The sequence below is a fragment of the Micromonospora sp. NPDC005291 genome, assembly GCF_040607415.1.
GTDB lineage: Bacteria > Actinomycetota > Actinomycetes > Mycobacteriales > Micromonosporaceae > Micromonospora.
On the sequence record NZ_JBEXGR010000015.1, the window covers coordinates 112,851 to 167,593 of the forward strand.

The window sequence follows — 54,743 nt, forward strand, 5'->3', positions numbered from 1 at the left end:
GCTGCGGCCAGCCGGTGGCCCTGGCCGGGTCGCTCTCTGGGCCCGGCTGCCGTGGCAGGTCCTGGTGGTCCGTACGGTGGCCGCCGGGCCGGCCGAGGACGTCACGGTGGCCGCCGCGGAGCTGCTGGCCGAGCTGGAGCGTGGCGGTGCGGCCCTGCCGACGCGCCGGGACGCGCAGTGGCGGTGGCCGCTGCCGCCGGTGCGCAGCCGGCAGGTGGAGGCGCTGCCCGCTGCCGAGCTGCGACGGATCGCGGACGCGGCAGCGGGCACCCTGCGTACGGCGAGCGAGCACGGCGTGGCCGGCCGCGCGGTGGGTCAGCGAGCGCTGCGCGACGCGCTGCTCGACCACGTGGCGGTGCTGGTCACCCCGGACGGGCCGCCCGCCCCGCCGGTGGAGGTGCCGCAGCGGCTGGTGCAGGGGTTGGTCCGGATGGGCTTCCTCGGTGCCGCTGACGGCCCGGCCGCCGGCCACGGTGAGCCCGCCGTTCAGGTGCGGGTGGCCGGTCGTTGGGTCGGCCTGGTGGGACCATACGGAGCGGCATGGTCGCAGAAGGCCACGGATCTTGCCGTGACACCCTTGGGTCCTCGTCCGAACGGATGACCCCTGCTCATTCTTCTGGGCCGGGGCGGTCGTTGGGGGGATGCTTCAACACGGCTGTCCGGGTACCGTCCATCCTCGGATCCAACGCACCGTAGGCGACTGGATCCGCTGGGGAGTGAGGTGCGCGAGCGATGCCGTGGTGGTCATGGCGCCCCGGTCCCGCCGACGGCGGCGGCGATCCGGAAACCCGAAGCGGGATCACAGTGGAAAGCGCGGTCCGGGTCGGACCGCCCAACCCTCGCCAGCCGGGGGACGACTGCCCGTCCAACGAGCGGCCCGTGCTGACCGAGATGCCGGCCACCATCGAGCCGGTGAGCCTGCGCCGGGTCTGCGACGCACTCGATCTGCTCGACGTGCGCTACCTGGCCGATGGCGACGGCAACCTGTTGGCCATGTGGGAGCGGCACGCCGTCCTGGTCACCCTTGAGGGGCCGGAGGACGAGATCCTGGTGATGCGGGCCCGTCCGCACGCCACGGTGCCGCCGGACTGGGCCGACCGGGCCTACCGGGTGGTCAACGAGTGGAACCACACCCGCCGGTTCTGCAAGGCGTACATCGGCGACCCGACCGAGCGCGGTCAGCTACCGATCTACGCCGAGCTTCAGGTGCCGCTCGGTGCTGGCACACACGACGCGCTGCTGGTCGAGATGCTCGACTGCGGCGCGGCGGTCGCCACCAGCTTCGTGGACTGGCTGCACGACGAGGGCGCGCTGCTCTGACACCGGCCGTGGGCCGGGCGGGTCAGGCCGGGTCGTCCTCGACGTTGACCATGAAGTGCGCGGCCCGCTCCAGGTAGTCCCAGAGTGTGCCGGCGACCTCCGGCTCCAGGTCGAGTCGGTCCACGGCGCGGCGCATGTTCCGCAGCCAGGCGTCCCGCTCGGCCGCGCCGATCCGGAAGGGCGCGTGCCGCATCCGCAGCCGCGGGTGGCCCCGCTGGGCGGAGTACGTGTTGGGGCCGCCCCAGTACTGCATCAGGAACAGGGTCATCCGGTCCGCGGCCGGGCCCAGGTCCTCTTCCGGGTACATCGGCCGCAGCAGGGGATCGCTGGCGACGCCGACGTAGAACTCATCCACCAGTTTGCGGAAGGTGGGCTCGCCGCCGACCGCTTCGAAGAGGGTCATCGACGCACCGGGACGGTCGGATTCACCTGCGGGGTTCACCGTTCCATCCTGCCAGGTGCGCTCCGTGCCGGCCCGACCCGCACACCGTGCGTCGGATCACGCCGGGTCGACGCGCCCGGCCCGCTCCTGTCGGCCTCGGCGCAACGGGTCAGGTGACCACGTGCCGGCGGTGGCCGTCGCCGGTACGCGGATCGGGAGGGCTCGCCGCCGTGCCGGCGCTGGCGGGACCGTCCGGGTTGGGAGGCCGCTCGGCGTTGGCCGCCGAGGCCGCCGCGATCGCGGCATCCACCGTCTGCCGATCGGGCCAGCGCAGCGTGGCCACCGTCATCAGCACCACCCCGGCAGCGCTCCACAGCCCGACCACCACCGGGATGGGAAACCGCTCGGCGAGCAACCCGGTGACCAGGACCGCGAAACCCTGGATGACCTGGACCCCGGTCGCCATCACGCCGAAGGCGCGGGCCCGGAAGCCGTCGGGCAGCGCCTGGACGAACAGCCCGTTGGCCATCGGCAGCATGCCGGCGACCGCGAACCCGCAGAGTGCGGCCAGCAGTGCCACCACCAGCGGTGGCGGGTCGAGCAGCGCCGGCACCAGCACCAGTGGGGCGAGCACCGCGAGCGGCCGCATCAGCTTCAGCCGGCGGGCTGGCCCGAACAGCCGGCTCACCAGTAACCCGCCGAGGATGAAGCCGACCGGGTTGGCCACCATGATCACCGCTTGGGCCGCGCCCGCGCTCATGTCACCCTTGGCATCCTCGTTGGCCCAGGCGGCCGCCAGCCCCTCGGGGACGATCGAGAAGAGCATGGCGCTGAACACCAGCACCGCGATCGCCCGCAACACGGGTGTGCGGTACACGATCGCGAACCCCTGGTGCGTCTCCCGCAGCAGGTGGCTGCGGTGCGCCGGGGTCATCGACGCTGGGCGGTCCCGCACGCCGAGGCGGACCAGCAGCGCCGAGAAGCCGAACGTGGCCGCGTTGAACAGCAACGCGGCCACCGGGTCGATCGAGGCGACGGCGGCGCCGAACACGTACCCGACGACCTGGGCGGCCTGCCCGACGCTGCTGTTCAACGACAGCCCGAGCACCAGCCGGTCCCCGGTGAGCAACTGCGGCATCAGCGCCGACTTCGCGGCCTGGCTCGGCGGGTTGGCCAGCGTGGCGGCGAAGATGAGCACCAACACCGCCTGGTACGGCAGGTTCGGGATGGCGATGAGCAGCATCAACGCCATCCGGATGAGGTCACACGCCACCATCACCCGTCGGTACGGGTATCGCTCCGCGAGTGCGGCGAGCACGGGACCACCGAGCAGCCACGGCAGGAAACTGACCGCGAAGGCCGCCGCGGAGAGCGCGACGGACCTGGTCTGCTGGTAGACGAGCAGGGTGACGGCGGCCTTCGCGACATAGTCGCCGACCCAGGAGAGAGCGCCGGCCACGAACACGGCCCGGAACTCGTGCTGGGCGAACACCTCGCGAAATGTGGCGGGGCCTTCCGCGGAAGGTCGCTCGTCGGGCACCGTCGCCTCCATGGGCCCCCGGATCGGCCGCTCGTGGCAGCCCGGCCGGAAGCACTCGTCAGATCTACGGATCAGCGAGGATGTGATCACGCTCCGGCGGGAACGCGTGCTCCGAATTCTGCCCGATCGTCTGACAACTAGCTAGGGCGAACGGATCGTTCGTCGCTTCCCCGACTGAACGAACGGACGATACCTGAGGGGCCGGGCGGCTCGCGACCCCTGAATTGGAGGACAGTGTCGCTTGGGTCAGGTGGCCCCTCCCTGACCAGTCTCACCGTCGGGCAACGGCCGGGTCGGCAGCCCGGGATAGATGCGGGCGGCCGCGATCTGCGCGGTGATTCCCGAGTTCTCCAGCGCCTCCGCGAGCCGCCGGCGCAGCTCCCGACCCACCGCGAACTGCCCGTCGGCGGTCGTCTTCACCACCGTGCGGATCACCGCCCCGTCCACCGTCATCTGCTCGACGCCCAGCACCTCCGGCGCCTCCACGATCTCCGGCGACAGCTCAGGGTCCATCGCGATCGAGGCGGCAGCGGTCCGCAGGACGGCGGTGGCCTCCTCGGTACTGCTGAAACCGATCGGCAGGTCCACCACCACCAGAGCCCAGCCCTGGCTCTTGTTGCCCACCCGGATGATCTCGCCGTTGCGGATGTACCAGAGCACTCCGCGACCGTCGCGCACCGTGGTGACCCGTAGCCCGACCGACTCGACCACGCCCATCGCCTCGCCCAGGTCGACGTTGTCGCCCACGCCGTACTGGTCTTCTATCAGCATGAAGAGGCCGGCGATCAGGTCCTTGACCAGGCTCTGCGCGCCGAAGCCCAGCGCGACGCCGGCGATTCCCGCGCTCGCCAGCAACGGAGCCAGGTCGAAGCTGAACTCGCGCAGGATCATCAGCAGTGCGATGCCGAAGACGAACGCGGTGGTCAGGCTGCGCAGCACGGAGCCGATCGCCTCGGCCCGCTGCCGGCGTCGCTCGGGCACGAACTCGGCGGGGTCGACCGCGGCGGTGGGGATCCGTTCGCGCAGCGGCCGCAGCATCGTCGGCACCGCGCTGTCGGTGGTCGTCCGGACCAGCCGGTCGATCGTCCGGTGCAGCGCCCAGCGGGCCAGCATCGCCAGCGCCACGATCAGCAGCACCCGCAGCGGCTTGAGCAGGATCCAGTAACTGCCCTCCGCGAACCAGGCTGAGTTGGTTAGGCGGTACACGAAATCGCAGGAGGAACTGCCCTGACAGTTCACCGATACGGCGTCGGACAGGGCTAGGGGCGTCACGCTGGCGGCACTCACCCTGTCTTCGTACCGCAAGGAGCCCGAGCGCCCGCCGCCGACCCACCGGCCGGGTGACCTGCCGCCGAGCGCATGGCCGGAACAGGGCGAACCGGCCATCGTGACAGGTGCGGGAAAGAGCTTCATGACCGACCCCGGATTAGTACGTGCAATCCCTGATTTGGTGGCCCGGACCGCTGTTGACCTGCAAGAATGCCGATCGAAGATCATCCGGCACAACCAGGGCACAAATTAGGTCCGGTCTTGGGCGGCGGGAGCGCCGGTCTGGCTGCCCTTGGTCGGGCGGAGGATCTGCCCGATCAGGCCGCGCCGCCGGTCCTTCTTCGGCAGCCAGTGCACGTAGGTTTCCAGCGTGATCCGTAGGCTGGCATGCCGCAGTGCGTGCTGCACCTCCTGGGGCTCGACGCCGTTGCTCATCAGCGTGGTGGCGAAGAAGTGGCGCAGGGAGTGGAAGGTTCCCGCCTTGGGCCAGCCTGCGGCGGAACGCCAGCCCTCCCACAGCTCAGACCAGTAGCGGCCGGTTATCAGCTTTCCGCTTGTGGTGGTGAACAGGAGAGCTGCGGGACGAGAAACCCGTCTTTCGCTGGTGATGTCCGGCAGCTCGAATTCGACGGGGCCGACCTCTTTGATGTGGGTCGCCACTTCCTCGGCGACCACGGCGTCCAGGTCGACTGTCCCTGCCGATCCGCTCTTTGGCGCGGCGAGGTAGAAGCCGCCGAAGTGCTCCCGGGAGTGCCGCAACTGCTGGACGACATGAAGCTCTTCGTGAGCAACATCCAGACACCGTGAGCTGTCTTCCATGCCGAGGACTTCACCGATGCGCAAGCCTTCACCGGCTCCCAGCCAGATGGCCGCGCGGAATCGTCGGGGTACGACCTCGGTGAGCTTGAGCACCTGGTCCTCAGTCGGTACCCATCTCGGTGCTCGTGACATCCCCCGCAGCACTTGCGCGAGGTTCACGCCGTCGCAGGGGTTGTCGTCAAGCACCTTATCGATGACGGCAGCGTTCAGGATGGTCTTGAGAACACCGAAGTAGAGGCCAATGGACGACTTCGCGGTGCCATCGTCCAGCAGCCGACCGAGCCAGGCCATCACATCGGTAAGGGTGATCGACCGGATGGACTGCTCGCCAAAGGCCGGCACAAGACGCTTGCGAAGATTCTGCGGGACCCGTCGCCGTGTCTCGACGCTCCACCCCGACTCGCGGGATTCCTTCCATCGCTGCGCGTATTTGGCAAAGGTGAGCTGTTCGATCTCGCGGCCAACCTTGACCTCTGCGGAGACGCCCGAGCGGCAATTGAGGTCGAAGGTTTCCGCGTCGCGCTTGAGATCGAACAGCTTGTCTCGGTCGTTCGTGTCGGCGTCGGTGTAACGCACGCGCCAGCGCTTCCCCCGACCGTGCCGTTTCGACGGGATGAACTTCTTCGTGTCCGGGTCGCGTTTCTTGAGGTACCACAGGTCATCGATGGGCATGTCAGGCCGCCTGGTCTTCCAGCCAGGCCCGGACGTCGGCCGGGTCGTAGCGGAGGTGGCGGCCGACCTTGAAGGCGCGGGGGCCGGTGCGGCGGTGCCGCCATTGGTAGAGGGTGCCGACGGGGATGCGCAGGAAGGCGGCGGTGTCGCTGATGGACCAGAGGTCCGGCAGCGGGAGGGGGGTGGGTGCGGTCATCGTGGCTCCTTCCGAGTGATGGTGATGTAGGTGCGGCTTTCGCCGCTGTAGCCGGCGTGGCGGGTGCTGGTGCGGCAGGTGACGCGTTCGCGGCCGTAGTGGGCGGTGAGTTGCGCGGCGAGCGTGGCGGCGTGGGCGGTGACGGTGGCGGTCGGGCCGATGAGCCGGACCGCGACCAGGGGGCGGGGACGTGTGGGCATGGCTTTCTCCTTCCAGGTCGACCGGGGTGGTTGTTGCTTGCGCTGTGGAGTTGTCAAGGAACGGCTTCACAGGCGTTGACACGTACGTGTCAAGCGGCCAGGGGTTGGGCGGTGGCGTGGTGGGTGACCTGCTCGTCGGCCAGGGCGTCGATGCCGGCCAGGTGTTGCGCGCGGGCCATGGCGGCGGCGGTGTTGGCGAGGAGGGCGTCTCCGGTGGTGATCCAGCCGGTGGCTTGGTAGCCGAGTTCGTAGATGACGCGCTCGGTTTGTTCGTCGTCCCAGGTGTGGGGGTGGCCTTCGGTGCGCCGCCAGATGGTCCGTTGGAGGCGAAGGAAGCCGAGGGTGACGGAGAAGGCGCGGCTCTTGGTGGCGATGTGTCCGCCGTAGCCGAACTGGTGAGCCCAGCGCCGCAGTCGGGCGTAGTCGGGGTGCTCTCCGATGTCCCAGCACGCGCGGATGAGCCGACCGAGGTGCGTTGCCGGGTCGCCGTGGATCTGAACGGAGAGGTCGTCGACGCGGCGCAGGCTCAGGCCGGTTACCTCGGTGCTCTTGGTGACGTACTTGGCGATGTAGCCGGTGATCTGGGCGAGGTTGACCTCATGCCCGGGTGCGTTGACGTGCTTGAGGTCCAGGCCCTTGTCACCCCACGCGATGTGCCAACCCTGGTCGCCGTTGGCGGGGTGCGGCGCGGAGGTGTAGGCCGTCTTGACGAACGCCGTCCGGACTGCCTCTTCGAACATGTCCCGGGTGATGGCGGCCGGCGGGGGGACGATGGCTTCGGGGCAGTCGGGGTTGTAGCCGTCGAGGCGGATGAGGGCGTGGTAGTGGATGACGCCGCGTACCTGGAATTCGTAGATCTTGATGTAGCGGCGGCGCAGGTCGACGCCGTGGGTGCGGCCGAGGCGGCGTAGCTCCCGGTCGGCTTGTTGGATGGTGCGGCGCCACAACTCGGGCGCTTCGTGGTTCCAGACGACCTGACCGGTGTGGTCGTAGCAGTCCAGGCACAACGGCTGGCCGAGGTTCGGCTCTGCGGCCTTGTGCCGCTGGCCGCAGCGCAGCTCGACACCGTGGGGGCAGGTGCGGCCGAACGGGTGGCAGACGGAGGCCCGGCAGGTGCAGCCATCCTTCTTGCGGCAGTCCGCCGCGTGAACCTTGACGACCCGGTGGTGCACCGGACCGAACGATGGCGCGGTGGCGGTCAGGAAAATCGCGATGTGCTCATGCAGGGGTGGTAGTCCCCATCGGTCGCCTTGGAGGCCGGCTTTGATGAGGTGGTAGGTGTCGCGGCGGTACAGCTCGGCGCAGGACGGGCAGACCGACGCGCGGCGGTTGCCGCAGGGGGTGTAGATCGCGCCGTCGGGCATGTCTTCGGTGTCGACGGTGGCCATGCGGTTGCCGTCGGTGTCGTTGACGTGGATCTGCCCGGCGAGGCGGATCGGGTGCTTGCACGCGGATGCGGCGCGGACGTGGCCGAGCCATTCGGGGTAGTCGGGGTCTTGGGCGCGGGCGCGGCCGGACGCAACGGTGCGGGGGTCGTGCCCGCGTACCCACCCGTCAGCAGCGGGGTTGCGGGTGCCGGTGGTGGGTGCAGCCCAAGGCCAGTAATCGTTTCCTGCTACAGCGGAGGCTCCCGTGCCCGAAACCGTGGTGGTTTCGGGCGCGAGAGGCAGCGTCGAGGAGGTCACGCGGTGGCTCCGACGGCGGTGCCGTTGTGTTCTCGGTTGTTGGTGGTCGGTTGGTTGTTGAGGGCCGTGAGGATGTCGGCGGCCGTTTGGGTGGGGACGCGCAGCCTTACGGCGAGTTGGCCGGGGGTGATGGGTTCACCGTGGGCTTTCTCGTGGGCGCTGGCGACGATCCGGGCTCCGGAGAGCAGTGCGGGCGCGGGGCTGGCGGTAACTACCGCAGGCGCGGCGGGTGTCGGGGTCGGGTCCTTCTCGGTGGTGTCCGGGGTGGGCTCGACCGTCGTCGGGGTGTCGGTGTCCTCGCCAGAGGTGGGCTGGGTGACGGGTTCGTTGGCGGGTTGCGTGTTCTCGGGTGTGGGGTTGGTGGCCGGGGTCGCGGCGGCCGGGCGGACCGTCGGCGAGGCGGTGATGTCGGGTGACGACGCCTCGGCGAGGGTGGCCGGCGCTGGTGCCGGGACGAGTTCAGTGGGCCGGGTGTTGGTGTGTTTGGTGGCGAGTAGGGCGGCGGTGGCCATGAGCATCAGGCCATCGACGGCGACGGGACCGAACCAGATGACGAGGGTTCCTTCGTCGTAGTGACGTAGGAGTCCGGACAGGTGTTGGTAGGACACGAACGCGGCGACCAGGGCGACGGGCGGCATTCCGACCCAGCGCAGTACGTCCCAGCCCCAGCCGGTCGGCCATGGGGTGCGGGCAAGGATTTCGATGGCGATGAACAGGAACAGTGGCCAGACGATCGCGGAGACAACCGCGCCGGGCTCCGGGTTCCAGTTCTGCGGTGCGCCCTTGGGGGCGATGAAGGAGTGGGCGATGTTCGCGGCGACGGAGACGAGTCCGCCGAGGATCAGGCCGAGGTAGGCCCAGCGGGTGGGTCGAAGGTTGGTTGTGGTCATGACGCCGCCTTGGGGGCGGGCGCGGGCGTGGGGTCGGCGAAGAGGGAGAAGCCGAGGACGACGGCGTTGACGTAGCCGTCGTTGCGCAGGTCGTTCATGATTTTGGTGACGTCGGCCATGGAGCGGATGCGCCGCTGGCAGGGCAGTTCGAAGGTCATGAAGCCGATGCCGGTGGGGGCTTCGTAGTTGAACGAGATCATGTAGCGGAACATGTCGGGTCCTTTCGGCTAGTCGCAGTCGAGGCAGGTGCCGGTTCGGCGGGGGATGTAGTAGGGCTGGACCTGGCCGCAGTCGGGGCAGGTGCGCCGCGCGGTGAGCGCTTTGTCGATGGCCGCCTTTTGGGCGGGGGTGGCGGTGCGCTTGGGCATCGCCAGGTCGAGGCGGTAGAGGTAGGCGACGCGCTTGCCGCGCCGCCAGAGGATTTGCGCGGCGGGTTCTTGGCCGCCGGGGCGCAGGTCGCGGGCGCGGAGTTGCCGGCGGGTCAGCAGGTCGCCGGGGGCGAACTTGTAGGGGTAGGTCGGCAGGCCGTAGCGCTCGCCGGTCGGGTCGTAAAAGACCATTGGGTCCTCCGCGTCGTCGGCGTCGTCCTGGTCCTGGTCGTCGTCGCCGGTGGGGGTGCCGGTGGCGAAGGTGGGGTGTTCGTAGGTGTCGCGGTCGATGTCCTCGGGCAGGAACGCCGCTGAGCACAGGGCGCAGACGATGGGGCCTTCGTCGAAGGCGGCTTTGGAGATGCGCAGCTTGCGGGGGCATTCGCATTCGCAGGTGACGCCGTTGTTGTTGTTCGTGCGGGTTTTGCCTTGCCCGGTCGGTTCGGGGTGGCGGTAGAAGCGCAGCGCGACGGAGAGGCCGGCGATGGTGGGCCGGTAGCGGGCGCGGGTGAGGTCGGTCAGGGTGCAGGGCGAGTAGCCGAGCTTGTCGTCCTTGGTGGTGGACAGGCCGAGTTCGGCGGCGAGGGTGGCGAACTTCTTGTTGTGCCAGCGGCCCTGCCGCGAGGTGTCCTGGACGCCCCGCACGTCGGCGAGGGCGTGGGTTGCCTCGTGCAGGAGCGTGGTGAACACGGCTTCCGGTTCGCGGGACAGGCCCTCCCCGGAGATGAGGATTTCGGGCAACTGCTGCTCCCCGGCTTGCCAACGCAGAGCGGCGAAATGGCCCCACTTCATGCCCTGACTCGCCTTCGTGGGCGAGCCGGAGCCGACCACCAGGACAGCGGCCGGAACTTCGGTGTGCTGGGCGCGGATCGCGGCCCAGGCGGACTCAAGCGCGCCGACAAGTGCGGCGGTGGAGATGTCGTTTTGACACGTACGTGTCACGTCGGGGGTGTGGGCGGCGGTGCTCATGCGGCCCTCCGGATGGTGTGTCGGCGGTAGGCGATGGCGGCGGCGCACAGCGCCTCGATGACGTCGGCCGGTTTGCGGCCGGGCAGGGTTTCCCAGTCGAAGACCGGGGCGTGCAGGCCGGCGTGGCCGACTGCGATGAGGTAGGTGTTGAACCACTCGACGGCGGCGCTGTAGGTGCGCTGGTCGGCGTCGGTGATGCCGGTCAGGTACCAGCGGGGTCGGCCGAACACGGCGGCCCGGATCGCGCCGAGGATCGATGCCGGGTAGGTGCCGGTGCGGTGACAGGCGCATTTAGCCGGGCAGGCGTCGTGGGTGTCGTAGAGGCCGGTGGGGGTCCAGCCGTAGCGGCCCAGGTAGACGGCGGCGCGGTCGAGGACGGCGTGAACGTTGCCGGTCGGCAGAGCGGCGACGGTGCTCATCGAGCGGCCCGCCAGACGAGGAAGCCGACCCGGGTGGGCAGCCGCTCTTGGCTGTACTCGTGTTCGGCGTAGGTTTCGAGGTCGTCCTCGGTGGCGTGGGTCCAGTCGTAGTCGTCGGCGGCGTCGCGCAGGGTGGAGATGACCTGCTCGGCGGTCTGCCCGGGGCGGTCGTTCCAGGTCAGTGGGCAGGTGGGGTCGTCGTCCTCGGTGGCCCGTGGCTGGGGCTGGTTGAAGTCGAGGTAGTTGGCTAGGGCGTCGATGGCGTGGGTGTAGTCGCGGGCTCCGCCGCGCGTCTTGCAGTGGTGCGGGATCGACATGCGGTGGCCGTGCGCGGCCATCCCGATTGCGCCGGACACGCAGGCCGGCGGGTAGGGGTTGTCCTCGGTCGAGGCGTAGTAGGTGCCCTGGGTCCAGCCTCGAATTTCGAGGTAGCGGGCGGCGCAGCGCAGGATGTCGGCCGGGGTCAGGTCGGCCAGCGCGGCGGGAGTGTCGGGCAGGTTTTGGGTAGGGTTCATGGCGGCCACGTCCTTTCGTGGGCGGTGGTTGGGTCGGCAGACCGGGCAGCTTTTCCAGGGCCTTGGCCGGTCTGTCGGCCGCTTCTATCGGTGGTGCAGGTGGAGCCGGAGAACCACCCGCTGCCGGCCGTCGCTGACAGGAGCGGGTGCGGAGCGGAAGACCAGGGCGCCCGCGTGTCGGGCGATGGCGGTCAGTGCGGCGATGTCTTCGCCGTCACCGATGAGCACGAGGTCCAGGACGCGGGTCGGGGTAGCGGTCGTGGTGCTCATGCCGCTGTCCGCAGGTCGGCGGGGGCGGCGAGGCCGGAGCGGCGGCGGGTCCAGGTGGCGTAGTCGGCGACGCGGATGATGTCGGCGTCGGTCATGTAGGCGGCTTTCACCCGGTTGGGGATGCCGCCTTCGGCGATGAGGTAGCCCTCGCCCTGGTTGTTCGGGTCGATGCTGTTGGAGGAGAAGCCGCGGGCGTACCAGCCGTGTCCGAGCACGATGTCGGAGGACACGTCGTTGGTGCAGCGGCCAGCGAACCGCCACGCGAACAGGTCCCGCAGTGACGGCGGGATGATGTCGGATGACGGGCGTTGAGTCGCGGCGGCGACGATGATGCCGACGGCGCGGCCCCGGGCGACGATGTCGCGTAGCAGTGCGGCGAACAGGTCCTGGTCTTTCTTGTCGCCGGCGGTGGCGGAGAAGTAGGCGATCTCGTCGCAGGCCACGAGGATCTGACCGAACAGGTCGTTGGGGCCGATCTTCCGGCGGCGGTGCGACAGCAGGAACGCATACCGGTTGTCCATCACCGTCTGCACCCGGCGCAGGGTGCGGATGGCGTGCTCGATGTCCGGGCCGACGAACACGTCGGCGGCGTCCTTCCACAGCCCGAGTTCGACCTGCTTGCCGTCGAGCAGGCACAGCCTGACGTCCGGGCAGAGGGCGGCGTGTCCGACGATGGTGTTCAGCAGCGAGGATTTGCCCGCGCCGGGCTCACCACCGATGAGGATGTTGCGGTAGATCATCGGCAGGTAGGCGGGTTGGCCGAACTCGTCGATGCCGAGGAAGACCGGGTCGAAGATGGACAGGCCCGCGCCGACCGGCACCGTCTGCGGCGCGTCCGGGGGCGTGGGCAGTTCGATGGTGTCCGTGAGGTCCATGGCAGGGCTCCCGGGGTCGGTTGACACGTACGTGTCACAGCGGGTGGGGGATCGGGTAGGGCGCGGACGCTTGACCCGTCGGGGGTGCTTGGTCCGCGCCGTCCCGGTGCTTAGGCGTAGTCGGAGGGGTCGAACCCGTTCGGGCTCGTCGTGGTGGTGTTGCGCGGCTTGCGCTGGCGGGGAGTGTCGGCCGGTGCGGTGACCGGCTGGTCGGGCACGTCGGGCAGGTCCAGGCCGACAGGCGGCATGCCCGGTGAGGTGGGAGCGTTGGACGGGATGTCCGTGGGGACGTAGTCCGGCAGCGGCGACACCACCGTGTGTGCCAAGGGTTCGCGGCGGGTGATGTCGATGCGGATCAGCGCCGCGTACTTGCGGCCGGCGCGCATGACGCGGACCTCGTTGGCCCAGCACGCCACCGCGAGTTTCTGCATCTGGCCGTCCTGCTCCAGATCCCGCAACGACAGGCCAGGGCGCAGCCACACCCAGACCCGCTCACCAGCCGGGGTCGACTTGGCGGGCAGGATCAGCGGCAGCGAGCCGTGCCGGTTGGTGGCGATGAACGCCGCGAAGCACAGCCGCAGCCGGTGCCGGACGATCAGGCACCAGATCCAGGCCATGACCCGGCGGCGGACCGGACCGATCGCGGCCGGCAGGCCGACGACCAGGGCGACGATGAGCAGCGAAGCCCACAGCGGGGTCGACTGCATCAGCGCGGTCCAGCCGTAGACGACAGCCAAGCCGAGCAGGATTTCCGGCAGCCAGTGCCAGAAGACCCGCAGGACAGGCCACGCCACGATCAGCGCGAACACCACCGCGCCGAACACAGCGCCGAGGACGACACCGAGCAGCCCACCCACGATCGGGTGCATGTACTCAGAGGCCACCATGGCGGCCAGGAGGCCGACCACACCGAGAGTGACCCAAAACGCGATGACGGCCCGACGACGGTACGAGCGGGCAACCGGCGCTTCGATGACAGTGACTTGACCCCCACGGTTCGACCAGCCGAACGGGGACCTCTGGCTAGACTTGGACACGACAAGTCCTCCCTAGTAGGGACCTTGTTGGACAGGACGCGGGGTCGCAGACGACGCCAATCAACGGCGACCCCGTGTCCACCTCTTCGCTTCTGTAGAGCCGATCCAGGAACCGCCCGCTAGGCGGCGGCGGTGTCCAGTGCGGTCAGGGCCGAGGCCCGGAACGCGACACCCGAGCGGACCTTCCCGTCACGGTCGTTGACCCAGGGCAACGCCTCCAGGTTCACCGGAACCACCGGCTGACGAACCGCGACCGCCGGCATCACCGGGCTGACCACCGTCACGTTGATCACCTCAGCGCTACCGTCCGCGAGGGCGTAGAGCTGCACCGCCCACATCGGGGCCTTCGTCTCCCGGTCGAACTTCTGCTGACCCGACTGGTCCAGCTTCGGCACCGGGTTCACCGCGACCTCGTACGACACCTTCGAGGTGTCCAGCAGCAGACGTCCCATGACTGACTCCCTTCAACTAGGGCTCGCTCACCTTGAGCGATTGCCCGTGTTCGATGGGATCAGCGTAGTCCGTACAAAAGTACGTGTCTAGTACTTGAGTACGGGTCATTGATAGGAATCTTGGTGCGAAGAAGGGCGCCCCGCTGTGGGACGCCCTTCGGTGCAGCTCCGGAGGTGTGGCGGTGGCTAGGCCACTCCTACGCGGCGGGCCAAGGCTGCCAGCCGGTCAGACGGGGCGGGTTCCATCCGTACAAGGTCGGCAACCGTCGTCTCGACGACCGGGTGTCCCTTGACCTGCTCCGGGGTTAGCGCCTCGGCCTGCTCAAGCGCGTCGACCGCCTCAGATACCCTGCGGCGCTGAGTCCAGGCGCGTGCCACGTCGATGAAAAGCCGAGCCTGCCGCTCGGACGATAGGCCGGACGAGTCGATCCGCTCCGCCGCGCGGAGTGCAGAACCGGCGTCGCCGAGTTCGACTGCCACCGCGACCTCGTGCAAATGGACATTCGTGGGGCCGAACTCGGTCTCGTAATCGTTGCGGTCGACCCCCAGGAGCTGGGCAGCCTCTCGCGCTACTCCGAGATACTCGTGAGCCCTCTGGTCGTCGCCCATCCGCGCAGAGGCCACAGCCAGTTGCAGATTCAGCGCGCCGAACAGCGACACAGCCGCCGGCTTGTCCGCCGATACCTCGGACTCCAGCGCTGCCGCAGACGACGATGCAGCGCTTATGACCTGATCGAATTGCCGCCCGCCCTGAAAAACCAGCGCAAGGCGGAATGTTCCAGCGGCTACCAACAGTGGGTCTCCGACCTGCTCCGCAACGAGCAACGCCCGATCGGTTGCGACCCAGGCTGCTTCATGCTGTCCAAGTTTCGACAGTGCGGCCGAAAGGGCGTGATACACCGACGCTAGCTCGGTGAGGTACGTCTTTCGCGCTTCGCCTTTGGCGGATCGTGTTGCTCTCTCCAGGTCCGGCAATAGGCTCCGCAGCAGCTCGGCCAGGTCCTCGTACCGGGCAGCGTGTGCGTACGTCCAGCACAGGTCGGCTCGCTCGGCTGTCTGCGGCAGGGGAAGCTCTCGGTCCTTGCCCAGAATCGCGGCCATGAGGTAGCTGGTGCTTAGCACCGAACGTAGGGCGGCAGCCGCCGAGGGAACCTCAGCGCTCTCCGTATCCGCAGTGCCCGGGGCCAGTTCAGCCATTGGGATACCGAGCGCACCCGCAATCCGCTCCAAGATGGAGACCCGATCGATCGAACGTACCCCGCGCTCGACCTGCGAAAGCCAAGCCTCAGACCGCCCGATCATCTCGGCAAACTCACGCTGAGAGAGCCCACGCTTTTGCCGTCGCCTAGCTATAAGTCGACCTTGCTCATTGCTGTCAGGCATCTAGTGAACCAAGGCCCTTGCTAGGTCCGGGCGTTAGGAACTCAACCCGCGCGTCCTGCGTATACGGTTCGCGCTCCTTGTGGAAACGGATCACGTGAGGTTGCACTTCGTGCGCCTCGAATGCTTCTCGGTCTGCGTAGCACTCGTAGAAGACTCGGGCGAGCGGTGCCCCCTCTACAGAGTGAGTAGCATAAATCAGCGTCCCTGGTTCGCGGGCACGAATCTCGACCCCTGTCTCTTCGACAAGCGCGTCAAACGCTTTCGCGCTCTCGTCGTCTTTCAGATCGAAGCGCACCACCAACGCAAACATGCAGTCACCCTCCTTGTTCACCGAGAGTTACGGATTGCGTACGCAACTCTGGCCGTACTCTTGTTCGGCCACCCGTATTCTATTACGGATCTGCTCACCGGGGTAGTCGGGGAACGGGTGGGGCTGCTGAGCCAGTAGTTCTGTCGGATGAGCCCGGCAGTGCTGTCAGGCATCCAGTTGATGCGTTAAGCGTCTATTCGGGTGGATGGGTGACGGCCCGCCCGCCGGCCGGTAGTGCCTGGTCGTCACACTGCGTGGCTGACCCGCCGCCTGCTGCCGGGACGGGCGATGGATGGTGCCCACCCGCAACGCGCGGCGAGCGGCAGATGAGGTGCCTGCAAACCTCCGCCGGGTCACCGGCCAGGGGAGGTACTGCTCTGCGCCAGGGCGCTTCACTACTGTCCACAGCGCCGCCCCGTAAACGCTCCCTACGGCGAATGCTGTTGACCCTCGTGGAGACTGGAGGTGTGCCGATTCGACGACTCCCCGACCTCACGCCCGAGCAGGTGGTCAAGCTTCAGGACGCGTTGCTCGCGAACGCCAACACGTTGCTGGAGTCCGCCCTTGCAATCCTGGATCTAGGCCACGTTGCGTTGGCTCGGTCCATCGCCATCCTCGGCATGGAGGAATCAGGTAAAGCCATCGCCATTCATGATCGGCGAGTGGCGATGGGCTACTTGCCCGACGGCGAGACCTTTCGGTGCGAGTCGCTCGACGAGTTGTGGTCCAGCCACCAGAAGAAGTTGGAGGCCGTCTACGGCTTCCTGGCCGAAGAGCGGTACTGGTTCGGGGAGCCCGCGAACCCAGAGCGGAACGCCGCAGCGTTAGGCACTATCAGGGCTTGGCTGCGACGTGACCACATCAAGCAACGGGGCTTCTACGTCGAGATTGACAAGGTCGGCGAAGCGCTCGCACCCGATGGCGTGGCAAACGAGGCAGCCCTGCGTGAAACGATCGCTCAGATCCATCAGATCGGCTGGCAGTTGCGTCTCGGCGAACACATCGAGGGTAAGCAGCAGGATGAGAAGGAATCTGGTGCTTCTGGTCTGGAAGATCAAGCCCTGACCTGGCTGGACGATGTTGAGGAGACAACCGACACCGGCCCATTCATCGCTGATCTCAAACGCTCGCTAAAGAGTGGCACTCCGGGAGAGGCTCTGCCGAACGCGGCATACCGCTTCAATCCTCCGGGAGCAGACCGGCAGCCATTCCGGAATCTCGGTAAACCCGGCTACGAAGCAGAAACGCGAGAGCTGATTTCTCTGGCGGGCGAACTTGACGAAGCCACCGACCCGGAAGAATGATGGAGTCCTGCGCGCTCCTAAAGCCCGAGCATCCTCGCTGTCATCTACCGAAGCGTCCTGTAATGCGTTTGGACTCCCAGCGGCCAAGCTGGTGGAGGGCGTGCTTGTCGTAGCCAATCTCAGCCATAGCTTCTTTGATTTGCTCGAGCGCAACTCCCGAGTCGGCAAATTCCTGCATCAGTTTGGGCATCGCCACCTCGGTTTGGCTGTTCCTCGCCCAGCCGTTGTTGCCCAAATGGTCGAGGAAGGCCAGCAGTTCGACTTGCTCAGGCGTGAAGCCGTTCCACGTAAAGCCGGCAGGACGTTGAGCCATGCTCCGTACGGTAGTGGGCCAAATATCTCTTGGCAAGGCTGGGTGCCAGGATGAAGCAGGGGCCTGGGGAACAGGGAGTGGCTCACAGCGCGCGGACAGTCGTCGGCGATATCGGTGTGCACTCAACTCACCAGAAGCGGATGTTGCCGCATCCGCGTCTTAGACCATTGGGGTTCAGAGTCGGCAGCCGGCGAGCCGGGGGATCGCGTAACCCATCAAGCGTAGTCAACGTGTTACGCATCAACCGGAGTACGACATGAGCCCGGTAGTGCCCCTGTGAGAACTTTCTGTACGGGATCAAGGCGGCCCGCTTCGCAGGCCGCTCGCGCCGCCGAACCTGGGCCGGGCCGATGGCCCGCCGCCGCGCCTCTGGCCTTCGGCCGCCAGCGCGACGGTTGCAGCCCGCCGGCGGCGCGACATACGAAGAAGCCCCGGGCCGCCAGCGATGGGCAGTTCCGGGGCTGTCTGACGGGCTGACGAGTCAGGGGCCGTAGCGCCGGCTCGATGGCAGGAGTGGTGCCCACTCGTGCCAGGTCCAACCAGGCCAAGGGTTATGCCGTACAGTCGCGGCCCGATGACTCGATGGGGGCACGGTGGGCAGACTGATCGAACCGTTGGCTTGGTTAGCGGCAATCCTCGCTTTCTTCCGCCTGAACCAATGGCTGGTCAGCCGCAAGGGCCTGGACCATCGGCCGTACTTCGTGCCTAGCTTGTGGGGACCGCTTGGCACTCTGATCATCGTGCTGGCAGCGCCAAGAGGCTGGAACCGGCTTCGTTAGCTGCTGGCCCCTCGCCGCTGTCCGGCGGGTCTGAATCTAATCCTCCGTGAGCGTGGCTAGTCGGCCATAGCGCTGCCGGCGGAATGTCGCCAGCAGACCATGCCTCCGGCGGGGCGCTCGGGCGCTCTGGGATGGTTGGCGCCATCCCGACAACCTCCGTCCGGGCAGAGCCGAGCAGGTGGGGCCTGCCCGGTCAAGGTCGTTCAGACGGTGGTGTGCTCCACCTTGACCGGGCAGGCCCCACCCACTCCACGGTGTGCGGACGAAGGCCGACGGGATGGCTAAGGGCGCAGCCGGGAGGGGTGGGGTCGAAGATCATCGGGCACAGATCCGGCACAACTGAGGCCGACAAGGGCTATCAACCGCTGTCAGGCAACGGAAGAGTTCGCCCAGGCCGGAGCAGGGATCCGTCCCGATCCGGGTGATCCGCTTACCAGAAGCAAGATTAGTACGTGCAATCCGGGGTCCGATCAGGGACTATTGGCGCAACGGACGTCGGTGATCGGCCCGGCGTCGACCGTGTGGGCCGTCGTGCCCGGCCCCGGTCGGCGGCGATCCGCAGCAGCCGCTGAACCGGGAGGGTGAGCGCGATGCCTGACATACGACCCACGGTGGGCTCCGGCGCGTTGGTCCTCAACGCCACCTACGAGCCGCTGTGTGTCGTGTCGGTGCGCCGTGCCGCGATCCTCGTGCTCTCCGCCAAGGCGGTCTGCGTCGCCGATGGTGACGGCATCCTGCACAGTGCCCGGGACGCGCTCCCCGTGCCATCCGTGGTTCGGTTGACCCGCTTCGTCCGTGTGCCGTACAGAACGCACGTCGGGCTGTCCCGGCGGGCGATCTTCGCCCGGGACGGGTGGCGGTGCGCCTACTGCCGGGGTCCGGCCGAGACCATCGACCACGTCTTTCCGCGTAGCCGGGGTGGCCGGCACGCCTGGGAGAACGTGGTCGCCGCGTGCGCCCGGTGCAACCACTCCAAGGGCGACAAGACCCCGGCCGAGATGGGGTGGCGGTTGCACGCGCTGCCGGCCGCGCCGAAGGGCACCGCCTGGCGGGTGCTCGGGCACCGCGCCCCCGACCCCCGTTGGGCCGACTGGCTGGACCTTCGAGAGCCCGAAGCCGCCGCCTGACCAGCCCGCTAGCCCGGCCGTGCCTTGACCAGGGACGCGAAGACGACGACATTGTCCGAATAACCGGTCTCGCCGCCGACCCATTGGCCGCCGCAGGTGATCAGCCGAAGGCTCGGGCGGCTGAAGTCGCCGTACACCTCGTCCACCGGCAGTCTCCCCTTGTCGAACTTCTCCACCGAATTCACCTCGAAGACCGCCACGCTCCGGTCGGTGCGGGTGACCTCGACCTGGTCGCCGGAGCGCAGCTCGCGCAGTTGGTGGAAGACCGCCGGCCCGCTGGTGGTGTCGACGTGACCGACGATCACCGCCGGGCCGTACTGACCGGGGGTGGGCCCCTGGTCGTACCAGCCGGCCTCCTGGGCGCGGGCCGCGTCCGGCACGGCGATCGTGCCGTCCGGGGCGATGCCCACGTCGTGCACGGGCGCCCGCAGGTCGATCTTTTCAATGGCGAGGCTGGTCGGACGGCTGGCCGACAGCACCGGGAACTTCTTCGGTGGCGGTCGCAGGCCAGCGGTGAGCCGGTCCGGCAACAGGCTCATTCCGGTCACCTGCTCGATGCCGAGCATCGCCACGATCAGCACCATCAGCGTGGCGACGGCCAGCACCGGCAATCCCGGCCCCGTACCGATCAGGCGCCGGGCCAACGGCGATCCGGTCGGGCGGCTCGGTGGCAGCGGTCGGGCGGCCGGATCGGTGGTGGCGACGCTGGCCGACACGGCCTGCCCGGCGACCCGGCGCAGCCGGCCGGAGGCGCGGGCCACCAGCCGGCCGGAGGCGCGCAGCGCCGGCCCGGCCCGGAAGCGGGCGCGGCGGTCCGGCCGCGCACGCGCGGATCTGCGGGTCATGGGTCATCCGGCTCAGGAGCCGGCTCCGGTCCGGCGTCGGCCGCCCGCCATTCCGAGCGCGATCGCGGTGGCCACCAGCGCTACGCCGCCGAGCACCAGCAGTGAGCCGGTACCGCGACCACCGGCCATTCCGCCGCCCCCGGTCGCCGGTCCCTTGCTGGGTGAGGCCATGTTCAGCACCGTCAGCGTGGTCGAGGCCGTCTGGCCCTTCTCACAGCGCAGGTCGACCGGGTAGTCACCGGCCTGCTTGTCAGCCGGGATGGTGACCTGCCCGGTCAGGAACCCCTTGTCCGGTTTGAGCATCACGTGCCCGAACGCATCGGAGTGCACGTTGGACTGCCGGTTGTTGTTGTCGTTGTCGCAGCTCGCACGGATGGTGACCCGGCTACCGGCCTGGGCGCTGTTCGGCGTCACCTCGACGAAGGTGTTCTCACCGGCACGCGCTGGCGCGACCGACATCAGGACGAACGCCCCGACCAGCCCCACCAGTGTCAGTGCGGACGAGAGTGCGCGGTTGATCGTGCGGATACCCTGCATGATTTCCCCCCAACCGGCGACGACCGCCGGAACCCTCCCCTGGGCACGTGCGCTGCTTTCCCGCTGGCGCGGGGGCAAACCCGCAGGCGGGCAGGGTGGGGCGGGTCAGCGCTGGCGCGGGGTGACTCCGGAGGAGGGGAGTGGGGTGATCGGCTGCCAGCCCAGCGGAGAGGAGAGGACCATCGTGCTCGACGGCTGGCCGTACGGGGCAAGCCGGTCGATGACCCCCTCGAAATCGCCGATCGAGCCGGCGGCCACCTTCAGCATGCTGCACGCGTCCCCGGTGATCCGGTGGATCTCCAGGATCTCCGGCCAGCCCGCGACCGCCGGATCGTGCAGGATGCATCGCGCGCCGTAGCAGGACATTCGGATCAACGCGACCACGGTACGGCCGGCTCGGCTCAGATCGACATGGGCGTGGTAGCCGGTGATGACTCCGGTCTCCTCCAGGCGGCGAACCCGCTCGGCGACCGCAGGTGGCGACAGGTGCACCCGCCGGGACAACTCGCTGAAGGAGAGCCGCGCGTCGGCCTGCAACTCGCGCAGCAACGCCCAGTCCATGTCGTCCACGCTCAGACCTTACTTTCGTGAACCGACTTCGCCTAGTTGCCTTTGGTTCGCCAGGAGAACGCCGCGAGAGCCGTCAATCCGGCATTCCGCAGGCCGACCCGACCGCGAGATCATGACGTTGACCAGTCCGGGGAGGGAGACCAATGGTGGATCAGACGGAGCGGCGGGCGCCGAACCGCCCCGCCACGGTGCGACCGGTGACCCCACGGCAGCGGGCCGCTCGTGCCGCACGCACCGGCGGCGAGCCGACGCTGGAGTTCGCCGAGCTGGTGCCCTACGACGCGTACGTGCAGGCCAGCGCCCTGCACAGGCTGCAGCAGCCACTGAGCAGCGACCCGGGCGAGATGTCCTTCCTGATGGTCAGCCAGATCATGGAGCTGTACTTCGGGCTGACCTGCCACGAGTTGCGGGAGACTCAGCGGTTGATCCGCGCCGACCAGGTGTGGGAGGCGCTGGCCCCGCTGCGTCGCGCCGCGTTGCACCTGGAAGGGCTCAACGCCGCCTGGCAGGGCCTGCGCTGGATGACCCCGGCCGACTTCAACCGGTTCCGTAACCTGCTCGGCGAGGGCTCCGGCTTCCAGTCGGCCATGTACCGGCACCTGGAGTTCCTGCTCGGGCTGCGCGACCCGACCCTGATCCGGCCGTTCCGCCGGCAGACCGAGGTGCACGCCGCGCTGAGCGCCGCGTTGGCCACCCCGAGCCTCTGGGACGACGTGGTCGCGCTGCTCGCCCGGCGCGGCTTCGACCTCCCCGCCGACCTGCTCAACCGGGACGTTGCCGTCGAGCACGACCCGCAGCCGTCGGTCGAGGCGGCCTGGGTACGGATCTACGAGGACACCGGCCCGGACAACCACCTGCGGATGCTCGGCGAAGCGCTGAGCGGAGTCGCCGAGGAGTTCGGCGACTGGCGGTGGAACCACGTCAAGGCGGTGCAGCGCACAATGGGCGCCAAGGTCGGCAGCGGCGGTTCCGCCGGACTGGCGTGGTTGCAGCGCAGCATGGCCCGGGTGGTCTTCCCGGAGCTGTGGTCGGCCCGCACCGCGATGTGACCGGAGAGCGAGACACCCCTGTGCACACCCCAGAAACCGAAGATCAGGCGCACCGCCTCGACGACGCCGACCCGGGCCATCGGCACCTGTTCCACGTGCCGCCGGCCGACGGCGGCGATCACCCCGAGTCGGCGTACCTCGCCGGCAACTCGCTCGGCCTGCAACCTCGGGCCACCCGCGACGAACTCCTGGCCGACCTGGACGCCTGGGGGCGGCTCGGCGTCGAGGGGCACCTCGATGCGGAACGCGCCTGGCTGCCGTACCACGAGTTGTTGACCGCGCCGGCCGCGCGACTCGTCGGCGGCCGGCCCGCGGAGACCGTGGTGATGAACTCGCTCACGGTCAACCTGCACCTGCTGATGGTGAGTTTCTACCGCCCGGCCGGCGCCCGCACCCGCATCGTCATTGAGGACGCCGCGTTCCCGTCGGACAGTTACGCGGTGCGCAGCCAGGCCCGGTTCCACGGCCTGGACCCGGACGACACCGTGGTCCGGCTGCGCCCGCGCGCCGGTGAGGACGCCCTGCGCACCGAGGACGTGACCGACTACCTGGCTGCCGAGGGTGACCGGGTGGCGCTGGTGCTGCTCGGCGGCGTCAACTACCTCACCGGCGAGCTGCTGGACATCCCGGCGATCACGGCTGCCGGCCGGGCGGCCGGCGCGGTGGTCGGTTGGGACCTGGCGCACGCGGTCGGCAACGTGCCGCTGGCCCTGCACGACTGGGACGTCGACTTCGCCGCCTGGTGCTCCTACAAGTACCTGAACTCCGGGCCGGGCGCGCTGGCGGGCGTCTTCGTGCACGAGCGGCACCTCGGCGACCCCGACCTGCCCCGCTTCGAGGGGTGGTGGAGCACCGCGGCGGCCACCCGGTTCGAGATGACGCCGGTGTCCCTGCCGCCGGCCACCGTGGAGGCCTGGCAGATCTCCAACCCGCCGATCTTCGCGATGGGCCCGGTGCGCACCTCGCTGGAGCTGTTCGACGCGGTCGGCATGCCGGCGCTGCGCGCCCGCAGCCAGCGGCTCACCGGTTGGCTGGAGTCGCTGCTCGACGAGGTCGTCGCCGACCGGCCGCTGCGCGTGGTCACCCCGCGCGATCCGGCCCGGCGGGGCTGCCAACTCTCGGTGCGCATCGGCACCGGCAGCGCCGCCGAGCTGACCAAACGCCTGCGGTACGAACACGGCGTCATCGCCGACGCCCGTGAGCCGGACGTTGTCCGGTTCGCCCCGGTGCCGCTCTATTCCACGTACCACGACTGTTGGCGGGCCGCCGCCGCGCTCGCCGCGACGGTCGGGCAGGTGTCCTCGTGACCTCCCGGCGCGACGAGATCGCGATCATCGGCGCTGGGCTGGCCGGCTGTCTGGCCGCCTGCTTCCTGGCCCGGCGTGGTTACCCGGTGGCCCTCTACGAGCGCCGGCCCGACCCGCGTACCGGCACGGCCGAGCGTGGTCGCTCCATCAACCTGGCGCTCTCCGAGCGCGGGCTGGACGCGCTGCGCCGGATCGGGCTGGCCGAGCAGGTGATGGCCGACGCGCTGCCGATGCGCGGCCGGATGATCCACCCGGTCGAGGGGGAGCAGCAGTTCCAGTCGTACAGCGCGGCCGGTGACCGGGCGATCAACTCGATCAGCCGGGGCGCGCTGAACAACGCCCTGCTGGACGAGGCCGGCGCGTTGCCCGGGGTGCGGATCGTCTTCGACCACCGGCTGGTCGGGCTCGATCCGACCGACGGCGCCCTGAGCTTCGAGACCCCGCAGGGCCCGGTCGCCGCCAAGGCGTCGGTCGTGCTGGGTGCCGACGGTGCCGGTTCCGCGGTGCGCGGGCAGTTGCTGGCGTACGGGTTGCTGCGCGAGAGCGTGGACCTCCTCGACTACGGCTACAAGGAGCTGACGATCCCGCCGCTGGGCGGCGACTTCGCCCTGGACCCGGACGCGCTGCACATCTGGCCGCGCGGCACCTCGATGATGATCGCGCTGCCGAACCCGGACCGTTCCTTCACCTGCACGCTGTTCTGGCCCAACGAGGGTGCCGGCAGCTTCGCTTCGCTGACCAGCCCGACGGAGATCGAACGGCACTTCGCCGAGCACTACCCCGACGTGATTCCGCTGGCCCCGAGCCTGGTCGACGACTACCAGCACAACCCGGTGGGCGTCCTCGGCACGGTCCGCAGCACCCCCTGGCAGGTCAACGGGACCGTCGGCCTGCTCGGCGACGCGGCGCACGCGATCGTGCCGTTCTACGGCCAGGGCGCCAACTGCGCCTTCGAGGACGTGGTCGAGCTGGACCGTTGCCTGGAGGAGTGCGCCGACGACTGGGCGGCGGCGCTGCCGCTTTTCCAGCGACGTCGGCAGGAGAACGCCGAGGCCATCGCGACGATGGCACTGACCAACTTCGTCGAGATGCGGGACAAGGTCGCCTCCCCGGTCTTCCAGCTCGGCCGGCGGGTGGAGCACGCACTGGAACGTGCCCTGCCCGGCCGGTACGTTTCCCAGTACGAGCTGGTGTCCTTCTCCACCACCCCGTACGCGGAGGTTCGCCGCCGGGTGCGCCGGCAGCACCGGATGCTCGGCGCGGTCGTCGGTGGGGCCGCGCTGCTGCTGATCGGCACGGCGCTGAGGCGAGGGAGGCGTGCATGACCGGCACCTGGGATCCACGACTGATGACTGGCCATGCGCCTGTCGGCCCGCAGCGGTTGCGCAACTTCGTCGCCGGTGAGTTCGTCGACCGCGGTCCGACGTTCACGAAGGTCAGCCCGGTGACCGGGGAGCCGGTCTTCGAGGTGACCGAGGCGTCGAAGTCCACGGTGGACGACGCGGTTGCCGCCGCCCGGGCGGCGATGCGCGGGCCGTGGGGCCGAATGGGCGAGCGGGAACGCGCCGAGGTGCTGCACCGGGTTGCCGACGAGCTGGAGCGCCGTTTCGACGATCTGGTCACCGCCGAGGTCGCCGACACCGGCAAGTCCATCGCCCAGGCCCGCACGCTGGACATCCCGCGTGGCGCGGCGAATTTTCGGGCGTTCGCGGAGATCGTGGCGACCGCGCCCACCGAGTCGTTCACGACGGTCACCCCGACCGGCGGTCGGGCGCTCAACTACGCGCTCCGAAAGCCGGTCGGCGTGGTCGCGGTCATCGTGCCGTGGAACCTGCCGCTGCTGCTGCTCACCTGGAAGGTCGCTCCGGCGCTGGCCTGCGGCGACGCCGTCGTGGTCAAGCCCAGCGAGGAGACTCCCGCCTCGGCGACGCTGCTCGCCGAGGTGATGGCCGCCGCCGGCGTACCGGCCGGGGTGTTCAACCTGGTGCACGGGTTCGGGCCGGACTCGGCCGGTGAGTTCCTCACCCGCCACCCGGGGGTCGACGCGATCACCTTCACCGGCGAGTCGGCCACCGGCGGTGCGATCATGCGGGCCGCCGCCGACGGGGTGAAGGCGGTGAGTTTCGAGCTGGGCGGCAAGAACGCCGGCCTGGTCTTCGCCGACGCCGACCTGGACGCCGCGGTGGCCGGCTCGGTGCGTTCCAGCTTCACCAACGGTGGGCAGGTGTGCCTCTGCACCGAACGTCTCTACGTGCAGCGCCCGGTCTTCGAGGAGTTCACCGCCCGGCTCGCGAAGCGGGCCGGCGAGCTGGCGTACGGCTGGCCGACCGACGAGGCCACCGCCACCATGCCGCTGATCTCCCACCAGCACCGGGCAAAGGTGCTCGGCGCGTACGAGTTGGCCCGCGCCGAGGGCGCCGAGGTGCTCACCGGGGGCGGCGCGCCCACTTTCGGTGACACCCGCGACGGCGGGTCGTACGTGCAGCCGACGGTGCTCACCGGGCTCGGTCCCGACGCCCGGACCAACCGTGAAGAGATTTTCGGCCCGGTCGTGCATGTCGCCCCGTTCGACACCGAGGACGAGGCGTACGCCCTGGCGAACGGCACCGAGTACGGCCTGGCGGCGACCGTGTGGACCCGGGACGTGGGCGTCGCGCACCGGGCCGGGGCACGGCTGGACGCCGGCATCGTCTGGGTCAACACGTGGTTCCTGCGCGACCTGCGCACCCCGTTCGGCGGGGTGAAGGCGTCCGGCATCGGCCGCGAGGGTGGCGTGCACTCGCTGAACTTCTACTCCGAACTCACCAACGTCTGCGTGGACCTGTCGTGAGCGCACCGCAGCGAGGAGCGGGCATGAAAGTTGACATCGAGGCCGCCAACCGGGAGTTGGCTGACGCCCGCAGCACTGGCAAGCCGTGTCCACCACTACGCGGCCGGCTGCTGGCGGAGGGGGACGTCGAGTCCGCGTACCGTGTGCAGCAGCTTCAGGCGCGGGCCTGGCAGGGTCGCGGCGAGCGCCGGGTCGGCGCGAAGATCGGGCTGACCTCCCGGGCGGTGCAGGAGACCTTCGGGGTGTTCCAGCCCGATTTCGGCATGCTGACCGACGCCATGGCGGTCGGCGACGGCGTCGAGGTGGCCATCGACCGGCTGCTTCAGCCGCGGGTCGAGGCGGAGATCGCGTTCGTGCTCGCCAAGGACCTGTCGGACCCGCAGATCACCACGGTCGACCTGATCCGCGCGGTCGACCACCTGCTGCCGGCGATCGAGATCGTCGACTCGCGGATCGCCGCCTGGGACATCTCCATCGTCGACACCGTCGCCGACAACGCCTCCAGTGGGCTCTTCGTGCTCGGCACGTCGCCGCGCCGGCTCGCCGACGTCGACCTGCGGCTCTGCGGAATGGTGCTGGAGCACGCCGGCGAGCCGGTCTCGGTGGGCGCGGGCGCGGCCTGCCTGGGCAACCCGCTGCACGCCCTGCAGTGGCTGGCCGGCACCCTCGCTCGCGCCGGTGACCCGCTGCGTGCCGGGGACGTGGTGCTCTCCGGGGCGCTCGGCCCGATGGTGCCGGTCACGCCGGGCGCCGCGTACGAGGCACGGATCTCCGGGCTCGGCTCGGTGCGCACCTGCTTCTCGCGGGAGGGCCAGTGAACGCGGTCCTGCGAGCCCCACAGTCGGGAACGAAAGGTGGAACAGCATGAGCGTCGGTGTGGCGGTGCTCGGTTCCGGCAACATCGGCACCGACCTGATGATCAAGGTGTTGCGGCTCAGTAGTGAGCTGCGGATGGTGGCGATGGCCGGCATCGACCCGGCCTCCGACGGCCTGGCCCGGGCCCGCCGGCTCGGCGTCGCCACCACCGCCGACGGTGTGGACGGGCTGGTCGCGATGCCCGAGTTCGCCGACGTCGAGCTGGTCTTCGACGCCACCTCGGCCGGTGCGCATCGACACCACGACGAGGTGCTGCGCGCGCACGGCCGCACGGTGGTCGACCTGACCCCGGCCGCCATCGGCCCGTACGTGGTGCCACCGGTCAACCTCGACGAGCACCTGCACGAGCCGAACGTCAACATGGTGACCTGCGGCGGGCAGGCGACCGTGCCGATCGTCGCCGCGGTGCGTCGGATCACCCCGGTGGCGTACGGCGAGATCGTCGCATCGATCGCGTCCCGCTCGGCCGGGCCGGGCACCCGGGCCAACATCGACGAGTTCACCGAGACCACGGCCCGGGCCATCGAGGTGGTCGGCGGCGCCGAACAGGGCAAGGCGATCATCGTGCTGAACCCGGCGGACCCACCGCTGCTGATGCGCGACACCGTCTACTGTCTCTGCCCGGACGCCGACGCCGACACCGCCGCCATCGCCGCCTCGGTCGCGGACATGGTGGCCACGGTCCAGGAGTACGTCCCCGGCTACCGGCTCAAGCAGGACGTGCAGTTCGACCGCGTCCAGGCCTACCTGCCGACGCTCGGGCGGCAGCTCACCGCGCTCCAGGTGTCGGTCTTCCTGGAGGTCTCCGGTGCCGGCCACTACCTGCCGGCGTACGCCGGCAACCTGGACATCATGACCTCCGCCGCCCTGCGCACCGCGGAGCGGCTGGTAGCCCTGCGCTCCTCGGAGGTGGCTGCGCGATGACCGACCTGTACATCCAGGACGTGACGCTGCGCGACGGCATGCACGCCATCGCCCACCAGTACACGGTCGACCAGGTGCGCGCCATCGCCGCCGCGTTGGACGCCGCCGGGGTGGCCGCGATCGAGGTGGCGCACGGTGACGGGCTCGCCGGTTCCAGCGTCAACTACGGCCACGGCGCGGCCAGCGACGCCGAGTGGATCTCCGCAGCCGCCGAGGTGCTGACCTCGGCGAAGCTGACCACCCTGCTGCTGCCCGGCATCGGCACCATCGCCGACCTGAAGGCGGCGAAGGCGCTCGGGGTGACCAGCGTCCGGATCGCCACCCACTGCACGGAGGCCGACATCTCCGCCCAGCACATCTCCTGGGCCCGGGAGAACGGCATGGACGTCGCCGGTTTCCTGATGATGTCGCACATGAACGGCCCGGCCGGGCTCGCCGGGCAGGCCAAGCTCATGGAGTCGTACGGGGCGCACTGCGTCTACGTCACCGACTCCGGCGGTCGGCTGCTGATGACCGACGTGGCGCAGAGGGTCGACGCGTACCGGCAGGTCCTGGCACCGGAGACGCAGATCGGCATCCACGCCCACCACAACCTGTCCCTGGGTGTGGCCAACAGCGTGCTCGCCGTCGAGCACGGTCGGATCCTCGGTGACGGCCCGCTCGGGTCCCCGTCCGGCCGGACCGTCCGCGTCGACGCCTCCCTCGCCGGCATGGGCGCGGGCGCTGGCAACGCACCGTTGGAGGTCTTCGTCGCGGTCGCCGAGCTGCACGGCTGGAAGCACGGCTGCGACGTGTTCGCGCTGATGGACGCCGCCGACGACATCGTCCGCCCATTGCAGGACCGGCCGGTCCAGGTCGACCGGGAGACGCTCTCCCTGGGGTACGCGGGGGTCTACTCCAGCTTCCTGCGGCACGCCGAGCGGGCCTCCGCGAAGTACGGGGTGGACGTCCGCTCGATCCTGGTCGAGCTGGGCCGGCGCCGGATGGTCGGCGGCCAGGAGGACATGATCGTGGACGTGGCGCTCGATCTGGCGGGCAAGGAGCCGGTGAGCGCGAGGAGTGAGCCGGGTCCGCGAGCCCCGCAGTCGCGAACGAAGGATGACGCAGCATGATCGGCGTGGACACCGCGGGTATCGCGGCGAAGCTGGGCGCGGCCGCCGACTCCGCGAGTGCGATTCCGCAGCTCGCCGCCGAGGTGGGGCTGGACGTGCCGACCGCGTACGGGGTGCAGGCGGCGCTGGTGCAGCGTCGACTCGACCGGGGCGAGCGGCTGGTCGGGCTGAAGATGGGACTGACCAGCAAGGCGAAGATGGCCCAGGTCGGCGTGGACGAGGTGATCTGGGGGCGGCTCACCGACGCGATGCGGGTGCCCGACGGCGGTGCTGTGGACCCGGCCGCGTACATCCATCCCCGGGTCGAGCCGGAGGTGGCGTTCCTGCTGGACCGGCTGCCCGAGCCGGGCGAGCCGGTCGGCGACTTCGCCAGCGCGGTCCGCGGGGTCGCACCGGCCATCGAGCTGATCGACTCCCGGTACGCCGACTTCCGTTTCTCGCTGCCGGACGTGATCGCCGACAACACGTCGGCCGCCGCGTTCGTCATCGGGCCGTGGTCGCCGGTGCCGGCGGGTCTGGACAACCTGGGCGTGCTGCTGGAGATCGACGGGCGGGTGGCGCAGGTCGGTTCGACCGCGGCGATCCTCGGCGATCCGCGCCGGGCCCTCGACGAGGGCATCCGGCTGGCGGGCCGGCACGGAGTGCGTCTTCAGTCCGGCTGGGTCTTCCTGGCCGGTGCCGCCACCGCCGCCGTCCCGCTACGTCCGGGCGCCCACGTCCGCGCGGTGGTGCAGAGCCTAGGCACGGCCTCCCTAAAGGCGACGTCATGACCCCCCACACCCTGGTCGATCATGGAGTTGTGGTGGGGGACGAAAGGTGCGAGACGTACTCTCTCGGGCACCACAAGTCCATGATCGACGCAGTCGTGGGGCTTGGCGGGGGAGTGGGGCGGTGAATGGGGGCGGCCGGGCTCGGGTGGTGGCGGGGAAGGCCACGCCTCGCGGGGCTTTTCCGCACGTGAAGGTTGCGGGGGGTTTTGTCTTTGTCTCCGGTACGTCTTCGCGGCGGCCGGACAACTCGTTCGCCGGTGTCGAGGTGGACGAGTTCGGTACGACGAACCTCGACATCCGGGTGCAGACGCGGGCGGTCATCGAGAACATCCGCGACCTGCTGCGCTCGGTCGGCGCTGACCTCGCCGACCTCGTCCAGGTGACGTCGTACCTGGTCAACATGAATGACTTCGGTGGCTACAACGAGGTGTGGGCGGAGTTCTTCGACGCGTCCGGCCCAACCCGGACGACGGTGGCGGTGCACCAGTTGCCGCACCCGCACCTGCTCATCGAGATCCAGGCCGTGGCCCTTCTTCCCTCGGGAGGTCAGTCGTGAGTGAGATCGCAGAGCCGTTCAGTTTTCCGGGATGGATCGCGGACAACCAGCACCTGTTGAAGCCGCCGGTGGGCAACAAGGAGATGATCCCCGGCGGGGACGACTTCATCGTGATGGTCGTGGGCGGGCCCAACCAGCGCACCGACTTCCACGTGGACCCCTACGAGGAGTTCTTCTACCAGGTCAAGGGCAACATGCACATCAACCTGATGACCCCGGAGGGGCCGCGTACGGTGCACGTGCGCGAGGGCCAGATGTGGATGCTGCCGCGCGACACCCCGCACTCGCCGCAGCGGCCGGAGGCCGGCTCGATCGGCATGGTCGTCGAGCGGGTCCGCGAGGAGGGCACGCTGGAGAAGTTCCAGTGGTACTGCCCGGAGTGCGGCGGCAAGGTGCACGAGGTCGAGTTGCAGGTCCGCGACATCGCCGCCGATCTGCCGCCGGTGTTCCAGGCGTTCTACGCCGATGAGGCGGCGCGCACCTGCGCCAACTGCGGCACCCTGCACCCGGGCAAGGGCTGATGCCCTCAGGTGTGGTCGACGTGCACACGCACGTCGTACCGAAGGGATGGCCGGACCTCGGCGCAGCGTGCGGCGGGTCCGGCTGGCCGTGGCTGCGGGTCGACTCCGAGCGCGCCGCCATGATCATGGTGGGAAACACCGAGTTCCGGCCGATCGGTGCCGAGTGCTGGGACGCGTCGCGTCGACTGGCCGACATGGACGACGACGGCGTGGACGTGCAGGTGGTCTCGCCAACGCCGGTCTTCTTCAGCTACGACCGTCCGGCCGACCAGGCGGTGAAGGTCGCCCGGATCTTCAACGACCTGGCCCTGGAGGTCACCGCGGCCGGTGGCGACCGGCTGGTGCCGTTCTGCCAGGTGCCCCTGCAGGACCCGGACGCCGCCTGTGCCGAGTTGGACCGCAGCCTGGCGGCCGGGCACGTGGGCGTGGAGATCGGCAACCACGTCGGTGACCGGGACCTGGATGACGCCGGTGTGGTCACCTTCCTCCAGCACTGCGCCGAGGTGGGTGCGCCGGTCTTCGTCCATCCGTGGGACATGCCGGGTAGCCCTCGGTTGGACCGGTGGATGGCCCGTTGGCTCACCGGGATGCCCGCCGAGACGCACCTGTCGGTGCTGGCGATGATCCTGGGCGGCGTCTTCGACCGGGTGCCGGAGACGTTGCGGATCTGCTTCGCGCACGGCGGTGGCAGCTTCCCGTTCTGGCTCGGCCGTGCCGACAACGCCTGGCACCGCCGCGGCGACCTGGTCCGGGGCGCGTCCGCCGGCCCGCCCAGCAGCTATCTTGACCGCTTCAGCGTCGACTCGGTGGTCTTCGCGCCACCCGCGCTGCGGCTGCTGGTCGACACTCTGGGGGAGGACCGGGTGCTGGTCGGCAGCGACTACCCGTACCCCCTGGGGGAGCGCCCGGCCGGCGCGGTGGTCCACGCGGCCGACTTCCTCACCGACGACCAGCGCCACAAGCTCCTGTCCGCCAACGCCCTGCGCTTCCTGCATGGCTAACCGCGCTCCGCGCCGCCCTGGTGTGAGCAGATCTTCCGGTTGGTCCGTTTCCGGTCGTCGGCGCGTGTCGAGTGCGCCGAGGGCTGGCGGCCGGCAGGATGACGGGATGGCCGAGCCGCACGACCTGACCGCGTTGGAGCAGGCCGCCGCTGTCGCCGGCGGCGAGCTGTCCAGCGTCGACCTGGTCGAGCACTACCTGCGCCGGGTGGCAGCCATCGGCGACACCGTGGGCGCGTTCGTCACGGTCACGCCGGAGTTGGCCCGGCAGGCCGCCCGCGCCGCCGACGCCGTACCGGTCGAGCGGCGCGGCCCGCTGCACGGCGTACCGACCGCGATCAAGGACCTCACGCTCACCGCCGGGATTCGCACCACCTTCGGCTCGGCCGCCTTCGCCGACTTCATCCCGCCGGTCGACGCCGACGTGGTCCGGTTCATCAAGGCCGCAGGGCTGGTCAGCCTTGGCAAGACGACCACCTCCGAGCTGGGCTGCTCGCTCTACTCGGAGGGTCGGGTCGCGCCTCCGGCCCGCAATCCGTGGCAGCTGGCGTACACCGCGGGTGGGTCCAGTGGCGGCGCGGCGGCGGCGGTGGCGGCCGGGTTGGTCCCGGTCGCCCAGGGCTCCGACGGCGGCGGCTCGCTGCGCATCCCGGCGTCGCTGTGCGGCCTGGTCGGCTACAAACCCAGCCGCGGTCTGGTCTCCGGAGGGCCCGTCGGCTCCGGCGCGTTCGGCCTGCCCACCAGCGGCCCGATCGGGCGGACCGTCACCGACGTCGCGGCGCTGCTCGACGTCATGGCCGTGCCGGTCCCCGGCGAGCCCTACCTGCCGCCGCCCGCGCCACCCGGCGGCTACCTGGCCGTCGCGCGCCGGGCCGAGCCCGGCCGGCTGCGGATCGGCCGGTTCACCACGCCGATGCTCGCCGACGAGCCGGTGCACCCCGAGTGCGTGGCCGCCGTGGACCGGGCCGCCGCGCTGCTCACCGCGGCCGGCCACGAGGTGGTCGAGGTGCCGCCGCCGCTCGGGCCGGCGGCGTGGCCGCTGTTCGAAATCCTCTGGTACGTGCTGGCGCTCGCCCCGGTGCCCCCACAGCGGGAGGCGGAGCTGTTGCCGCTGACCCGGCTGCTGCGGGCCCGGGGCGCCGAGATCTCCGCCGGGACCCTGGCCGCCACCCTCGGTGAGCTCCAGGCGCAGGTACGCCTCGGTGCCCGCCGCACCGCCGGTTGCGACCTGCTGCTCTGCCCCACCCTGGCCGCCCCGCAGGCACCCGTCGGCTGGTTCACCGCCGACGGTGACCCAGCGGCGGACTTCGACCGGCAACGCCGCTTCTCGCCCTACTGCGCCATCTTCAACGTCACCGGCGATCCCTCCGTCTCCCTGCCGTTGGGCACCACGACCGACGGCCTGCCCGTCGGGGTGCTGCTCACGGGCCGGTACGGCGACGATGTGCGGCTCATCGCGACCGCTGCGCAACTGGAGAACTCCAGTGACGGATGGGATCGGCACCCCGCAATCTGGCGGGCCACCGACTCCGCTAACGTGAATGGCGACGGCGTCGGGCGGTCGGCATCATGATCGTCCATCCGACCCGGTTGTTCGAGGTCGTCCTTCTTCCGCCTGGGGGCGTTGGGATTGTCTGTTACCGAGACGTTGCTGGTCTTCGTCGGCATCCCGTTGGCCGCGGTGCTGGTCATCGCCGGCCTGTCGTACGTCGGTAGCCGTGGTGGTGGCACCGGCGGTCGCGGTGGCGCCAAGCGCTACCGGCCGGGCCGGCCCTTCGACTTCACTCCGGTCTGGTTCCTGGGCCGTCCGGAGCAGCTGGCCGACTCGGCCGGCACCGCGCTGACGGCGGGGGCGCAGGCGCCCGCGCTGACCAGCCACAAGCTTGAGCAGGCCAGCGTCGAGGCGCCGGCCGGTGGAACCGGAGGCGCAAGTGACCGTTGGTGAGAAGCAGGCCGGGTCGGAGAATCCGCCCGAGGTGCTGGACGGGCCGTTCTCAACCCGCCAGCTGCTGCGCATCGACGAGGCCCTGCGCCTGGCCGACCAGGGCACCGGCCTGGTCTTCTCGGTCTTCGTCGGCGGTCTCGACGAGCCCATCCGTGACCACGCCCAGCGGCTGCACCGCCAGCTCGCCGACCCCGACAAGTCGGTGCTGATCGCCGTGTCGCCCAACCAGCGTCAGCTGGAGATCGTCACCGGGCGGTACGCCCGCAAGCGCATCCCCGACACGTACGCCAAGCTGGCCGCGCTGTCCATGGTTGGCGCGTTCAGCGGCGGCGACCTGGCCAGCGGCATCATCAACGGCCTCGACCAGCTCGCCAGCCACGCTGGCAAGGGCTGAGCCCTCCCTCGTACGACCCAAGCCACGCCACGATCGTGCTCGATCCAGGAAGTAGGGGCCTCGGCCGCGCCAGATACCCCTACTTCCATGTTCGAGCGTGATCTTCCGTGTGGCCCGATCGTCGTGGGTAATGCTGCGCGCTGAGCGCGCCGGACGAAAGATCCACACCAGGTCAGCGATATGGGGGCGTCCCGTGCGGGCGGTCACCCCCATATCGGCGATGTCGAGTCGATCAAACGAGCCGGACCGCCCGGCAGATCCTCGCGATGATTCCCGAGGTCACCGCCGTCTTCGTGGCCAGCCGGCCTCGATCGGGCGGGGCTTCGGGTTGTCTGGGGCTGCTCCGCGCGGCCAGCCGCTCGGGTCCCTCATCGGCCCCGGCCCGGCATGGGCTCGGCGCCGGCGCCGACGGGCTCACACCCACGCCGTCGCGGGCTCACACCCACGCCGACGCCGGCGCGGGCTCACACCCACGCCGGCGCGGGCTCACACCCACGCCGACGCCGGCGCGGGCTCACACCCACGCCGACGCCGGGCCGCGTACTCCCTGCTCAGCTCTGCTGGGCGTCCTTCGCGCGGGCCTTGAGCGCCCGCACCACGCCGTCGCGGCCCTCGGCGACCAGCCGGCGCAGCGGACCGAGGTGCCCGTCACCGGCCAGCCACGCGTCGGTGGCCGCCACCGTGTCGTCGTCCACCAGGTAGGTCGGGTACGCGAGTTGGGCGAACTCCTGCGCCGGCTCGCTGTCCCGGGTGGCCCACACCTGGCCCACCGCCGCGAAGTACCGCTCCCGGTACGGAGCGATCAGCTCCACCTGCGTTGGGTGGGCGAAGCCCTGCAGCAGGGCCCGGTGGCGCCAGTTGGGCAGCGCGTCGGGGCCGGTGAGCAGCGCCCAGACGGCGGCCTTGTTCTCGGCCGTCGGCACCAGCGCGTGCACGTACGCGGCCTCCCGCTCGCCGCTGGCCGTACGGTCGCTGGCCAGCTCCGCCTCGATCTCTGCGGCACCGGCCGCCCCATTGGCCACCAGCGCCCCGAGCACCGACCAGCGCAGCTCGGTGTCCACGGTCAGCCCGGTCGGTATCCCGGTGCCGGCCAGCCAGCCGCGCAGTGTGGCCAGATCCTCCTCGGAGCGGGCCGCCGAGGCGTACGCGCGGGCCCAGGCCAACTGGAACCCGCTGCCGGGCTCAGCGGCGGCGAGCGCGTCGCGGGCGGTACGGGCAAGCTCGGCCCAGCCGGTCGGGGACCAGGCCGGGTCGGCGTAGAGGGTGATCGCGGTGGTCGCCTGCCGCAGGGTCGCGGTGACCAGGTTGATGTCGGTCTCCGCGGGTAGCCCGCTCACCACCAGCGCCACGTAGTCGCGGGCCGACAGCTCGGCGTCGCGGATCATGTCCCATGCCGCGGTCCAGCACAGTGCCCGCGCCAGCGACGACTCGAAGCCACCGATGTGCTGCACCACGGTTGCCATCGAGCGGTCGTCGAGGCGCAGCTTGGTGTAGCTCAGGTCGTCGTCGTTGAGCAGCAGCACGTCGGCCGCCCGGACGCCACGCAGCTCGGCGAGGTCCGTCCGCTCGCCGGTCACGTCCACCTCGTGCCGCTCGCGGCGGACCAGCCGCCCGTCCGTCAGGTCGTACAGGCCCACGCCGATCCGGTGCGTCCGCAGCGTCGGGTACGCGGCCGGCGCCTCCTGCCGCACCACCACCTGCTCGTACGTGCCGTCCGCGCCGATGGTCACCTCCGGCCGCAGCGTGTTGACCTGCGCGGTCTCCAGCCACTGCGCGGCGAACTTGCGCAGCTCCCGGCCGGACGCGGTCTCCAGTTCGGTGAGCAGGTCGTCGAAGGTGGCGTTGCCCCAGGCGTGCTTGCCGAAGTAAGCCCGCAGCCCGGCCACGAACGGCTCCTCGCCCACGTAAGCGACGAGCTGCTTGAGCACGCTCGCGCCCTTGGCGTAGGTGATGCCGTCGAAGTTGACCTCGACGGCCTCCATGTCCGGCATCTCGGTGTAGACCGGGTGGGTGGAGGAGAGCTGGTCCTGCCGGTAGCCCCAGTTCTTCCGGATGGACAGGAACGTCGTCCACGCCTCGGTGAACCGGGTGGCGTTGGTGTTGCACCAGTGGCTGGCCCACTCGGCGAACGACTCGTTCAGCCACAGGTCGTTCCACCAGCGCATGGTGACCAGGTCACCGAACCACATGTGCGCCATTTCGTGCAGGATCGTGTTGGCCCGCTGCTCGTACTCGAAGTCGGTGACCTGCGAGCGGAACAGGTAGTGCGACTCGGCGTGCGTCACGCAGCCGAAGTTCTCCATCGCGCCGGCGTTGAAGTCGGGCACCCAGAGCTGGTCGTACTTCGGCAGCGGGTAGCGCACGCCGAACTTCTCGTGGAAGAAGTCGAACCCCTGCTTGGTGATCAGGAACAGGTCGTCCGAGTCGAGGTAGGGCGCCATCGAGGCCCGGGAGAACACACCCAGGTCGATGCCGTCGTGGGTGTCGCGCACCTCGTGGTACGGCCCGGCGCACATCGCCGTGATGTAGGTGCTCATCCGGGGCGACTCGGTGAAGTGCAGCGTCTTGAGCCCTTCACCGGCCGGCTCCTCGCGCTGCACCGGCATGTTGGACACCGCCCGCCAGTGCGCCGGCACCGTGGCGTGCCAGGTGTAGACGCTCTTCAGGTCGGGCTGGTCGAAGCAGGCGTACACCCGCTGCGCGTCGGCCGTCTCGAACTGGCTGTAGAGGTACGTCTCGCCGTCCACGGGGTCGACCGTGCGGTGCAGACCCTGACCGCTGTTGGAGTAACCGAAGTCCGCGTCGACGACCAGGGTGTTGTCGCTGTCCAGCTCGGACAGGATCAGGCCCTTCTCGGCCGACCAGTCGGAGAGGTCGACCGGCGCGCCGTTCAACGTCGCGGACCGTACCGACTCGGCGGCCAGCTCGATGAACGTGCTCGCTCCCGGCTCGGCGCAGCGGAACCGGACCTCGGTCGTCGACCGGAACGTGCGACCGTCGGCCGCCAGCACGGCGGTCGACAGGTCCAGACTGATGTCGTACCCCGTAACGGTGAGCAGGCGGGCCCGCTCGGTCGCCTCGACCTGCGTCAGGTTGCGCACTCCCGGCACTGTTCGTCTCCATCCCACATTTCGCCGTACGCCCGGCGGCGCCCGTTCGCCAACCGCTCGTGGCGGCCGGCCCGATTCGAGTCTTCCATGTACGGGCAGCCCGCGGTGGCCGAGGTCACGCTCTCATTCGGGTGCCGGTCGATGCGCTGCGGGGTGAGGATTCTCCTGAGACGCCGGACTGCCGGCGCCACCCGTCGCGAAGGGACATCACCGTGACCGATCGTGTCACCGCCGACATGTGGTTCGACCCGGCCTGCCCGTGGGCGTGGATCACGTCCCGCTGGCTGCTTGAGGTCGAGCAGGTCCGTGACGTGGACATCCGCTTCCACGTGATGAGCCTGGCCGTGCTCAACGACGGCCGGGACAACCTGCCCGAGGAGTACAAGGACTTCCTGACCACCGCCTGGGGCCCGGTGCGGATCTGCATCGCCGCCGAGCAGCGGTACGGCACGGACGCCCTGCGCCCGCTCTACACCGCGCTGGGCACCCGGATCCACCTCGGCAAGGAGGAGCGGGGTCAGGAGCTCTACGTCGCCGCGCTGACCGACGCCGGCCTGGACCCGGCGCTGGCTGCGGCCGCGGACAGCACCGACTACGACGACGCGCTGCGGGCCAGCCACGAGGCCGGCATGCGCCCGGTCGGGCAGGACGTCGGCACCCCCGTCGTCCACGCGCCCGGTCCGGACGGCAGCCCGGTCGCGTTCTTCGGCCCGGTGATCACCCCCGCCCCGAAGGGGGAGGCCGCCGGGCGGCTCTGGGATGGCGTCCTGCTGGTCGCCAGCACCCCGGGCTTCTACGAGCTCAAGCGCACCCGTGAACAGGACCCGATCTTCGACTGATCCACGACCACCACGCGCCCCCGTCCGGACTCCGTCGGCTGTCCGAGCGGGGGCGTGTTCGTCGGACGCCGGGTGCGGCTGCGAGTTCGGAGGACGGACATGGCGTCACCGGTGGGCGGGCGGCGTCGTTTCCCTCGGTGTCCGCCGGAGCGACCCGCAGGGCCGCACCCCGCAGTTCGTGGAGGCAATCCCGATGGCCAAGCACCGTGCGTCCGGTGACGATCAGCTGACCCGGCAGGGGGTGATCGAGACTCCCGGCGCGGCCTACTGGTCCGTCGACGACTCCCGCTGGCCTGCGGTCCGCCCGGACCTACCCGCCCACCTGGTGGATCTGCTCGCGCCGCCCATCGTGGTGGGCGTGGCCCGGGTCCCGGTGACCTCCCGGCTCACCCCGCCCGCGTCGGCCGATCTGCCCGCGTCGGCCGATCTGCCCGCATCGGCCGATCTGCCCGCATCGGCAGTTCCGCTGGCGTCGGCCGACCCGCTGGCGTCGGACGTCGATTCCGTGCCGGACGATCTCCCGGCGTCCGCTCCGGCGCTGCTCGTGCCGTCGTCGGCGGCGCCGGCCCAGCCCGCGCCGCCTCCGCCGGCGCCCGCCGCCCCGCGTCCGGTGCCGACGCCGCCGCTGAACCCGCGGCCCGTCCCGTCGCCGCCCCCCGAGCGTCCCGTGCCGGGGCCGCCCACGACACCCCGCCGCAGCGTGACCACCGGGCCGGCCGCGTCCGGCCGGCGGGGCAACAACGGTGGGCCGGCAACCGCGGGTCGGCACCGTCGAGGCACATCCGGCCGCGCCGGCTGACCGCTGCGGCCTCCGGCCCCGGTGCTTTCATCTGGTGGACGCCCTGCGGGTCCCCGGTCGACGGCAACACCGCCGCCGGTAGCGTCAGTGGGCATGACGGTCGTGCATCCGATCACCCGGGCCTGGGTCACCACTGGCGGCACCGGCGCGCAAAACTACGACGAGTTCGCCGACGACGCGGAGATCACCGCGATCATCGAGACGAACCCGCACAGTGCCCTCGGCATCGAAATGCCGCACCGCGCGCCGGAGAGCCTGGGCAAGTCTTTCCTCGACGCTCTCCCGGACGCGGTGGCCCGCCTCACCGAGGCCAAGGCCGACGGCAGCTACACCCCCGCCGAGCAGGTGGTGGTGCTCTACCGGATCACCGCGCCGGGGGAGGAGCCGGCGTACGGGCTGTTCGCGATGGTGGACACCGACCAGATCTCCACCCGGGCCGACGAGCCGGGCCTGGTCATCCGCAACGAGGACGTCTTCATCGCCAAGGTGCGCGAGCGGGTGGCGCTGGCCGATGCGCTGGGCCACCTGCTCTCACCCGTACTCCTGTTGCAGACGGGGCGTGGCGACGAGCTGCACGCCGCGCTCGCGGCGGCGACGGACACGGCCGGCGCGCCCGCCGCCACGGACACCGACCAGGCGGGGCGCACGCATGCCATCTGGCTGCTCGGCCCCGGTCCGGAGCAGGCCACGCTGACCGCCCTCGCCGGTGGCGGGGAGCTGGTCGTCGCCGACGGCAACCACCGCAGCCTGGCCGCCCAGACCGGTGACCTGCCGCGCTTCCTGGCCGTGGTCACCACCCCTGCGTCGGTGGCCATCCAGCCGTACAACCGGCTGGTCAGCGAGCTGACCACCACGCCGGCGGAGCTGCTCGACCGGCTGCGGGCGGCGGGGGCCGAGGTCGAGCCGATCGACGGCCCGGTCGAGGTCCCGACCGCCAGCGGCACCGTGCACCTCCGCCTCGACGGCCAGGGGTACGCGGTGCGCCTGCCCGCCACGGTCGCTGGCAGTCTGGAAAACCTGGACCACGCCCTGGTCGAGCGGCTGCTGCTCCGCGACGCGCTGGGGCTGGACCCGGGCGACAAGCGGATCACCTACGTCGGCGGTGACTACCCGGCGAGCTGGCTCACCGGTGAGGTCGACGCCGGTCGGGCCGAGCTGGCCATCCTGATCGCGCCAGTGACCGTGTCGGATTTCGTCGCGGTGAACCTGGCCCGGGAGAAGATGCCCCGCAAGAGCACCTGGTTCACCCCGAAGGCGCGGGGCGGTCTGGTCGTCGCTGAGCTGCCGCGCTGAGCGGCCGCCCACATGATCGTGTGACGAACCCGGCTCGGGGACGCCGCCCCCGCGACGTCCCCGAGCGCGGCCTGACAGACTGCCCGGTATGCGCGTCTACCTGGGATCCGATCACGCCGGTTTCGAGTTGAAGGTGCACCTGGCCAACCACCTGGCCAAGCAGGGGTACGACGTGGTCGACGTCGGCCCGCGCGCCTACGACCCGGACGACGACTACCCGACGTTCTGCCTGCACACCGGCGACCAGGTGGTGGCCGACGAGACGGGCCTCGGGGTGGTCATCGGTGGGTCCGGTAACGGTGAGCAGATCGCCGCGAACAAGGTCGCCGGGGTCCGCGCCGCGCTGGCCTGGAGCGTGGAGACCGCTCAGCTGGCCCGCCAGCACAACGACGCGAACGTGGTCGCGGTCGGCGCCCGCCAGCACACGCTGGACGAGGCCACCGCCATCGTCGAGGCGTTCCTGAACACGCCCTTCTCCGGCAACGAGCGGCATGCCCGTCGGATCGCCCAGGTCGCCGAGTACGAGCACACCCGGCAGCTGCCCGACCTGCCCTGACCTCGTCGACGGTCAGCGTGGAGGGCGGGGCAGGTCCTCGCGGGGCACCCAGTTGCGGCGGACGACCACCACTCGGGCCTCGGCCTCGGCCAGGTCTTCGTCGGTCGAGCGGGCCGCGTCCCGGGCCCGCAGCGCGGCGCTCAGCCCCACCTGGGACGAGCCGGAACCGACCAGCCCGCGCAGCCCCCGCTCGCCGTCGCGCTCGTCGCCGCCCGGGTTCCTGCGGCGCGGCGGCGGGTCGTCACCGTCATGCACGCCCGTGGTGCTGGCGGTCGGGCCGTCGGCGCCTCGGCCGGCCGGCTCGGGTTCGGGGTGGTGGCGCAGCCGTCGCCGTCGTCGGTCGGGATCAGCCATCAGCCGACCGTACCCTGCCGGGGGTGTGATTCGGCACCGTCGTGCCGGCCCGCGCCTCGGGCGGGTTCGGCCACCGATGTGCCGGCTGGCTACCCTCGGATCCAGGCGGCGGTGATGTCGTCGGTCAGGGGGAGGACGAGATGGCAGACCAGACGCAGCCGTGGGCGGAGCGGACCGTGGAGGTGCCACCGCAGGCCGGCGTCGGGGTGCCGCCGCAGCGCGATGGTTTCCGCCGGGGTGTGGCGCCGGTGGGTCAGCGGCGCAGCCCGCGGACCGAGCCGTTCCCCGTGGTCGAGCAGGAGCCGACCGGCACCGGTTGGCCCGGCGGTCCGGCCCCGCGCCGGTCGTTGAGCTGGCGGATGGCGCAGCTGCGTCGCGGCGGTGAGTGGAGCGCTGTGGCGGGGCTCTTCGCGTTCGTGTGCTGGGGGATCTGGGCGCTCTCCGGCCAGGGTGACCTGAGCGGCCCGCTGCTGGTGCTGGTGCTCAGCCTCCTGGTGGCGGTGGGCCTGTTCGCCCTGTCCCGGCTGGTCGGCCGCGTGGTGCTGGAGCGGCAGCTTGGTCGGGTCCGGCGCAGCGCCCGAGGTGCCCACCTGGCGACGGCGGTCTTCCTCGTCGGCCTCGGTGTGGCCTGGCTCCAGCAGACCGAGTGGGTCGTCTCGGCCTGGAACTGGATCTCCTCGAACTGACCGAAGGCGCGCACGGGCGGCCGGCTCAGGGCCGCCCGCCCGTGCACCCGGTCGTCTCCCCCACCAGGCAAGGCCGCTGCTTACCCGGCCGGCCACGGATGAACCGTGGCTGGCCGGTCGGACTGGTACCCCGTTCGGGGTCTGCCCGGTCAGCGTCGCTGCGGCGGTCAGTGGGTGCCGCCGTGCCCCTCGGCATCGGCTCGGGGCGACGCGACCCGGGCAGCCGGGTCCTCGACGCCGGGCTCGCCGCCGTCCGGGGCGACCATCCCGTCGTAGTTGTAGAGCGGCTGGCCGTCGTCGTGCTGCTTGGTGGTCTTGATGTAGCGATGCATCATGCCATCGATTTCCACCTCGACGAGAGCCTCGTCGCCGGTGTCGTGGATGCTGCCGTCTCGGGGGCCGCCAATCAGGTGGGCCGTGGTGTTCGTGTCCATGCACAAGGCCCTACCCGCCAGCCACTGGGCAGAAACAGGCGAAATGCCGCCCCCCTGGGTCTGCTCGGCCAGCGGTGCCGCGCCCGGCTCGCGGACGCGGCACCGCCGCGAGCTCAGCCGGCGGGCTGGGCGGCGGCGTAGTCGCGGGCCACCCGCACCAGCTCGATCAGCCCGCCCGCGTACTCCTGGGACTCGCCGTGCGCCTCGTCGAACGGCGGCTGGAAGCCGACGCCCTCCCACTCGCCGGTGGCCGGGTTCCACCGGTCGTTACCGACCTCGAAGTCCCACGCGAAGATGCCCAGCTCGTAGTAGAGCTGGTCGGCGGAGTTCCCCGCGGCGGAGTAGAGCACGTCGGCGACCGGACCGGTCTGCGACGGCCAGGTCACGGTGCCGCGTTCCTGCGCGATGGCGCCGACGATCCGTCGGGCGCTGTCCAGGAACATTTTCGACTCGTCGATCGACGGCCGGGGCAGGGTGACCCGCCCGTCCGCCCGGTACGCCCCCGGCGGCCACATGAAGTACCCGCCGTAGGAGTGCACGTTCATCGCGAACTTGATGTTGGGATGGGTCTGGGCGAGCGCGACCACGTTGCGGCTTTCCGCTTCGGACAGCTCCGCGGTGCCCGCGTAGGTGCCGGAGAGGCAGTTGGCGCTGGCGCCCACGTAGCCGTCGAAGTACGACCCGACGGTGTAGTTGCGGTTGATGTCCACACCCCACGAGGTGCGGTTCTTCGGGTCGCGGGCCGGCCCGGTGCAGTGGTTGACCAGGTTCTTGCGTTGGAAGTTGAAGTCGTTGAACGAGTAGTTCGCGCCGTCCGGGTTGACCGTCGGGATGACGAAGACGTCCACCTGCTCCAGCAGCTCGCGGGTGGCCGGGTCGGTGCGGTAGTTGGCCAGCATCCGCTCCGCGAACTCCAACGTCACCAGCGGCGTGGCCCACTCCCGGGCGTGTTCCTGGGAGTACGCGAGCACCCCGACCCGGGACCCGTCCCGGTGCACGCCGAGGCGCAGTGCCTGCACCGTCCACGGCCGTGCCGGCACCTCGGTGCCCTGGAGGCCGTCGTCGAGCCGGGTGGGGCCGGCGACCGGCATGGGCAGCCCGGCCGAGCCGTCCTCGACGGTGGCCCGGAACCGGTTCGGTTGGCGGGCGTTGATCGCCGCCGCGACCTCGTCGGTGGTGCTCACCGTCTTGCCCGCGGTGTCGGTGGCCAGCGAGACCGTGAGGACGCGGTCGCGGTAGCCGACGGTCAGCGGGCGGTTTCGGCGGCCGGGGTCGACCGTCCGCACCTGCACGCCGTTCATGCTCTGGTCGCCGAAGCGGACCGACTCGACGACCACGGCGGCCACCGCCGGGTCGCCCAGGTAGGCGGCGGCGTTGCGTCGGTACCCCTGGGTCTTGTTCGGCAGGTCGATCACGTCCACCAGATCCCGGTACTGGCGGGCCAACCGCTTGATCCGCGCCTGGATGTCCACCGGCGTCAGGTACGCGTCGATGAAGTCCTTCTGGTAGCCGGCCGGCAGCGGCGGCGGGGAGGCGTTCGGCCAGAGCGCCGGGGTGACCACCCGGCTGGTCCCGCCGAGGCTGGAGGTGGCGGTCAGTTGGACCGGCCGGTTCGGCACCGGCTGGGGAAGGTTGTAGTGGTACTGGTATTCGCCGGAGTCCTCGAACCGGTACAGCGGGAACGAGCCGGTGGCGCCGTCGGCCGTCCGCCAGCTGACGGTGATCTCCACGTCCGGGTCGTCGGTGGCGGTGGTGGCCACCTGGGCCTGCAGGAACGTCTGCCCACCCGTGGTCCACCAGTACGCCTGCTGCACCTGGAGCGTGTCCACTGCCGCCGCGGTGGTCGTCCGCTGGCCGGCGGCCGGTGCGCGCAACCCGGCTGCGGTGCGGGCCTGTGCCGCCCGGACGCTCTCGGCGTAGTGCCGGCTGCCGTCCCCGGCGCGCTGCACGATCTGCACGGCCGTGGCGCCCTGCGCGGTCAGCTCGGCGAGCTGCGCGCCGCTGAGCACCAGGTCGGCGAGGATCCGCCCGTCCCGTGCGCGAGGCCGGTTGGCCAGGTCGGCACCGGCGGCGACCAGCCGGTCGAGCTGCGCCTGATCGCGCAGCTGCACCCGGACCACGGCGGTCTCGGTGGTGCTCAGGGTGATCGGTGTGGCCGGGGCGGCGGGTGCCGCGGTGCCCGGACCGGGGTGGGACAGTACCGCGCTGATCAGGATCGCTGTGGTGGCGGCAGCTGTCCACCGTCGTCGGACGATCATGTGCCCTCCTGACGGACGTCGATGTTACTGGTCCTTACACCAGTGCATAGATCGACATGTGTCAAGGGATGTGGTCCATGAGCGCCGTCCGCAGGACCGCGGAGGGTCAACCGCGACGTGCGTCGATGGGCTGCCGGCGGAGGCGGGTTCGGTGCATGCCGCGTCGTGCCGCCACGACCACCGCCAGCACCAGGCCGGTGACCACACCGGTGCTGGTCACACCTAATGCCGCCAGGCTGCCCAGAGCAGTGTCCTGGGGACCGTAGAAGCGTGGCGGATCACCGATCGAGAGGGCCGGCTGCGGGCCGGCCCCGGCTGCCGTGCAGGTCACCTCGTACCTGCCGGCTGGCCTGGCGTGCAGGGTGAGCAGGCCGCGCCACCGTTCGTTGTCGACCTTGGCACCCGCAACGAGCACGTTGGTCTGCCCGAATTCGACCATTTCCGCGCCGTCCGTCGGTGATGCCGCACACGCCACGTCAGGCGCGCCCCCATCGGTCGTCCTGAACCACACCATCTTCTCGTCCGAGAGCTGCACCGTGACCGGCTGGCCCAACGGGAGGGGCTGTCCCAGATCACCTTCGGAACGGAGGACGAACAGCAACACCCCGACGGCGGCCAGCGCGCCACCCACGGGAAGCAGTGCCGCGATGAAGAACCAGATGCGGCGGGGCCGCAGTTCTACCGCACTGATGACCGGAGCGAGAGTCATGGCGAGATCATGGACGGTGGTCGGGCGCAGCACCAGTACCCGACGGCGGCGGGCGGGCGGCCACGGTGAAGGCCCGATCCCAGCCTCGGCTTCTACCGCAGGTTGCGGCGGCCAGCGCGCCGCTGAACGAGGCCCTTCGGCGTTGGTCCCCGTAACAATTGCGCGAGTTCCGGAGCAACCCTCCGCGCCTGACCCCGCGTGACTATCTCGAAACGGGGATCGGAGGCCTGAATGAGCGATCGCGACGAGGCGTTCGCCGAGTACTTCGCGACGAGGTCCGGTGCGATGCGCGGCACCGCGTACCTGCTGTGCGGCGACTGGCACCGGGCCGAGGACCTGGTCCAGACCGCTTTCGTCAAGCTCTACCGGGTCTGGAACCGGATCTCGCGGCACGAGGTGCTCGACAGCTATGTGCGCCAGATCCTGATCCGGACATTCCTCGATGAGCGGCGTCGCGGCTGGTGGCGGCGTGAGCGGGTGGGGGGCGAGAACACCGACCAGGTGGCCCCGCCCGATTCGCCGGAGAGTCGGTTGGTGCTGCTCCAGGCACTGGCCTCCGTTGCACCACGCCAGCGGGCGGTCCTGGTTCTCCGGTACTGGGAGGACCTGTCGATCGAGGACGTCGCGACGCTTCTGGAGTGTTCTCCAGGGACGGTGAAGAGCCAGGCCGCACGCGGGCTCGACACGCTGCGCGGCCTCCTGGCGCCCACCTACACCGGGATCGAGATGGGGGAGCGATGAACGAGGAAGAGTTGCGCGAGGGGCTGCGCAGCGACATGGCGAGCACCACCCCGCCACCACCATTGAGTACGGGGGCCATGCTCGGCGTGGCGCGGCGGGCGCGCTTCCGCCGCCGTGTGGTGTGGGCGTCCCTCGGATCGGCGGCCGTCGTGTTGGCGGTCACCGGCTTCGCGGCCGTCGTCACCCCGGACGGCCGTGTCTACCAGCCGGCGGGCCAGTGGCCACAGGCTGCCCCTGACGCGTCGGGGGACACCAAGGAGGCGTGGCCGACCGGGCCCGACGGTCAGCCGCAGGAGGACCGGACGGCGCGGGCCGGTTCCAAGCATGACCAGGGAGTCCGCCTGCTCAACGAGGTCGTCTCGGTCGTGCCCGCCGGCTACAGCGCGCCGGAGGACCCGGCTGGCCAGCCCGCCGACGAGCGGACGCTGCGGACCCACCAGGCGCAGTTCGAGGACAAGGTGAACGGCGTCGACCTGTGGAGTTACACGTCCTCGGTCGCGGTGGCCCAGGGAAAGGGCACCGGGCGAGTGATCGTCGAGGTGCACGACGCCGGCAATCAGCTGCCAACCGAGCCGTGCGCGCTGGCCCGAGGGTTCTGGGGCATGCAGGGCGAATGCCAGGTCGAAACCGTCGGAGCGGTGCAGGTCGGGGTGGTGGCCCAACCGGGCAACGACGATCGGCTCGACCAGTGGTCGGCCTACCGGCACCCGGATGGCGTGGTGGTCTTCGTGGCGCAGGGCGCCAAGGTCGACGACAGTCGGTCGGCGTTGACGAAGCTGCCGTTCTCGGTGCAGCAGTTGGCGGCCCTCGCCGTCGACGAACGGTTCCACCTGAAGTGACACGCGAGCCTCGTTGAGCCGTTGTCCACACGGCGGCTCGACGGGCTCGCGCGTCGGGGCGATCCGACAGTCGGCTCGATTCGTCTCCTCATCCTGGTGCAGGAGTTTCTGCACGTGGATGAGCGACGCTAGACCTCATATAGGTCGTTGACTGGCCTAGATCGTGGGCCATCATGGGGAGATGCGCCGCGACACACCGGCCCGCCTGTTACGCCTGCTCTCACTGCTGCCGACGCCCCGCGAGTGGCCCGGCAGCGAGCTCGCCGGGCGACTCGGGGTGAGCCCGCGGACAGTGCGCCGCGACGTTGACCGGCTGCGTGAACTCGGCTACCCGGTCCACGCCAGCCTTGGCGCGCAGGGCGGCTATCGGCTGGTCGCGGGTAAGGCGATGCCACCGCTACTGCTCGATGACGATGAGGCGGTGGCAATCGCGGTCGGCCTGCGCACCGCGGCCCGGCAACCAGTTGCCGGCATCGCCGAGGCATCGCTGCGCCGGCGACGGCGCCGTCAGCCGGCGGCTCGTCGAACCGCACCGGCTGGTCCTGGTGGACCGCCGTTGGTATGTCGTCGCCTACGACAACGAACGCGAGAACTGGCGCACGTTCCGTGCCGACCGCATCGAACATGCCGAAACAACGGGGGTACGCGTACCGCCCCGCGAACTGCCGGCCGAGGATGCGTCCGCGTTCGTGATCACCCAGCTCCACGGCCTGGTACCGGTCTTCCGGGCGGTGGCGACACTGACGTTGCCAGCCGAGCAGGCCGCCGCCCGGTTGGGTGACCATGCGGGAGAGTTGGAGCCACTCGACGACACGTCGTGCCGGTGGCGCAGCCCGGAGGACACCGTCGACCATCTCCGCAGGCTCGGCGACCGCGTCATCCGCGCCGTGGCTTCGGGAACCTCGTCGGCAACCGCCCGACGTGGAGACGAGGCGCCAAGGAGCGGACGGTCGGTCAACGACCTCAACGGCGCGCTGTGAGGGGCACGAGGACGAGGACGGCAACGCCAAGTGCGGTGGCACCGACAGCCCACCACCAGAAGAATCCCGAAAAGACCGAGGCGATCAGGAGCCCCACGCCGAGGCCGGCCAGCAGGCCGAGTGCGAACAGGAGCCGTGGGGGCAGGGCGAGGTGCGGCAGGCGCCGGACCACGAGCACTTCCAGCCAGGTGCCGCCCAACGCCAACAGTGTTGCGCCGACCGCGTCCACCGCGGACAGTCCGTGACCTTCGCTGAGGGGAACGAGAACTCTGCCCTCGTCACCGGCGGGGACGAAGAGGATGAGCACGCCAGCGACGATGAGCAGAGCGGTGATTGCTACCTGCGTGCGCGGCGCATCCTCGACATCTTGCGACATCGCCACAGTCTCGGGCATGCGTCGTGGTCTTCGCAGGACCCGTATCGGCGGACATCGAGGTGCACTCCCGCTCAGCAGTCGAACACCGACCAGCAGATGTCGTTCCGCAACCGCTGGTCATCGAGCACGAGCTCGCGAATCGCCTCCGGGAGTTGGTCACGCTGCCAGCGGCACTCGAGTCTTCCCGCGGCATCGCGCTCGCCCTCCGGCGCGGCAGCACGTACGGCCTTGATCGCATAGGCGGCCGCACCGAGTTCGTGCGCGGCGACGTGTGCGACGGCCCCCGCCTGGCCAGCAGCGTACGCGGCATGCCGTGCCGCCCCACGTAGGTCTCTGGCCGCGCCCATCGCATGACCGCCCGCCGCGCGCGCCTGCATCATCGTGACCTCACCCCGCACCCAGGCGCGGGCGTGCTCGATCGCCTCACGTGGTCGTGGGTCCTCAGGCTGGACCGACTCGAACAGATGAAGGACGTGCTCCGCGCACGCCGCCGCCCACAGAGCGAGGAGATGATGATCCGAATCAGTGAGGGTGCCACCGCGACGGCGCGTGATGAAGCGAGGGTCCCGCACCTTCGACAGGATCATGGTTGGGCGCGCTCCTTCTCAGGGGACGGGCCGCGTCTTCAACCGTGGTGTCGTGGAGCACGAGGGAGTGTTCCGCCGGTCGCCCGCAAGATCGAAGTAGACCGCCTCTGACCTGGGCCGGAGGCTGGTGGAGCGGGCGACGGGAATCGAACCCGCGTAATCAGTTTGGAAGACTGGAGCTCTACCATTGAGCTACGCCCGCGTGCACCCGCCGCAGCGGGTCGCGTCGACAGCGTACCCAATGCCCGTGCCCGGCGCGTAGGCGCGCCACCGCCCTGCGGCGCCGCGTCGTCCCGGCACCGGGTCGCAACGCCCCGAAGATCCACACAATCTCAGGGATGTAGTGGTCTGCGCACGCCGTGAGGCCACCAGATCCCTGAGGTTGGGCGGATCTCGGCTCCCGGAGGCCAGGGGTGCCCGAGGCGTCCACGGAAGCGGGCAGAATAGCGCCTTTCGGAGGATGTGTCCGGGTGGGGGATGCCCCGGCACCGCCTGAGGCGCGGCGACCGCATAGACTGCACGTCGCCACGGGGTGTGGCGCAGCTTGGTAGCGCACTCGCTTTGGGAGCGAGGGGCCGTGGGTTCAAATCCCGCCACCCCGACTGTCGTCCGCGGCCGGGCCGCCCCGGGTGCCGCCCAGTGCGGTCCCCGGGCGATGCCGGTGCGTCAGGCCGGCTCACCTACACTCGATGGGCTGAATCACGCCCAGACTCAACTGAGATCCGTCAAGGAGTACGCCTGTGAAGAGCACCGTCGAGACTCTGAGCCCGACGCGCGTGCGGCTCGCCATCGAGGTGCCGTTCGTCGAGCTCGAGCCGAGCCTCAAGAAGGCGTACCGGGAGATCGGTTCGCAGGTCCAGGTTCCGGGCTTCCGCAAGGGCAAGGTTCCGACCGCGGTGATCGACCAGCGGGTGGGCCGGGGCACCGTCCTCAACGAGGCGGTCCAGGAGGCCATCCCGGAGAACATCCTCGCCGCGGTGCGCGAGCACGACCTCAAGACGCTGGGGCGCCCGGAGGTCGAGATCACCGAGTTCAACGACGGTGACTCGCTGAACTTCACCGCCGAGGTCGACGTCCGTCCGGAGATCACCATCCCCGACGCGACCACCATCGAGGTGACCGTCGACGAGCTGCAGATCGACGAGAGCGAGATCGACGAGCAGGTGAAGAACCTGCGCGAGCGTTTCGCGACCCTCAAGACCGTCGAGCGGGCCGCCGCCGAGGGCGACTACGTCCAGATCGACCTGAACGCCACCGTCGACGGCGAGGACGTGCCGGGCGGCCAGGCGAGCAACATCTCCCACGAGGTGGGCAGCAAGCAGCTCCTGCCGGGCCTCGACGAGGCCGTGGTCGGTCTCGCCGCCGGCGAGGACACCACCTTCACCACCCAGCTGGTCGGCGGCGACTTCGCCGGCCGGGACGCCGAGGTGGCGGTGACCGTGCGCACGGTCAAGGAGAAGGAGCTGCCCGAGCTGGACGACGAGTTCGCCCAGATGGCGAGCGAGTTCGACACGATCGAGGAGCTGCGCGGCGATCTGCGGGCGCGGGTCACCCAGGGCAAGCAGGTCGAGCAGATCTACGCCGCTCGGGACAAGGCGCTGGCGCAGTTGGTCGAGACCGCCGACGTGCCGGCACCGGAGGGTGTCGTCCGCGAGGAGGTCGAGAGCCGCAAGCAGGCGATGGTCGACCAGCTGGAGCGGATCGGCGCCTCCATGGAGGAATACCTCGCGGCCGAGGAGAAGACCGAGGAGCAGATCGACGCTGAGCTGACCGAGGCGGCGACCGAGGGCGTCAAGGTCCAGCTCCTGCTGGACACTCTGGCCGACGCGGAGGACGTGCAGGTCTCCGACGACGAGTTCGGGCACGAGATCGTGCACCGGGCCCAGCGCGCCGGCATGGCCCCTCAGCAGTACTACGACCAGCTGGTGCGCTCCGGCGCGGCCGCCGCGGTCTTCGGTGATGTGCGGCGGGGCAAGGCGCTCGCGGCCGTCATGGAGCGGATCAAGATCAAGGACTCGGCCGGCAACGAGGTCACCCTCGACGCGCTGCGCGCCGCCAACGAGGCCGAGCACAACCACTGATCGTCGGGTGCGGCCGCCGTCCGCCGCTGTGCGGTGGACGGCGGCCGAATCCATTTCCGGGGTACGCCGGAAGCCAGCGTTGCCGGGTCCGCCCGGGAGCCAGCGTTGCCGGGGTACGCCCGGAAGCCCGCGCCGCGGGTGCGCCCGACACAGCTGCGCTGAGAGCGAACAGTGCCCCGACCGGGACTCTGCCGCCCCGCACAGCGGTTAGTGTCGGGAAAGACGGTACGGAGAGCGAAGGGCTGCCATGACCGACATGCACATCCCAGCGGAACCGCTCCGGGCGATTGATGCCCGAGGTGGCGACACCATTGGCAACCTCGACGACTCGGTCTACAACCGGTTGCTCAAGGAACGCATCATCTTCCTGGGCAGCGAGGTGACCGACCAGGTCGCCAACCGCATCTGCGCGCAGCTGCTGCTGCTCGCCGCGGAGGACCCGGACCGCGACATCAATCTGTGGATCAACTCGCCGGGTGGCTCGGTCTACTCCGGCATGGCGATCTACGACACCATGCAGTTCATCGACAACGACGTGTCGACCGTGGCGATGGGCATGGCGGCCTCGATGGGCCAGCTGCTGCTCTGCGCGGGCACCAAGGGCAAGCGGTACGCCCTGCCCCACGCCCGGATCATGATGCACCAGCCGTCCGGTGGCCTGGGCGGCACGGCGTCCGACATCGCCATCCAGGCGGAGCAGATGCTCTACACGAAGCGGATGTTCCAGGAGCGGGTCGCGCACCACACCGGCCAGAGCCAGTCGCAGATCGAGGCGGACTCGGACCGGGACCGTTGGTTCACCGCCCAGGAGGCCATGGACTACGGCTTCATCGACAAGGTGATCATCGGGGCCGCTCAGGTTCCGGATGGCGCCGGGACCCTGAGCTGAGGAGCTGACGATGACCGATCTGAGCTTGCCGCCCCAGTTCGCGGCCGTGCACAACCGCTACGTGCTGCCGTCGTTCGTCGAGCGCACGTCGTACGGGGTCAAGGAATCCAACCCGTACAACAAGCTCTTCGAGGACCGGATCATCTTCCTCGGCGTCCAGGTGGACGACGCGTCGGCCAACGACGTGATGGCCCAGCTGCTGACGCTTGAGGGCACCGACCCGGACCGCGACATCATCATGTACATCAACTCGCCGGGTGGTTCGTTCACCGCGATGACGGCGATCTACGACACCATGCAGTATGTCCGTCCGGACATCCAGACGGTCTGCCTCGGGCAGGCCGCCAGCGCGGCGGCGGTGCTGCTGGCCGCGGGCACTCCGGGCAAGCGGATGGCTCTTCCGAACTCGCGGATCATCATCCACCAGCCGGCCACCGAGGGCGGCTACGGGCAGGGCTCGGACATCGAGATCCAGGCCCGGGAGATCCTGCGGATGCGGACGCAGCTGGAGGACATGCTGTCCCGCCACTGCAACCGCCCGATGGAGCAGGTTCGCAAGGACATCGACCGTGACAAGATCATGACGGCCGAGGAGTCCAAGGAGTACGGGCTGGTCGACACGATTCTGACCAGCCGCAAGAAGGGTCTGCTGGCCGCCCAGGCCGCCAGCTGAGCAGTACCGGGTCAGAGGTTGGCCGGGGCATCCGTTCCCGGCCGACCTCTGACACACCCGTTTTGGGGGTCGGAGAATGCCCCGGCAGCGGGTAACGTCGGGTCCGTACCGCTTCGCCGGTTCGGCCGGCGGGGTGAACTAGCCGGACGGCGCGCAGCGTCCGCAGGTCAGGGCCGGGTCTCCGGCCGATGAGTGCAGGGAGAACGTAGGTGGCACGGATCGGTGACGGCGGCGACCTACTGAAATGCTCCTTCTGCGGTAAGTCGCAGAAGCAGGTGAAGAAGCTCATCGCGGGCCCTGGGGTCTACATCTGCGACGAGTGCATCGATCTCTGCAACGAGATCATCGAAGAGGAGTTGGCCGAGTCCGGCGAGGTGAAGTGGGAAGAGCTTCCCAAGCCGATGGAGATCTGCCAGTTCCTCGACAACTACGTCGTCGGACAGGATCAGGCCAAGAAGGCACTCGCCGTCGCGGTCTACAACCACTACAAGCGGATCCAGGCAGAGGCGGCCAATGCGCCGGGCTCCGGCAATGATGCCGTCGAGCTGGCCAAGTCCAACATCCTGCTGCTCGGCCCGACAGGCTGCGGCAAGACCCACCTGGCGCAGACCCTCGCCCGGATGTTGAACGTTCCGTTCGCCATCGCCGACGCCACGGCGCTGACCGAGGCGGGCTACGTCGGCGAGGACGTGGAGAACATCCTCCTCAAGCTGATCCAGGCCGCCGACTACGACATCAAGCGCGCCGAGACCGGCATCATCTACATCGACGAGGTCGACAAGATCGCCCGCAAGTCGGAGAATCCGTCGATCACGCGGGACGTCTCCGGCGAGGGCGTGCAGCAGGCCCTGCTCAAGATGCTCGAGGGCACGGTGGCCAACGTGCCACCGCAGGGCGGCCGCAAGCACCCGCATCAGGAGTTCATCCAGATCGATACCACCAACGTGCTGTTCATCTGCGGTGGCGCGTTCGCTGGGCTGGATCAGATCATCGAGTCCCGCACCGGGCAGGGCGGCACAGGCTTCGGTGCCCGACTCCGGTCGGTGTCCGATCGGTCGACCGATGACATCTTCAGCCAGGTCATGCCGGAAGACATGCTCAAGTTCGGGTTGATCCCCGAGTTCGTCGGCCGGCTGCCGGTGATCACCAACGTGCGCAGCCTGGACCGCAGCGCCCTCGTGCGGATCCTCACCGAGCCGCGCAACGCCCTGGTTCGGCAGTACCAGCGCCTCTTCGAGCTGGACGGGGTCGAGCTGGAGTTCGACGAGCCGGCACTGGAGGCCATCGCCGACCAGGCCATGCTGCGGGGCACCGGTGCCCGTGGTTTGCGGGCCATCATCGAGGAGGTCCTGCTCTCCGCGATGTTCGAGGTGCCGAGCAACCCCGACGCCGCCCGGGTGCTGATCACCCGCGAGGTGGTCCTGGAAAACGTCAACCCGACGATCGTTCCGCGCGAGTTCACGGGCCGTCGGGCCCGTCGGGACCGCGAGGAAAAGTCGGCCTGATCCTCCCCGCATCACGCCGGTCGCTCAGTCCTGACGCGGCCGGCGTGATCGCGTTCGGCGGTCCCATTCGCCCGACGGCGTGATCGTCACCATCATCAGCCGGGTCGATTCGTCGGTGTCGTTGCGGTAGCCGTGCTCCCGGTCGGCGTGGAACTCGATGGTCTCGCCGGTCCGCACGCGGTGATCCTGCCCGTCGACCCGGACGACCACCGTGCCGGAGAGGACGTGCAGCACCTCCTTGGTACCGCGCGGGTGGTCGGGGGAGCGGTGTGCCTCCCCGGGCGCCAGGCGCCAGTCCCATAGCTCGACGAGGTCCGGCTCGCCCAGCCCGCTCAGCAGGTGGGCCGTGCCGCCGTGCTCGCCCTGCCAGAGCACGGGCGCCTCGGCGGCTGAGGTGATCTTCACGGCCTGGTCCTCGGCCGGCTCCACCAGGCGGGCGATGTTGACGCCGAAGGCGTCGGCGACCCGGCACAGCGTGCCGACGCTCGGGTTGGTGCGCGCGCCCTCGATCTGCACGAGCATCCCCTTGCTCACCCCGGACCGGCCGGCCAACTCCTCGAAGGACCAACCTCGGGCGGCCCGTAGCTCGCGCACCTGCCGGGCCACCGCGGCGGTTACCGCGCCCACCCGGTCCCCACCGGTCTTGGTCATCAAACTATCCTTCACGGTCACTATTATGGTACGACAGTCGCATGCTCCCCATTGT

Annotated in this window: 60 protein-coding genes, 2 tRNA genes and 1 pseudogene (2 of these 63 cut by a window edge); 32 read left to right on the forward strand and 31 right to left on the reverse strand. The window is 70.0% G+C overall.

Going from position 1 to position 54,743, the window contains the following annotated elements; translation table 11 throughout:
* Positions 1-601, forward strand: partial view of a hypothetical protein gene (locus ABZT18_RS20760; RefSeq protein ID WP_354996137.1) — the 3' portion only. Its footprint begins 125 nt before the window's first position; only the last 601 of its 726 coding nucleotides appear in the window; its start codon lies beyond the left edge, outside the window; its stop codon occupies positions 599-601.
* Positions 602-732: 131 nt separating this feature from the next.
* A complete protein-coding gene (locus ABZT18_RS20765; protein WP_354996136.1) occupies positions 733-1,320 on the forward strand; it encodes a YbjN domain-containing protein in 588 nt (195 codons plus the stop codon).
* A 22-nt stretch (positions 1,321-1,342) separates the two neighbouring features.
* On the opposite strand, the gene ABZT18_RS20770 is transcribed toward ABZT18_RS20765, so the two are convergent.
* The 18 genes from ABZT18_RS20770 to ABZT18_RS20855 form a co-directional block, all read right to left on the reverse strand.
* On the reverse strand, positions 1,343-1,723 hold the full coding sequence (locus ABZT18_RS20770) for a globin (protein WP_354996135.1): 381 nt from the start codon (positions 1,721-1,723) through the stop codon (positions 1,343-1,345).
* A 148-nt stretch (positions 1,724-1,871) separates the two neighbouring features.
* The gene (locus ABZT18_RS20775; RefSeq protein ID WP_354996134.1) at positions 1,872-3,254 is read right to left on the reverse strand and encodes an MFS transporter; all 1,383 of its coding nucleotides are present in this window, start codon (positions 3,252-3,254) and stop codon (positions 1,872-1,874) included.
* Positions 3,255-3,488: 234 nt separating this feature from the next.
* Positions 3,489-4,547: a mechanosensitive ion channel family protein gene (locus ABZT18_RS20780; RefSeq protein WP_354996133.1), complete on the reverse strand. Its 1,059-nt coding sequence runs from the start codon at positions 4,545-4,547 to the stop codon at positions 3,489-3,491.
* 213 nt (positions 4,548-4,760) lie between these two features.
* Positions 4,761-6,002 carry a tyrosine-type recombinase/integrase gene (locus ABZT18_RS20785; protein ID WP_355252176.1) on the reverse strand — a complete coding sequence of 414 codons (1,242 nt, stop codon included), beginning with the start codon at positions 6,000-6,002 and terminating at the stop codon, positions 4,761-4,763.
* Between the two features lies 1 nt (position 6,003).
* A complete protein-coding gene (locus tag ABZT18_RS20790; protein ID WP_110564460.1) occupies positions 6,004-6,198 on the reverse strand; it encodes a helix-turn-helix domain-containing protein in 195 nt (64 codons plus the stop codon).
* Positions 6,195-6,398 (reverse strand): hypothetical protein, encoded by a 204-nt coding sequence (locus ABZT18_RS20795; protein ID WP_355252180.1) that lies wholly within the window; start codon positions 6,396-6,398, stop codon positions 6,195-6,197. Before ABZT18_RS20795 ends, ABZT18_RS20790 begins: the two co-directional genes overlap by 4 nt.
* Positions 6,399-6,487: 89 nt before the next feature.
* A complete protein-coding gene (locus tag ABZT18_RS20800) occupies positions 6,488-8,083 on the reverse strand; it encodes a replication initiator (protein WP_355252183.1) in 1,596 nt (531 codons plus the stop codon).
* The gene (locus ABZT18_RS20805) at positions 8,080-8,973 is read right to left on the reverse strand and encodes a hypothetical protein (protein WP_355252186.1); all 894 of its coding nucleotides are present in this window, start codon (positions 8,971-8,973) and stop codon (positions 8,080-8,082) included. The genes ABZT18_RS20800 and ABZT18_RS20805 overlap by 4 nt, the downstream gene beginning before the upstream one ends.
* A complete protein-coding gene (locus ABZT18_RS20810) occupies positions 8,970-9,185 on the reverse strand; it encodes a hypothetical protein (protein ID WP_355252189.1) in 216 nt (71 codons plus the stop codon). Before ABZT18_RS20810 ends, ABZT18_RS20805 begins: the two co-directional genes overlap by 4 nt.
* 15 nt (positions 9,186-9,200) lie before the next feature.
* A complete protein-coding gene (locus tag ABZT18_RS20815; protein ID WP_355252227.1) occupies positions 9,201-9,533 on the reverse strand; it encodes an RRQRL motif-containing zinc-binding protein in 333 nt (110 codons plus the stop codon).
* Positions 9,534-10,306: 773 nt separating this feature from the next.
* The gene (locus ABZT18_RS20820) at positions 10,307-10,729 is read right to left on the reverse strand and encodes a hypothetical protein (RefSeq protein ID WP_355252192.1); all 423 of its coding nucleotides are present in this window, start codon (positions 10,727-10,729) and stop codon (positions 10,307-10,309) included.
* Positions 10,726-11,244 (reverse strand): hypothetical protein, encoded by a 519-nt coding sequence (locus tag ABZT18_RS20825; protein WP_355252195.1) that lies wholly within the window; start codon positions 11,242-11,244, stop codon positions 10,726-10,728. Before ABZT18_RS20825 ends, ABZT18_RS20820 begins: the two co-directional genes overlap by 4 nt.
* Before the next feature lie 84 nt (positions 11,245-11,328).
* Positions 11,329-11,514, reverse strand: coding sequence for a hypothetical protein (locus tag ABZT18_RS20830; RefSeq protein WP_234581848.1), 186 nt, complete (start codon positions 11,512-11,514; stop codon positions 11,329-11,331).
* Positions 11,511-12,389, reverse strand: a complete 879-nt coding sequence (locus ABZT18_RS20835; protein WP_355252199.1) for an FtsK/SpoIIIE domain-containing protein — start codon at positions 12,387-12,389, stop codon at positions 11,511-11,513. Before ABZT18_RS20835 ends, ABZT18_RS20830 begins: the two co-directional genes overlap by 4 nt.
* A 110-nt stretch (positions 12,390-12,499) precedes the next feature.
* A complete protein-coding gene (locus ABZT18_RS20840) occupies positions 12,500-13,276 on the reverse strand; it encodes a hypothetical protein (RefSeq protein ID WP_355252202.1) in 777 nt (258 codons plus the stop codon).
* 269 nt (positions 13,277-13,545) lie between these two features.
* Complete coding sequence (locus ABZT18_RS20845) at positions 13,546-13,878, reverse strand: hypothetical protein (RefSeq protein ID WP_355252205.1); 333 nt, start codon at positions 13,876-13,878, stop codon at positions 13,546-13,548.
* Positions 13,879-14,064: 186 nt separating this feature from the next.
* The gene (locus ABZT18_RS20850) at positions 14,065-15,261 is read right to left on the reverse strand and encodes a helix-turn-helix transcriptional regulator (RefSeq protein ID WP_355252208.1); all 1,197 of its coding nucleotides are present in this window, start codon (positions 15,259-15,261) and stop codon (positions 14,065-14,067) included.
* Entirely contained in the window at positions 15,254-15,571 is a 318-nt protein-coding gene (locus ABZT18_RS20855) for an antibiotic biosynthesis monooxygenase (protein WP_210857470.1), read from the reverse strand. The genes ABZT18_RS20850 and ABZT18_RS20855 overlap by 8 nt, the downstream gene beginning before the upstream one ends.
* Before the next feature lie 437 nt (positions 15,572-16,008).
* Between ABZT18_RS20855 and ABZT18_RS20860 the strand changes: the two genes are divergently transcribed.
* Positions 16,009-16,875, forward strand: coding sequence for an AbiV family abortive infection protein (locus tag ABZT18_RS20860; protein ID WP_355252212.1), 867 nt, complete (start codon positions 16,009-16,011; stop codon positions 16,873-16,875).
* Positions 16,876-16,915: 40 nt separating this feature from the next.
* Here ABZT18_RS20860 and ABZT18_RS20865 read toward each other — a convergent pair whose 3' ends face one another.
* Positions 16,916-17,188 carry a hypothetical protein gene (locus ABZT18_RS20865; protein WP_355252215.1) on the reverse strand — a complete coding sequence of 91 codons (273 nt, stop codon included), beginning with the start codon at positions 17,186-17,188 and terminating at the stop codon, positions 16,916-16,918.
* A gap of 1,369 nt (positions 17,189-18,557) precedes the next feature.
* On the opposite strand from ABZT18_RS20865, the gene ABZT18_RS20870 reads away from it, so the two are divergent.
* On the forward strand, positions 18,558-19,094 hold the full coding sequence (locus tag ABZT18_RS20870; protein WP_354996132.1) for an HNH endonuclease: 537 nt from the start codon (positions 18,558-18,560) through the stop codon (positions 19,092-19,094).
* Between the two features lie 8 nt (positions 19,095-19,102).
* Here the strand turns inward: ABZT18_RS20870 and ABZT18_RS20875 are convergent, their stop codons facing one another.
* From ABZT18_RS20875 to ABZT18_RS20885, 3 genes are all read right to left on the reverse strand, one after another.
* A complete protein-coding gene (locus tag ABZT18_RS20875) occupies positions 19,103-19,876 on the reverse strand; it encodes a class F sortase (protein ID WP_354996237.1) in 774 nt (257 codons plus the stop codon).
* 75 nt (positions 19,877-19,951) lie between these two features.
* Positions 19,952-20,428, reverse strand: a complete 477-nt coding sequence (locus ABZT18_RS20880; protein ID WP_354996236.1) for a hypothetical protein — start codon at positions 20,426-20,428, stop codon at positions 19,952-19,954.
* Between the two features lie 153 nt (positions 20,429-20,581).
* Positions 20,582-21,046 carry an Lrp/AsnC family transcriptional regulator gene (locus ABZT18_RS20885; protein WP_354996131.1) on the reverse strand — a complete coding sequence of 155 codons (465 nt, stop codon included), beginning with the start codon at positions 21,044-21,046 and terminating at the stop codon, positions 20,582-20,584.
* A 146-nt stretch (positions 21,047-21,192) separates the two neighbouring features.
* Between ABZT18_RS20885 and ABZT18_RS20890 the strand changes: the two genes are divergently transcribed.
* From ABZT18_RS20890 to ABZT18_RS20955, 14 genes are all read left to right on the forward strand, one after another.
* A complete protein-coding gene (locus tag ABZT18_RS20890) occupies positions 21,193-22,095 on the forward strand; it encodes a tryptophan 2,3-dioxygenase family protein (RefSeq protein ID WP_355252218.1) in 903 nt (300 codons plus the stop codon).
* A gap of 20 nt (positions 22,096-22,115) precedes the next feature.
* Positions 22,116-23,402, forward strand: a complete 1,287-nt coding sequence (kynU, locus tag ABZT18_RS20895; protein WP_354996130.1) for a kynureninase — start codon at positions 22,116-22,118, stop codon at positions 23,400-23,402.
* Positions 23,399-24,727, forward strand: a complete 1,329-nt coding sequence (locus tag ABZT18_RS20900; RefSeq protein WP_355252221.1) for an NAD(P)/FAD-dependent oxidoreductase — start codon at positions 23,399-23,401, stop codon at positions 24,725-24,727. Before kynU ends, ABZT18_RS20900 begins: the two co-directional genes overlap by 4 nt.
* A 23-nt stretch (positions 24,728-24,750) precedes the next feature.
* A complete protein-coding gene (locus ABZT18_RS20905; RefSeq protein WP_354996234.1) occupies positions 24,751-26,232 on the forward strand; it encodes a 2-hydroxymuconic semialdehyde dehydrogenase in 1,482 nt (493 codons plus the stop codon).
* A 23-nt stretch (positions 26,233-26,255) separates the two neighbouring features.
* The gene (locus tag ABZT18_RS20910; RefSeq protein ID WP_354996128.1) at positions 26,256-27,050 is read left to right on the forward strand and encodes a fumarylacetoacetate hydrolase family protein; all 795 of its coding nucleotides are present in this window, start codon (positions 26,256-26,258) and stop codon (positions 27,048-27,050) included.
* Positions 27,051-27,096: 46 nt separating this feature from the next.
* The gene (locus ABZT18_RS20915; RefSeq protein ID WP_354996127.1) at positions 27,097-28,032 is read left to right on the forward strand and encodes an acetaldehyde dehydrogenase (acetylating); all 936 of its coding nucleotides are present in this window, start codon (positions 27,097-27,099) and stop codon (positions 28,030-28,032) included.
* Positions 28,029-29,144: a 4-hydroxy-2-oxovalerate aldolase gene (gene dmpG, locus ABZT18_RS20920; protein WP_354996126.1), complete on the forward strand. Its 1,116-nt coding sequence runs from the start codon at positions 28,029-28,031 to the stop codon at positions 29,142-29,144. Before ABZT18_RS20915 ends, dmpG begins: the two co-directional genes overlap by 4 nt.
* Positions 29,141-29,914, forward strand: a complete 774-nt coding sequence (locus tag ABZT18_RS20925; RefSeq protein WP_354996125.1) for a fumarylacetoacetate hydrolase family protein — start codon at positions 29,141-29,143, stop codon at positions 29,912-29,914. The genes dmpG and ABZT18_RS20925 overlap by 4 nt, the downstream gene beginning before the upstream one ends.
* A gap of 121 nt (positions 29,915-30,035) precedes the next feature.
* Positions 30,036-30,470, forward strand: a complete 435-nt coding sequence (locus ABZT18_RS20930; RefSeq protein WP_354996124.1) for a RidA family protein — start codon at positions 30,036-30,038, stop codon at positions 30,468-30,470.
* The gene (locus tag ABZT18_RS20935) at positions 30,467-30,991 is read left to right on the forward strand and encodes a 3-hydroxyanthranilate 3,4-dioxygenase (protein WP_354996123.1); all 525 of its coding nucleotides are present in this window, start codon (positions 30,467-30,469) and stop codon (positions 30,989-30,991) included. The genes ABZT18_RS20930 and ABZT18_RS20935 overlap by 4 nt, the downstream gene beginning before the upstream one ends.
* A complete protein-coding gene (locus tag ABZT18_RS20940) occupies positions 30,991-31,992 on the forward strand; it encodes an amidohydrolase family protein (RefSeq protein WP_354996122.1) in 1,002 nt (333 codons plus the stop codon). The genes ABZT18_RS20935 and ABZT18_RS20940 overlap by 1 nt, the downstream gene beginning before the upstream one ends.
* 106 nt (positions 31,993-32,098) lie before the next feature.
* Complete coding sequence (locus ABZT18_RS20945; RefSeq protein WP_354996121.1) at positions 32,099-33,562, forward strand: amidase; 1,464 nt, start codon at positions 32,099-32,101, stop codon at positions 33,560-33,562.
* A 75-nt stretch (positions 33,563-33,637) separates the two neighbouring features.
* Positions 33,638-33,934 (forward strand): hypothetical protein, encoded by a 297-nt coding sequence (locus ABZT18_RS20950; RefSeq protein ID WP_354996233.1) that lies wholly within the window; start codon positions 33,638-33,640, stop codon positions 33,932-33,934.
* Positions 33,921-34,328 carry a DUF5130 family protein gene (locus ABZT18_RS20955; RefSeq protein WP_354996120.1) on the forward strand — a complete coding sequence of 136 codons (408 nt, stop codon included), beginning with the start codon at positions 33,921-33,923 and terminating at the stop codon, positions 34,326-34,328. Before ABZT18_RS20950 ends, ABZT18_RS20955 begins: the two co-directional genes overlap by 14 nt.
* A gap of 551 nt (positions 34,329-34,879) precedes the next feature.
* Here the strand turns inward: ABZT18_RS20955 and pepN are convergent.
* Entirely contained in the window at positions 34,880-37,429 is a 2,550-nt protein-coding gene (gene pepN, locus ABZT18_RS20960; RefSeq protein WP_354996119.1) for an aminopeptidase N, read from the reverse strand.
* A gap of 221 nt (positions 37,430-37,650) precedes the next feature.
* Here pepN and ABZT18_RS20965 point away from each other — a divergent pair, with 221 nt between their 5' ends.
* From ABZT18_RS20965 to ABZT18_RS20980, 4 genes are all read left to right on the forward strand, one after another.
* On the forward strand, positions 37,651-38,277 hold the full coding sequence (locus tag ABZT18_RS20965; protein WP_354996118.1) for a disulfide bond formation protein DsbA: 627 nt from the start codon (positions 37,651-37,653) through the stop codon (positions 38,275-38,277).
* A gap of 193 nt (positions 38,278-38,470) precedes the next feature.
* A complete protein-coding gene (locus tag ABZT18_RS20970; protein WP_354996117.1) occupies positions 38,471-39,076 on the forward strand; it encodes a hypothetical protein in 606 nt (201 codons plus the stop codon).
* 93 nt (positions 39,077-39,169) lie between these two features.
* On the forward strand, positions 39,170-40,369 hold the full coding sequence (locus ABZT18_RS20975) for a DUF1015 family protein (RefSeq protein ID WP_354996116.1): 1,200 nt from the start codon (positions 39,170-39,172) through the stop codon (positions 40,367-40,369).
* 88 nt (positions 40,370-40,457) lie between these two features.
* Complete coding sequence (locus ABZT18_RS20980; protein WP_354996115.1) at positions 40,458-40,925, forward strand: ribose-5-phosphate isomerase; 468 nt, start codon at positions 40,458-40,460, stop codon at positions 40,923-40,925.
* Positions 40,926-40,937: 12 nt separating this feature from the next.
* Here the strand turns inward: ABZT18_RS20980 and ABZT18_RS20985 are convergent, their stop codons facing one another.
* Positions 40,938-41,279, reverse strand: a complete 342-nt coding sequence (locus ABZT18_RS20985) for a hypothetical protein (protein WP_354996114.1) — start codon at positions 41,277-41,279, stop codon at positions 40,938-40,940.
* A gap of 140 nt (positions 41,280-41,419) precedes the next feature.
* Here ABZT18_RS20985 and ABZT18_RS20990 point away from each other — a divergent pair, with 140 nt between their 5' ends.
* Entirely contained in the window at positions 41,420-41,965 is a 546-nt protein-coding gene (locus tag ABZT18_RS20990) for a hypothetical protein (RefSeq protein ID WP_354996113.1), read from the forward strand.
* 167 nt (positions 41,966-42,132) lie between these two features.
* Here the strand turns inward: ABZT18_RS20990 and ABZT18_RS20995 are convergent, their stop codons facing one another.
* From ABZT18_RS20995 to ABZT18_RS21005, 3 genes are all read right to left on the reverse strand, one after another.
* Complete coding sequence (locus ABZT18_RS20995) at positions 42,133-42,399, reverse strand: hypothetical protein (protein WP_354996112.1); 267 nt, start codon at positions 42,397-42,399, stop codon at positions 42,133-42,135.
* 113 nt (positions 42,400-42,512) lie between these two features.
* Positions 42,513-44,657 (reverse strand): M14 family zinc carboxypeptidase, encoded by a 2,145-nt coding sequence (locus tag ABZT18_RS21000; RefSeq protein ID WP_354996111.1) that lies wholly within the window; start codon positions 44,655-44,657, stop codon positions 42,513-42,515.
* Positions 44,658-44,763: 106 nt separating this feature from the next.
* Positions 44,764-45,366 (reverse strand): hypothetical protein, encoded by a 603-nt coding sequence (locus ABZT18_RS21005; RefSeq protein WP_354996110.1) that lies wholly within the window; start codon positions 45,364-45,366, stop codon positions 44,764-44,766.
* A gap of 231 nt (positions 45,367-45,597) precedes the next feature.
* On the opposite strand from ABZT18_RS21005, the gene ABZT18_RS21010 reads away from it, so the two are divergent.
* The 3 genes and pseudogenes from ABZT18_RS21010 (at position 45,598) to ABZT18_RS21020 (ending at position 47,926) form a co-directional block, all read left to right on the forward strand.
* Positions 45,598-46,107: a SigE family RNA polymerase sigma factor gene (locus ABZT18_RS21010; RefSeq protein ID WP_354996109.1), complete on the forward strand. Its 510-nt coding sequence runs from the start codon at positions 45,598-45,600 to the stop codon at positions 46,105-46,107.
* Positions 46,104-46,946: a hypothetical protein gene (locus ABZT18_RS21015; RefSeq protein ID WP_354996108.1), complete on the forward strand. Its 843-nt coding sequence runs from the start codon at positions 46,104-46,106 to the stop codon at positions 46,944-46,946. The genes ABZT18_RS21010 and ABZT18_RS21015 overlap by 4 nt, the downstream gene beginning before the upstream one ends.
* A 181-nt stretch (positions 46,947-47,127) precedes the next feature.
* A pseudogene (locus ABZT18_RS21020) lies at positions 47,128-47,926 on the forward strand (WYL domain-containing protein).
* On the opposite strand, the gene ABZT18_RS21025 reads toward ABZT18_RS21020, so the two are convergent.
* The 3 genes from ABZT18_RS21025 to ABZT18_RS21035 all read right to left on the reverse strand — a co-directional run bounded on the left by ABZT18_RS21025 (position 47,910) and on the right by ABZT18_RS21035 (position 49,091).
* Complete coding sequence (locus tag ABZT18_RS21025) at positions 47,910-48,320, reverse strand: hypothetical protein (protein WP_355252224.1); 411 nt, start codon at positions 48,318-48,320, stop codon at positions 47,910-47,912. The pseudogene ABZT18_RS21020 and the gene ABZT18_RS21025 overlap by 17 nt on opposite strands.
* 53 nt (positions 48,321-48,373) lie before the next feature.
* Positions 48,374-48,889 carry a putative immunity protein gene (locus tag ABZT18_RS21030; RefSeq protein WP_354996106.1) on the reverse strand — a complete coding sequence of 172 codons (516 nt, stop codon included), beginning with the start codon at positions 48,887-48,889 and terminating at the stop codon, positions 48,374-48,376.
* Positions 48,890-49,017: 128 nt separating this feature from the next.
* A tRNA-Gly gene (locus ABZT18_RS21035) sits at positions 49,018-49,091 on the reverse strand.
* Between the two features lie 326 nt (positions 49,092-49,417).
* Between ABZT18_RS21035 and ABZT18_RS21040 the strand changes: the two genes are divergently transcribed.
* From ABZT18_RS21040 to clpX, 5 genes are all read left to right on the forward strand, one after another.
* Positions 49,418-49,491, forward strand: a tRNA-Pro gene (locus ABZT18_RS21040).
* Between the two features lie 138 nt (positions 49,492-49,629).
* Positions 49,630-50,970, forward strand: coding sequence for a trigger factor (gene tig / locus ABZT18_RS21045; RefSeq protein WP_354996105.1), 1,341 nt, complete (start codon positions 49,630-49,632; stop codon positions 50,968-50,970).
* 247 nt (positions 50,971-51,217) lie between these two features.
* Positions 51,218-51,859, forward strand: coding sequence for an ATP-dependent Clp protease proteolytic subunit (locus ABZT18_RS21050; protein WP_354996104.1), 642 nt, complete (start codon positions 51,218-51,220; stop codon positions 51,857-51,859).
* Positions 51,860-51,869: 10 nt separating this feature from the next.
* Complete coding sequence (locus ABZT18_RS21055) at positions 51,870-52,532, forward strand: ATP-dependent Clp protease proteolytic subunit (RefSeq protein WP_354996103.1); 663 nt, start codon at positions 51,870-51,872, stop codon at positions 52,530-52,532.
* A 209-nt stretch (positions 52,533-52,741) separates the two neighbouring features.
* The gene (clpX, locus tag ABZT18_RS21060; RefSeq protein WP_088949750.1) at positions 52,742-54,037 is read left to right on the forward strand and encodes an ATP-dependent Clp protease ATP-binding subunit ClpX; all 1,296 of its coding nucleotides are present in this window, start codon (positions 52,742-52,744) and stop codon (positions 54,035-54,037) included.
* Positions 54,038-54,061: 24 nt separating this feature from the next.
* On the opposite strand, the gene ABZT18_RS21065 is transcribed toward clpX, so the two are convergent.
* Positions 54,062-54,688, reverse strand: a complete 627-nt coding sequence (locus ABZT18_RS21065) for an XRE family transcriptional regulator (protein ID WP_354996102.1) — start codon at positions 54,686-54,688, stop codon at positions 54,062-54,064.
* A gap of 41 nt (positions 54,689-54,729) precedes the next feature.
* Between ABZT18_RS21065 and ABZT18_RS21070 the strand changes: the two genes are divergently transcribed.
* Positions 54,730-54,743, forward strand: partial view of a DMT family transporter gene (locus tag ABZT18_RS21070; RefSeq protein WP_354996101.1) — the 5' portion only. The gene runs 820 nt beyond the window's last position; only the first 14 of its 834 coding nucleotides appear in the window; the start codon lies at positions 54,730-54,732; its stop codon lies beyond the right edge, outside the window.

Bases quoted from the DNA above. Each gene is read 5' to 3' on its own strand.
- ABZT18_RS20765 (WP_354996136.1), top strand. From the start codon at position 733: ATGCCGTGGTGGTCATGGCGCCCCGGTCCCGCCGACGGCGGCGGCGAT.
- ABZT18_RS20770 (WP_354996135.1), bottom strand. From the start codon at position 1,723: ATGACCCTCTTCGAAGCGGTCGGCGGCGAGCCCACCTTCCGCAAACTG.
- ABZT18_RS20775 (WP_354996134.1), bottom strand. From the start codon at position 3,254: ATGGAGGCGACGGTGCCCGACGAGCGACCTTCCGCGGAAGGCCCCGCC.
- ABZT18_RS20785 (WP_355252176.1), bottom strand. From the start codon at position 6,002: ATGCCCATCGATGACCTGTGGTACCTCAAGAAACGCGACCCGGACACG.
- ABZT18_RS20790 (WP_110564460.1), bottom strand. From the start codon at position 6,198: ATGACCGCACCCACCCCCCTCCCGCTGCCGGACCTCTGGTCCATCAGC.
- ABZT18_RS20795 (WP_355252180.1), bottom strand. From the start codon at position 6,398: ATGCCCACACGTCCCCGCCCCCTGGTCGCGGTCCGGCTCATCGGCCCG.
- ABZT18_RS20805 (WP_355252186.1), bottom strand. From the start codon at position 8,973: ATGACCACAACCAACCTTCGACCCACCCGCTGGGCCTACCTCGGCCTG.
- ABZT18_RS20810 (WP_355252189.1), bottom strand. From the start codon at position 9,185: ATGTTCCGCTACATGATCTCGTTCAACTACGAAGCCCCCACCGGCATC.
- ABZT18_RS20815 (WP_355252227.1), bottom strand. From the start codon at position 9,533: ATGGTCTTTTACGACCCGACCGGCGAGCGCTACGGCCTGCCGACCTAC.
- ABZT18_RS20820 (WP_355252192.1), bottom strand. From the start codon at position 10,729: ATGAGCACCGTCGCCGCTCTGCCGACCGGCAACGTTCACGCCGTCCTC.
- ABZT18_RS20825 (WP_355252195.1), bottom strand. From the start codon at position 11,244: ATGAACCCTACCCAAAACCTGCCCGACACTCCCGCCGCGCTGGCCGAC.
- ABZT18_RS20830 (WP_234581848.1), bottom strand. From the start codon at position 11,514: ATGAGCACCACGACCGCTACCCCGACCCGCGTCCTGGACCTCGTGCTC.
- ABZT18_RS20835 (WP_355252199.1), bottom strand. From the start codon at position 12,389: ATGGACCTCACGGACACCATCGAACTGCCCACGCCCCCGGACGCGCCG.
- ABZT18_RS20840 (WP_355252202.1), bottom strand. From the start codon at position 13,276: ATGGTGGCCTCTGAGTACATGCACCCGATCGTGGGTGGGCTGCTCGGT.
- ABZT18_RS20845 (WP_355252205.1), bottom strand. From the start codon at position 13,878: ATGGGACGTCTGCTGCTGGACACCTCGAAGGTGTCGTACGAGGTCGCG.
- ABZT18_RS20850 (WP_355252208.1), bottom strand. From the start codon at position 15,261: ATGCCTGACAGCAATGAGCAAGGTCGACTTATAGCTAGGCGACGGCAA.
- ABZT18_RS20855 (WP_210857470.1), bottom strand. From the start codon at position 15,571: ATGTTTGCGTTGGTGGTGCGCTTCGATCTGAAAGACGACGAGAGCGCG.
- ABZT18_RS20860 (WP_355252212.1), top strand. From the start codon at position 16,009: ATGCTGTTGACCCTCGTGGAGACTGGAGGTGTGCCGATTCGACGACTC.
- ABZT18_RS20865 (WP_355252215.1), bottom strand. From the start codon at position 17,188: ATGGCTCAACGTCCTGCCGGCTTTACGTGGAACGGCTTCACGCCTGAG.
- ABZT18_RS20870 (WP_354996132.1), top strand. From the start codon at position 18,558: ATGCCTGACATACGACCCACGGTGGGCTCCGGCGCGTTGGTCCTCAAC.
- ABZT18_RS20905 (WP_354996234.1), top strand. From the start codon at position 24,751: ATGACTGGCCATGCGCCTGTCGGCCCGCAGCGGTTGCGCAACTTCGTC.
- ABZT18_RS20910 (WP_354996128.1), top strand. From the start codon at position 26,256: ATGAAAGTTGACATCGAGGCCGCCAACCGGGAGTTGGCTGACGCCCGC.
- ABZT18_RS20915 (WP_354996127.1), top strand. From the start codon at position 27,097: ATGAGCGTCGGTGTGGCGGTGCTCGGTTCCGGCAACATCGGCACCGAC.
- dmpG (WP_354996126.1), top strand. From the start codon at position 28,029: ATGACCGACCTGTACATCCAGGACGTGACGCTGCGCGACGGCATGCAC.
- ABZT18_RS20925 (WP_354996125.1), top strand. From the start codon at position 29,141: ATGATCGGCGTGGACACCGCGGGTATCGCGGCGAAGCTGGGCGCGGCC.
- ABZT18_RS20940 (WP_354996122.1), top strand. From the start codon at position 30,991: ATGCCCTCAGGTGTGGTCGACGTGCACACGCACGTCGTACCGAAGGGA.
- ABZT18_RS20945 (WP_354996121.1), top strand. From the start codon at position 32,099: ATGGCCGAGCCGCACGACCTGACCGCGTTGGAGCAGGCCGCCGCTGTC.
- ABZT18_RS20970 (WP_354996117.1), top strand. From the start codon at position 38,471: ATGGCCAAGCACCGTGCGTCCGGTGACGATCAGCTGACCCGGCAGGGG.
- ABZT18_RS20975 (WP_354996116.1), top strand. From the start codon at position 39,170: ATGACGGTCGTGCATCCGATCACCCGGGCCTGGGTCACCACTGGCGGC.
- ABZT18_RS20980 (WP_354996115.1), top strand. From the start codon at position 40,458: ATGCGCGTCTACCTGGGATCCGATCACGCCGGTTTCGAGTTGAAGGTG.
- ABZT18_RS20985 (WP_354996114.1), bottom strand. From the start codon at position 41,279: ATGGCTGATCCCGACCGACGACGGCGACGGCTGCGCCACCACCCCGAA.
- ABZT18_RS20990 (WP_354996113.1), top strand. From the start codon at position 41,420: ATGGCAGACCAGACGCAGCCGTGGGCGGAGCGGACCGTGGAGGTGCCA.
- ABZT18_RS20995 (WP_354996112.1), bottom strand. From the start codon at position 42,399: ATGGACACGAACACCACGGCCCACCTGATTGGCGGCCCCCGAGACGGC.
- ABZT18_RS21000 (WP_354996111.1), bottom strand. From the start codon at position 44,657: ATGATCGTCCGACGACGGTGGACAGCTGCCGCCACCACAGCGATCCTG.
- ABZT18_RS21005 (WP_354996110.1), bottom strand. From the start codon at position 45,366: ATGACTCTCGCTCCGGTCATCAGTGCGGTAGAACTGCGGCCCCGCCGC.
- ABZT18_RS21010 (WP_354996109.1), top strand. From the start codon at position 45,598: ATGAGCGATCGCGACGAGGCGTTCGCCGAGTACTTCGCGACGAGGTCC.
- ABZT18_RS21015 (WP_354996108.1), top strand. From the start codon at position 46,104: ATGAACGAGGAAGAGTTGCGCGAGGGGCTGCGCAGCGACATGGCGAGC.
- ABZT18_RS21025 (WP_355252224.1), bottom strand. From the start codon at position 48,320: ATGCCCGAGACTGTGGCGATGTCGCAAGATGTCGAGGATGCGCCGCGC.
- ABZT18_RS21030 (WP_354996106.1), bottom strand. From the start codon at position 48,889: ATGATCCTGTCGAAGGTGCGGGACCCTCGCTTCATCACGCGCCGTCGC.
- ABZT18_RS21050 (WP_354996104.1), top strand. From the start codon at position 51,218: ATGACCGACATGCACATCCCAGCGGAACCGCTCCGGGCGATTGATGCC.
- ABZT18_RS21055 (WP_354996103.1), top strand. From the start codon at position 51,870: ATGACCGATCTGAGCTTGCCGCCCCAGTTCGCGGCCGTGCACAACCGC.
- ABZT18_RS21065 (WP_354996102.1), bottom strand. From the start codon at position 54,688: ATGACCAAGACCGGTGGGGACCGGGTGGGCGCGGTAACCGCCGCGGTG.